Here is a 57,671-nt window from a genome sequence, read left to right on the forward strand (position 1 = left end):
TGAGTCAGGCGGCTTCCACCTGTATGGCGACAGCTCCGGGGGCAAGACCACTCACCTGCAAGTCGCTGCGTCGGTTTATGGCGGGCCACGTCTGGTGCGTTCGTGGCGTTCTACAGATAACGCCCTGGAGTCCATCGCCGCCGCTCACTCAGACGGCCTCCTGGTGCTAGATGAAATTGGCATGTGTGACCCACGCATTATTGGCGAGACGGTTTACATGCTCGGCAATGGCACCGGTAAAGCCCGGGCGAATGATCGAGGACAAGCGGGCCGACAGGTACAGGAGTGGCGCTTGCTGTTTCTCTCGACCGGAGAAAAGACATTGGCGCAGCACATGGCGGATGCCAACAAGGAGCTGAAAGCAGGCATGGAGGTGCGCATGCTTGCGGTGCCAGCGGATGCCAGCAAGGGCCTCGGCATGTTCGATGTGCTGAACGGTTTCGAAGACGCAGCCGCCCTATCCGATGCGCTCAAGGCCCGTGTAGCCAAATACTACGGCACACCCCTCACCGCCTTCCTGCACGCACTGTGTGCTCCTGGGGAAATGCTCAGATGGACGGTGATCGTTCGCCGCACGGTGGAACAGTTCATCACCCAAAACCTGCCCGCCTCGGCCAGTGGTCAGGCCCAGCGTGCCGCCCTTCGCTTTGGCCTCGCAGCAGCGGCCGGAGAGTTGGCTACCGCCTTTGGCGTCACCGGTTGGCCTGATGGTACGGCCACGACGGCTGCACGGGTTTGCCTGCATGCATGGCTAGCCGAGCGTGGCGGCGCCGGTAATTTCGAGGGCGATGCGATTGTGGCGCGACTGAGACAGGTCATCGAACGCTTTGGAGAAAGTCGCTTTACCCGCTGGGAATCTACCGCGGCCAAGATCGATGAACACGGCCCACGCACGATTGATCGGCTGGGCTTTCGCAAGACGATGGAACACGGCATGGGCGATGCCCTGCACACCACCAACACTTACTACGTACTGCCAGAAGCATGGCGCTCGGAGATCTTCCGAGGCATGAACATCAATGCAGTGAACAAGGAGCTGCTGCAGCGAGGTGTGCTGGAACCGGGAAGCGATGGTAAGGCGTCAAGTCTGGTGCGGTTGCCGGGTCTTGGTCCACAACGCTGTTACATCGTGCGGACGATTTCGGGAGCAGATGAGAACGAGGCTCGGGCTGTCTAGAGGCATCTCGGCAGATCGAGGTCGCGCTGGCTTAATCCCGGCCTTGCCAGCCATCAGCATACCCAAAACCAAAACCTAATTTTAAGGAACATGACAGATGAACGAATTTCAAGCATCCACAGAGCAACGTGAACTACTAACCAATGAGCTAGGAGGCCTTGAAGCTGCAGAGCGCGTACAACATGTCTCGGACGACAGTGAAGCCACCGAACATTGCAAAAAGAAACAGCTGCTGGTCGAGATCGAAAAACTGAAAGTCGATAGGGCAAAATATCTGAGTGAAATTGAACAGATGTATATCGAGATCGCTCCGCTGGAGGTGCTCCTGAAGGATGAGGAGACGCTGGATGCTGATCGGCTTAACGAAATTCGCAAACAGTACAACACCTTGAAAATCCCTTACGACTCTTTAAAGCATCAGGCCAGCATTGCTACTAATCGAATTACCCGACGTGAAAATCTCGTTAATCATGAGAAATTAATGACGGGCTACACCGAATCGATGGAGAACTGGAAATCCGACGAGCAGGAGCTCAACGAAAAACGGAATAGCCTCAGTACTCGCTTGGAGCAAATCCAGAAGCAAGCGACTGAGGACATGGCAAAAGCCCGACAGGCCGAAAGAGATGCAGCAACCGCCTATGCTCAAGCCGTGGCGTGGGGCGACACCGAGGGCGAAAAAAACGCCAATGCTGAAGCGCAAAAGGCTGCGAAAAACCTCGCGACGGCCATCGAACACAATCGTCGCCAGCACCTCATCACTGCCGCGCTGGAGCAGGAGCTGGTCATCGTCGACGAGCACATTGCCGAGGCGCAAAGGGAACACCTTGCCATCCAGAGAACGGCCCTATTGCTGGCCGAAAAGGTATTGGAAGAGCAGTGGAACGAAAAAGCTCAGGCACTGATGGATTTGGGCGGCAAACTGTGGGCTGTTCAGCGTTTCCTGGGTGGCGACCAGATCAGCCTGAGAAGACTGGTGCTGCCTAAAGAGGGTGAAGGCTTCGACACGTGGGGTAGTCGTGAACTCGCTGACCGCTCATACAAACTCACCATAAAAGACATCCTCTCGCTGTAACACTCTGAGCCACCTGAAACAGCCTGCGCACGCGGGCTGTTTATAACTCCATCGGGACGACGACCATGATCAATCAAATCTATAGCAGCGCGAGCTTGAGCGACACCTTGAAAGTGCGGAAGGAGCACTTGACCGCATTGCTGAAAATTGTCGACACCAAAACCGGAAAGACCACAACGGTTCAGGCACTGACCATCAATCCGATAAGTAATGAAATGAGCTACGTAGAAAGTAAGTTGAGAGGCCGGTCATAATGGTGAGCTTGTCAGCTTTGATATTATTCAGATGGATATCGTCAAAGCACATATCGCTGGAAACCAATGTCAAAACTTACCAAATACCGTCAGCTGAAAACCACTTGCCCGAGCAGCTACAGGCGTTGGAAGTACTGAAAAGTGACGGCATGCTGCAAAAAAATGGAGTTTTAGAACAAGCTGCATGCGCTGCTGGATCAATATGGTTTTAGCCTCAAACACATCATCATTGTGATTGACCCACAGAGCCGATCAAGCTGCCAAGCACCTTTACAAGCGGCCAACACTCGCAGGCCACGCCAGCTAAAAACTTACAAAAATCCACACACCGCTGAAGTTTTTGAAACCAAAGCCGTCAATCACAAAATGTTGACGAAATGGAAAACCAAGCACGACATCGACAAAGTTGAAAGCTTACTCATAAAGTAGCCAAAAAATGCATCGATGGCTATAAAAGGCCATTTTCTAAAAAAGCTCAGAGCTCGCAGGCCTTTTAATTAAAAGGCCAAACCGTATGCTAATACAATCATAAAAATCACTATAAATCACAAAAGAAGACTTGCTCTGCATGAGTTATAAGTTCACTCATAGACATAGCCGAGTTACACTCCGCAAAAGATTCCAACTCCGCAAGCTCTGGAATCGGGATCGAGTTCAAGTCGGTAGCATTAATTTGAGTATGGCCAGAAAACCTTCGAATATATGAGTCAATAGTATTGGTAGATAGATACGCAAAAAGCGCGAGACACGCATTATTACTAAGCCTCACCGTCTCACCCCAAATATAATTCAAATGATTTTCCACCCCCAGATACTCATCACTATAAGACTCTTCTAGAAGAGGAGCAGCTACAATTCTTGTAGATGACTCTTTAAAGGATATTCGTCTCACCAACACATAATTTTTCCGAGGAATCAAAACAGACATAGATTCATTACATATTTTTATGTGCCTGGGTTTTCCAGCAGTTCCGCGTTCAAAAGTAATGGTCGCATCAACCCCAACGCTATCTTGATACAAGAGAAATGACGAACTTTTACTTCTCTTCTCCAACAACCAATCGCCACATCTAAAATCTACAACCTTACCAGTAGACGCTCGCAACCCTAAAGTAAGAAGAGTATTACCAAATCTAGAAATCTTATTCAGGAGTTCATCATCACCCGCAGCTAGAGGGATATGAATAAACTTTTGCATGTCCCCTTTAAAATAAACTTTATCTCGGCATATTTCTTTACTAAACACTTCACCGTTGTTTTTTTCATGAGAAACACGAACAAACTCACTACTTGCTTTTGAAATTTTAAGAATCAAAACCTCTTGCAAAACATCTGAATCCCAGAATATCTTTCTCGACTCAAAAAGATACATCTCCCTTAAATAAAACCCATCCAAAATATTGTTTCGAAACCGTTTGAACAAGGGTCCATTACAAAAACTCCTAGGAATGATCGCGACTAATTCTCCATCATCAGAAAGCAGCCTTAAGCAACACGCTACAAAGGCAGAGTAAATATTTGCCTCTTTATATCCAAGATAACTAAAACAGAATTTAGCTGCATCAGTGCCCGCGAGAATTTTCGAATATGGGGGATTGAGGATAATTCGATCATAACTAGAAAGCCTCGGAAAACTATCAAAGAAGTCCGAATGAATTACGCTAACATCAGCGATATCAAAAAAATTATCTTTCGCTAATTCGGCTAAGAAGCCGTCCTTTTCTATCAATGTTAGTACTGCGCGTTCTTGTTCTCGCTCAGCACGCGTTAAAACAGCAGCAGACAAGTTCCCTACGCCACAACAAGGATCCAAAACAGAAACTGTCTGACCAGGAAGAGCTCGAAACATGTCTGCCATAATAGCTGATACTTTAGCTGGAGTAAAATATTGCTCCGCTAGCTTCTTCTTTTCCGCCGCGATCTCATTTGTGGTCGAGACTCGAGACCTTTCGATCTTTTCTAAAAAAGCATTATTCACGCTTTAACATTCCCGCATATTCAAAATACTTGATTGTTAGCTCACAAAGTGCCTTGACCTCCTGGCTCTCTCCTTCGGACTTATCAGCAATCTTGGCGAGTTCAACCAACTGCTGCTCCATACGCTCCATAAGCCAACAGATCTGTCGTCTCCGCAAACTAAATTTGAGCTTCTTGTGTATATAAGCTCCCAAAGGAGTCAACGGTAGGATTGCGCCATCTCCGCCTCTAGCCAAATGATTATGATAATCCGGATGGCACGGGTCAACATATCCGACTTCACCAACATATGAAGTATCTGAGCTTTCCCCCGGCCAATCGTCACTTTTCCCAATATTACATATCGGACAGCAATAAACTAAATTGCTGTATTCATTTTTAAGCGCATCAAATTTTGATTTTGGAGCAAAATGATCAATATGAAAACCTCGCCTCCCTCCCGAATAGTAATCGGGAGTGTCACAATAACCACACTTTGAGACAAAGTCTTCTCGTAGCTCAAGTTTGTATAATGAGTACCGAGTTTTCTGCTCAACATCGACGCGCCGCTCCGGGCGACAGGAATGAATTGGATACATCACGCCCCTCCCTCACGTTTCAGCAACATATCTACTTGGCAAACCAACTTGGTCAACAACTCTAAACTACGATCCTCCTTTAGTTCATTAGGAAGCATTACGCTTGAAAGGCCATGCTCTTCTAGATAGCTATCCAGCTCAATAATTCTCTGTCTCTGTTGGGCTGTGAGCTCTTCACGTGGCAGCGCAAGCAAAGCTCCAAACTCCTCTTCAGAATTATTGAGCCGAACTCTGTGATCTTCGATTACTTTAGCTATCTGGGCTCTAAACAAGGACTTTAGATCATCTTTCATCATTACAGCTTTAGCTTGAACCAAGCGAGCATCATGTGTTGCGTCTAATGCATCTGGAGCGTGGGATGTCAGCAAGAAGCAGGGAATGTGTTTATTACGCTCTTGCACCAGCTCTATCAACGCTTGCCCATTAAATCCTACAGTTGCCTTCTCGTTCAACATAAAATCTGTCACGAGGGCATCTGGAGGTGAATTCATTATATCGTCAACTACGTCATTCAAATCTGAACCATTGACTATCTGGACAACTTCCAATGAAAAATGACCGTCCATAAATTCCTGAAAATATACAATATCATCAGGATCTTCATCAATATAAACCACCCGCCCCTTATTCATCTATTCAACTCCATTTCTATACTAAAACCATTCCCTCGCCCGAGCCGGGCTGTACCACCATATTCTTCAATTGTTTTCTGAATAAGCCACATTCCAAGCCCAGTACCAATTTCTTCGCCCAGACTATTTGTCTTTGTAGTGAAAGTTGGTCGAAAAATATCTACCGGATTCTGAATATCTGGAGAAAGACCAGGACCTGTGTCTTTATACTCAAAGAGTATCTTCCCACTTAATCCTTTGGACCCGATTGTAATTCCACGTCCGCCAGAAAACCCTGGCCGTTTAAAAGCGTCCGCCGAATTGATAATTAAATTATTAAATATGCAGTCCAAGTCTATCTCATAAGCTTTCAAGCAAAGTGATGGATCATCGACCTCTACGCGCACGGAAACCTGACGCTCTGAAAGGGTACCCATCCATTCATCACGCAGATTCTCAAGGTATGTCTTTATATTAATTTTTACTCTTTTCCGCTTATCCTTTCTGATAGTTCTCAGCGAATATTTTATCCAATTTTTAACTCGCTCATCGTCGCGCCTGAGCATCTCTATTCTTTTGAATGGGTTTTTAAAATCTTGAATTACCTTTCTAGCGTCCAAACTTAAATCGACATATCCATGAATTAGATTCTCTAACTGATCAAATCGATTACCCAGCTTTGAGTTCAAACTATCCAATTCATGAGTAAATGATGCAATAGTAATTCCGCTTGAAGCGAAGACTCTCAACAGAGAGTTCTCCTTCTTCATATCCTCTAGCCGATCATCAATCTCTCGAGTACGAGCTTTTTCCTTGAGGAGAGCCAATGCCAGCTTTTCAGAATCATCCTTGACCTCAGCGTGTTCTTTTTTAATATTGTCAAAAATCTTCTGAGCTAACTTTTCCGCATCTTCTTCCTGCTTTGGATTAAGTTCCTCATCTGAAGGAGTATTCTTTCTATCATTATAAAAAGAATAGATCTCCTTATATAAAGAACTTCGATCCTGCTCAAACTCTTTAATAATGGCTTCAATTATAGACTTAAAAAGACTAAATGCCTCATTCTCTTGAATGCCTTCTCGACTCGACTTATCCTCCAGGCCAATGTTATTCAGCCTCGAGATATTGATAATACCCGACATATTATGAGGGGCTACTCGCCAGCGACCTGATCGAAGCGCCGAAGGATCCTCAGCTTGTCTCCGCCCTAATCCCAACCAATCCCAAGAGGCCTTACCGATTTCCCCGTAAGGGCGCACCCTGAAATTATCTCGATATATACGAACACCATTATTATGCTCGAGCCACCGTTTGCGAGAATCACTGTTATAAGAACGATGCAAAAATATTTCAATATCTTTCTTGTCACTTACCCGTTTCAAAAAGTACAGGGTAAAATCAAACCTACCGATTAGCTCATGAGCCTTCTCGTTGCTTTCCTTGAGTCCCGGCATAAGCTGATAAAGGGATTTATCATACTTCACCGACTCGCCAAACAATTTATTTTTCGTATAAGCAGGATTTCTAAAGAACCCTCTGGCAAGAAGATCGTCGTTAAGACGACTAACGTCCAACTCTTGCCGCGTCGCTTCGAAGTTAATTACCCCATCATCATCCATACGAGCTGAAAGCTTATAATCAAAATCATCACAAATACTTGGCAATACCTGACCGAATTCCGAATGATATTTTCTACTATATACATAAACATTAAACCCTCCAGCCTCTGCTGGAGGCACTAACGATGCCAACTCCGAAAATATTTTTTCAACATTGGATTTCTTCCAACAGTCCCTAGCACGAGAAATCTTGATCTGACTACCTTGCACTAAACTTTGGACATTATGTGACTGCGCCAGGTCTTCACCGAGTGCTTCTGAAAGGTTGAGCTGTAAAGAGCGATCTACAAAACCAAGCGTTGCGTTAACTCCGTCGATAGTCAACCCTTGCTGGTCGAAATCGCCCCAATTAACCTTCCAAAAAAGGCATTTTTTCGAATTCTTTGTTTTTGTTAATAGTTCACACTCTTCCCCTAATCTATCCAAGGCGAAACGACCAATGCCTTTAGCTCCAGACTTCACACGACCGGTATTAACAGATACAAAGTTATAATTCTTATTATCGGTACCAATTGTCATCCATGCTTTTTCAATTACATCCTCGGTCATCCCATCACCATCATCAAGGATATAAACCGTACCACTTTCGGATAGCGTTTTTTCTATTACTTTTCTCTGATCAGCAGTGAAAGCCTTCTCATAAGACGGCCTCAAAAAGACATAAGACTCACTAAACATATCAAGCGAGTAGAAACAAAGAACATCTTGTAACCCTAGCCTTCCAAGGACCTTCTTAAACTTCTCATACTCAAGAGTATTTAATGCGCCTGGAAACTCAACAAATTCATCATCAAAATAGACAATACAAAACGACGCATCAGCATCATAACTATTTTTTACCAGTTCAATCAGCGCACCTTCAGCAGATGAAACGTTTTCCCTGCCTATTAGTCTTGCGGTCCTGGCGGAAACGTTAAACGGTATAGCTTTCATAACCCCCCCTTAAATACACTAGTTTGCTGTGCCATACCGGCGACTATCCCTGACGTGCGTTCGGGTCATGGCGCTACAACGCGTCGGCCTCCTAACGCCCAGCAACTCGTATCACGCTCACACGCTCAAATGCCTCCCCACCAGTGATGGATCTTATCTTCTTTCCCAGAACCACCGATTGGGTCGGTTTTCTACTCGGGGCACGCTGATAACGAATGAGTTTTGAGCAATCATAGCGTCTGCCGAGATTCAACGATCCGTTTTTTGAGCCTCCATTCCCAAGCCTACGCTTTTAGGCCGTCGTGATGACGTTATCGCAGCATACGGGGCGCAGGGGCTTATACCTTGAAGTTGAGCAACCCAGATGGCGGCTATCCCGCGATGCGTCTGACAGAGCTCCATCCGTTGCAAGGCGAGCAGCTCAATGAGAGGCTGACCTTATCGTTGACAAGTACCGGGCTGCATCCTGCGTGCAGCACTCATTGGTCGCGGCGCTGACCACCGTGTTGCCGAGCTGCGTCCTTGACGATTCAATGCAGGATATCTTCGGCTTTGTCGACTACCAGTTAGTCGACTGGAATGTGCATTTGCTGCAGCAGTTTCCTCTGATCAGCGAGCTCAACCGACCCAGGCGAAGGATTAACGAAGGGAGGCAGCAATTCGCCAATTAGCTTTTGGACTGCCAGAGTGTCCTCCACGCAGGTGGCGGAGTCGATCTGCATCAGACGCCTCCTGAGTTCACATGAGTTCAACTGCATCCCGTCACTGACGACCATAAGCGCCTGGCCGCAGCATTGACGCACTTTGTAGCCCCGGAGGATCTGGTCTTGATCACCGGCGACAGTCGCAATGCCCGAGGACGTCGACAAATAGATGTCAAACCCCTGGGAGCCACATCGGGCGAGCCCGAGGATCTCGCGGCCCTCACCAGTTTTGGCCTCACGTTCATCTTGGAAGCACCCAATGCAGTCACGCGGCAGGTTCACTGTGCCGCCGAAAAGGATAGTATCGATCTAGTTCAGCGTTACACAGGCCGAGTGAGTAACACCCCTCTCTTCCCACTCGTCGACGTAGTGTTACTTACAAAAAAATCCAATTAAACAGTAACTTAGATGAATTAGTTACACCCGTAACCTGCGTAACACGCGTTTAAGTGGAGCTACTACCCCAGCACCCCGGAAGTGTCGATTCCCCCAGCGAAGGTCAGGGGCAGCCGACAACCAAGTACCGGAGCCCCTGAGGACTTCACTTGGACTCGGGGTAGGTAACCCGCAGGATCGTGTTAGCGGAAAGCCTCCCAGCTTAGTGAACTGGTGAACCTGGTGAACTCCAGTTACCTATGCATTTGCCTAACCGATTGATCCATCTGAGAGCACCATTACCGATACTGTAAAGATGTCCTGCTTTCTTCAAAATCCTTTCAATTTCAACGATTGAAATTTCAGTAACTTCCAAAGCCTCCCACTAACTCGATCCCGCGGGTTTCATGCCCCGTGTGAAGCTAAAGCTCTCAGGGTCCCCAGCGTGATTTCCTCTCATCGAAAGGCGTAGCCCGCGAAATTCGCTTGGTAGGCTCGAGCGCAACGCGCCTGCCCACAACATCCGGATGCTGACTTTAGCGTTACACGCAGGGGCAGCGTTACATCGGGGGTACGCTATGTAGCTCAACTGTGTAACAGGCATGAAAGCCAATGAAACCGGACGTTTGGTGAAGGGCGTTACACTCGTAACACCGGTTACACCAGTTTTGGAGGGGGGCTGGATATGTGCTCTCATGCTGCCTTTCCAAAGCGGCCCTACGCCACATTGTTGGTGGCCTCTAGGGTGGGTAATTGCACTCAACCTGACCACCCATTCGCATTGCACTTGCCCACTCATTTGCATTCGACTTGGCAAGTCGTTCGCATCGGACTTGACCAGCACACTGGCTGGCCCTGATTGGCAGAAGTCGACCCAAAGCTGACATCAGGCGATGGATGCTCTTGGCCAATAGCCGTGATTAAGCAACCAGCGTAATCTTTCGGCCATCTCGCACAATTGAGGCAAGCAACAGATGACGGAACAGCTTTGCGTTGTATTCATTCCGGCGCTTTCGGTGGCTTTGCAAAGCGCCGAAACGAACAAAGGCTCCCCACTTACAGAGTCCGAGGCACTCAAAATCCGTGATCACGCGACGTGTGTTGCAGTTCCATTCGACGTCGCCCTGGATATGGAGAACGAACGTGGTTTCCGGGACTTAGTTGCCGAGGACTGCTGGAATGAATGGCAGCGACTACGGCTCTCAATGAAGAAATGCCCCCTCTGAATTGCACAAATACTCAGTCATAAGATGCAGTCTCACCTGCCTATTGCTGCTGAAATGAGAGGCAGCTATTGGCCGTTTGTTGCCGACCAAGGCCACTCAGTGTGATGGTCCGATCCGATGCAAACGGCTGGTCAAGTCGAATGCCTGGATACCCTGGATGAAAATGCAAGATTCATCACCCTTGCGCTCGCCTCACTGGCGGCAGAAGGTCGAACGAAGAAGTAACTACTCAGCTGCATGGCAACATATCAGCCACCATTGGGTGTTGCTTTACCCTACAGGGGCACCTCGAAAAAGTGGCCAGAAGGAAGCGCCGTGTATGCCCACGTGTATGCCTAACCGAAGCACCACCAAGCAGACCCAATGAATACGGGCATCTTACTGTCCAGTTCAAACGACGCCGGGGCACCACATACTAGTTTCTGGCTGTATCAGACAGTCTATGAAGCCCCAACGAAGCCCGCCTTGTGCGGGCTTTGTTGTTTCTGGCTTTTAATCGTCGCTCTTAAGAAGATCGACCGGTGTGATCCACTGCGAAGCGCAAATGCGCCAACGGCGGCACAATTCAAGGCGCTGGTGGAGCGCAGCCAGTCGTTCACATCGGGTTTGACCAGCACACTGGGTGGCCTGATCGGCAGAAGTCGACCCAAAGCGGGCATCCACTCGTGACTTTTGAGATCATGCGCCCACGTCATTTATCAGTTCGCGCCAGGCATCCCTTGCGTTCTGCTCCGAGGTAAAGACTTGTACTTTTGGATGCCAGAACTGCCCCTCAATTACGATGCATTCCAGAGTAGAGTCCTGAAACGTGAAGACATAATGGATGGCATCTTTTAGAAACCGCTGTCTATCGTGTCGCGGATGAATGGCGTTTCTCTGCTCAAGCTCTGCTAGCCAAGGCGAATTATCTATTCGATGAATTTGGTAATGCTTGAGACCAAGCCCAATAAGCGGATGACCGCCCAAAGCCTCGTCGTTTGGTGAGCCGAACTGCATTTTCCTAACTAGGGGAAAATGGATTACAGCTATTTCTTCCCCTGCGGTGCAATACCGTAAACATAGCTGCGTGTCCGTGGCAAACACGATGGGTTCGGGCGACGTACTTGGCTGTGGCCAGGAGTCAAGCAGCACTACGGTTGCGAATGACATAGGGAAGCCTGGTGAATAATAGGGGGGAAACAGAGTGCGAGAGCGACGCGTTGTCGTCAAACGTTACTGATCGCGATGGGCTGCTTCTGGCGGTTTTTTGCCGATCAAGGCCATCCAGTGTGCTGCTCAAATCTGATGCAAACGACTGGTCAAGTCGAATGCAAATGGGTGGTCAAGTCCATGCAACTACGCATCTAGGGAATCAAGATGACCAGCGTGATTTCTGATCACCAGGTGGTGAGGACAGCTGATATGCAATGCGACTGGCTCGAGGTAGATTGACTACCTGACAACACGGCGGAGAGGATAAACGGCATTTTGAAGACCGAGCTCCTGCTTTATCGCCCTAAAGATCTGGCGGACGCAGTGAAAATGGTGGATGAGTCGGTGCTGATCTACAACGGGGAACGGCCACACCTGTCCCTGAAATCCAAAACGCCCGATGCACTGCATCGGGCGTTTTGAGACTGAAATAGGTGTAAACCTATTTCAGGACTAGACATGTTGATTCAGTGCTTCTGCAACGCCTCTAATCGCGCCGGCAGGTCTTCCTCGGGGAAACGCTCATGCAGCGCCAGCAGTTGCTCATCCGCCGCCCTGCTTTCTCCCGCCGCGCGCAACCGCAGGATTTCGCGCAAGCCCTGTTCCAACGATGGCAACGCCACCGGCGCACGCTTGCTCAGTTGTTTGGCGGCCGGGGCATCTGCCAATGAGCCGGCGATTTCAGCTTGGGGCGGTGGGGCGACGGCCAATCGGGCCATGGGCGCAGGCGCAGGCGCCGAGAACGCTTGTGGCGCCGGGCGTGCAGTGTCCTGTTGAAGACCGGAGAAGGTCGCGGTGGATATCTCGGGCTGCGGCACTGGCGAGCGCATCACCACGCCGATCATCAGCGCGAGGCCTGCGACGGTAGCGAATGCCATCTGCCAGCGCGGGCGTTGGCAGGCTTGCAGCCAGCGTTGCCACAGGTTTGGCTGCGGCGCCGGGGCTTCGCGGCGGGCGGTGGCGAGGATGAAGGCGTCGAGGGACGCAGGCGGTTCGCCCGTGCTGTGTTGACGAAAATGCTGGATCAGCTCGTCGTCAGGCATTTGTCGTGAGTCGGTCATGCGGGTATCTCCTCGGCCAGCAGGCGGCGCAGTTTCTGCTGGGCGTAACGCAGGCGGCTTTTTACGGTTTCCAGCGGGGCGCCGGTGAGGGCGGCGATTTGCGGCACCTCAAGGTCGCCGTGCAGGCGCAGCAGGAAGACTTCGCGCTGGTCTTCGGGCAACGCCTGCAACGCGGCGTCGAGGCGCGCCTGGTCGCGGCTCAGGCTCAGTTGCTGCTCGGGCCCGGCGCTGTCGTCGGGCTGGGCGTGCAGTTGCTCGTCGTAGCTGTCGTGCAGGGGGTTGTGAATACCGTGCTTGCGCCAGTAATCGATCAGGCGATTGCGGGCAATCTGGAACAGCCACGTACGAAAACTCGCCCTCCCCTGTGGCTGCGTGTTGCTGCGGATCAGGCTGAGCCAGGTCTCCTGGTAGATTTCCTCGGCCAGTTCGGCCTTGTTGCTCAGGGACACCAGGAACCGATACAGGCCCTGGCGGTGCCGCGCGTACAAGGCTTCGAACGCGGCACCATCGCCGGTTCGGTAGCGGGCCAGCAGCGATTCGTCGCTGGGCAGGTCGTTTGGAGCGGGCATATCGATGGCTAACTCCCTTTATTCACTGTTTGGCCGGGGCTTTGAGGCTCTGGGCCAATTCCACCAGTTGTACAAACTCGTTACGCAACCCGAACGGGTCATCCCCACGCGCCGAGCGGGCCAGTGCGGCGGTGTCCTGCAAACTCATGCTGCCAGTGTAGCGGCCATCGCCCTTGAGCTGTTGGGCGAAGGCCGCCACGGCCGCCGAGAAGCGCAGGTCGTCGCTGGCCGCAGTGGACGCGTTGACGATCGGGCGTTCGATCAGCCGGCTGTCACCGCCTGCCGCCGGCTTGTAGCGCACCCGCAGCAGCGCCAGCTCGCCGGTGTTGTGCGCCACCTCAGGCGCTGACGCGTAGCGCAGCGGCTCCAACCAGCCTTTCTCGCCCTTCGGCACAATTTCATACAGCGCGGTGACGGTATGCCCTGCACCGATTTCGCCGGCGTCGACCTTGTCGTTGTTGAAATCCTCACGCTTGAGCGCACGGTTTTCATAGCCCAAAAGGCGATACTCGCTGACGCGTGCCGGGTTGAATTCGACCTGCAGCTTCACATCCCGCGCCACCACCGCCAAGGTCGAGCTGAGTTGCTCGACCAGCACCTTGCGCGCTTCGCGCAGGGTGTCGATGTAGGCGTAGTTGCCGTCGCCGGCATCGGCCAACTGTTCCATCAGGTGTTCGTTATAGTTATCCACGCCAAAGCCGAGGGTGGTGAGGGATACGCCACTTTTGCGCTGGTCTGCGGCCATTTGCTTGAGGCTGTCGAAGTCGCTGACGCCGACATTGAAATCACCGTCGGTGGCCAACAGGATGCGATTGATGCCCTTGTCGATAAACCCTTCGCGGGCCATCTGGTAAGCCAGTTCGATGCCGGACGCACCCGCCGTGGCACCGCCGGCAGTGAGTTGGTCGATGGCGTTGCGGATCTTGGCCTTGTCTCGCCCGGAAGTGGGCTTGAGCACTACGCGGGACTCACCGGCATAGACCACCAGCGACACCCGGTCCTGGTCGCGCAACTGATCCACCAGCAACTTCAGGGTGCTTTTGACCAGGGGCAGACCCTCGCGGCGGTCCATGGAGCCGGACACATCCACCAGGAACACCAGGTTGGCCGGGGCCAGGTCCGCCACGGCGCGGTCGGAGGCCTTGATGCCGATGCGCAGCAATTGGGTGTGCGGGTTCCACGGCGTGGTGGCGACTTCAGTGGTGACACCAAAGGGCGAGCCATCGGTGGGCAACGCGTAGTTGTAGGGGAAGTAGTTGACCATTTCCTCCAGTCGCACAGCGCCTTCGGGCGGCAGGCTGCCTTGATTGAGGAAACGCCTTACGTTGGCGTAGCTGCCCGTGTCGACATCGACGCTGAAGGTGGACACCGGCGTTTCGGCCACGCGGTGCACGGGGTTATCCGGAAGGTTCTGGTATTGCTCGCGGGGCTCACTGCGGTAGGCCATCGCTGCCGAATCCTGCATCACCAGGCGCGTGGTCATGGGGGCGGGCGACGGCATGCGCTGGCTCACGGCGCCCTGAACGGCGGCACTTTTCAACTCGGCGACCGGCGCAGCGTTGGCCGGCTTGGCCACATCATGCGAGGCAGACAGCCCGCAGCCAGCCAGCGCCACCAACAAGGTCACGGCAAAGCCCTGGGCAGCAGGACGCAGGAAGAGCGGGGAGTAGGACATGGGTCTGAACCTCGTGAATGAATGATCCGTTCACAAGGTCAGACGCAAGCTTCAGGTGGTTCGGGTTAAGCCATCTCTACTCAATCGACCCGCACCTCAACGGCACGGGCGATCGGCTGCCACTGTCGACTCCATCGCCATCGGGATGCCCTGGTTCGGCGCCAGCAACTCGTAGACAAAGAAGGGGCAGCGCACGCCCATCTTGCCCTCGGTATCCGAGCCATACACCATGCCGACGTAAGCCTCGTACTGGCGGCCCTTTTCAAAGGTGTACACCCGCGAAAGCGCCGGGCACTTGCTGTAGGTGCTGCCGTAGCTGCCCACCGCCAACTCCTCGCGCACCATCAGAAACGGCTTACCCGCCGGCACCTGGTATTCGGCCACGATCTCGGTGTACATCCCTTCGGCCATGCTGGTCACACCGAGGTATTCGGCCATCTTCGGCAGCACGCGCGGGGGCATGCCCAACTTTGGCGGCACCAAGGGTGATTGCGGGTAATTGATGCTCGGCTTGACCACATCATAAAAACGCCCGGCCTTGGCCAAGCCTTGCTCATTGCCGACGCAGCCGGTGTACGCGCCGCCCCGCACTTCGCCATTGGTGATCACACGCAACTTGGCCGTGTCGGTACCGGCGGGCGGTGCAACGTAGGGCACCCAGGGTTGGTGGTTGCAGGCAGACAGCAGCAACAGCGTGCTGCACAGGGCGAGAGGTTTCAGGTCCATTGAGCGGGTTTCCATGCAACGAATGCGAGGGGAATGTCAGGTAACGGGCGCGACTTTACTCCTGTGCCCCGCCGCTCGCAAAGCCGCCCGAGGGCCTTTTGGCGAAATAAACAATGGAGGCTCAAGTTATCCCCGGATGGGTCGAGACACTGACTTGGTTCGTTCACTTATAGGGATATTGCGTGCTTAAACTTCTCCTCCGGGCCGCGGCCGTGATCGCGACGCTGTCGATGACCGGCTGCGTCTCCTACACCGTCACCGGCCCTATCGGCGCCCCGCTCCACCCGGCAGCGGCCAGCAGCCCGCGCAGCGCGCAAATCGCCGATGTGGCGGTAAGTGACGCCGACGTCAACGAGGCCAACAAGACGGCGATCAGCCGCTCCCTGACGGCCCAGCTCAACCAGTACGTGCGCACGGCGGGTTACTTCAAGCAAGTCACCGAGTACCCCGTGCGCCTCGAAGAAAACGACGTCGTGCTCAAGTTCAACATGACCTCCCTCAAGGGCCATCGCAGCCCGCACCCGGCCTACGTGCCCGGCGCGCTGCTGACGCTGACGATCTGGATCTGGGTCAACGGCCCGATCTATGTCGACAGCTTCGACGTCGCCGGCGACCTGGTGATCGTCGACCGCAACGGCAAGGAATTGGCTGCGGCCAAGGAGTCGATCAAGTTCGAGCACAACGTCGGCCTCTACAGCGGCGAGTATTGGGCACCGTCCATGGGCGCCCAGCAATTGAGCAAACTGGTCGCGCAACTGCTCGACACGGCCACCGCCAAACTGGCCAAGCCATAACTTCAAGGAGCACTGCATGAAAGGATTGATCAAACACTGCCTGGTACTCGCTGCCGTCCTGTTGACGGGCTGCGTGTCGTACTCGCAACACGAACTGCCAGCCGTGCAGACCTGGCCGCCGACCGCCAATGCGCCGGAGCAAAAACCTACGGTGTACGTGCGCACCACCGCGCAGAACCACGTCAACGGCGGCCCGGGCAATGCGGCGGCGGGTGCACCGGCGGCGCTGTGGGAAAAGACTGTGGCGGATACGTTTCGCCAGTCCAACCGCTTCGCGCGGGTGAGCACCGACAAGGTCGACTCGGACCTCTATGTGGATGCCACGCTGCACAACAATGAAGAATACAGCCCGGTGTCGGCGTTCATTACCGGCTTCACGTTCTGTGTCATCCCGACCACCGCGAAGAACATCTTCACCCTTGAAACGGTGTTCAAGGACAAGGATGGCAAGGAACTGGGTCGGGTCAAGAAGAGTGAATCGGTGCGCACCTGGGTGCATCTGGTGCTGATCGTGGGCCTGCCGTTCCAGAGCGATACACGCGAAGTGGTCGACGCATTGACGCGCAGCACGCTCGACGAGGCGGTGCAGCGCAAGTTGCTGTAACACGCCTGGGATCAGGATGGGAGCTGCCGCGCTCCCACCTTGAATGCCCGCGTCAGGTATTGATTACCACCGTCTTGGCCAACATGTCGCCCAGGCGCCGACGCAGTCCCATCAATACGAACATACCGTCCAGCACACTGAGCAACAGCTTCGGCAGGTTGCGCAGGAACGACTGCACCACGGTGCAGTTCGTGGGGTACGGATAACCCACGACCGCCGTGCGGCACACGCGCTTGCCCAGGCTCTGGCCCTGGGGCAATGCATCGCAAAAGAGAAGGTACCCAATCGCCAATAAGGTCAGCGCGGAGCTGGCGTATTGGAAAAGCATCAGGCTCGTCGCCGTGTGGGCATACAGGGAGGCATAGCCGAGCGGCGTCTTCAACAACAGCAAGCCAAACGCCACGCCCATATCGATGAGGTAGCCCAGCAGCCGCTTGACCGGGCTGGCCAGGTTATCGCTGCCGGCCACCGACGCTGAATCGCTCATCAGTCATTTATCCTTAAGGGGTTGAGGGCGGCACACGTTGTGCGCCTGGTTCTCGGCGATGTCTTCCATGTGCTTGCCGACGATGGGGTTGAGCACCAACAGGCGTTCCGACTTGCCGGTGGGGCGGTAGGCCGGACCCTGGGCATCGGTGTGCAGCGTGAAGCCGCTGGCGGCCAATGCCTTGACCAATTGCGTGCGCTTGAGCACGTCGCCATTGCCACGGAAGTCGCTAACGGTGAGGAACACGATACGGTCTTGCTGCAGCAGCCAGATCGGCCGATCACTGGTCTCGCTGTCGAAGATGTACGCACAGTCCACCGTGGCCACGGGAAAGCTGGCCTGACGCACATAGTGCCCGCCCGCATAGCCCACCAATGTGATCAGGCCCGGCTGCACCACGGCGATTGCATCCTCGGTCTGCTCGCCCTTCATCACGCCGTAGTTCGTGTACGCCCAACGCAACCTGGTGAACTCGGCGGGCGTCGCCGCAAGCTTCAGGTCAGCCGTGATCCGCGCCTGATCTTCAGCGCCGCGATAGGGAAGGCCCTGGCATCCGGCGAGGGTTGCCAGGCACAGGAGGATAAAAGCTCGGTAAATCATCTGACGTGTCCTTGTCCGTTAAATAACCATCAGCCACGGGAAGTGCCGTTGTCATAAATGTCCGCCAGGCTGCGCACCGTGGTCAGGTTGCCGGTCTGGACCACGATGGTCTTGGCGAACATATCCCCCAGGCGCGTGCGTGACTCCATGAAGATCCACACCCAATCGATCACCACCAGCACCCCGGCATTGCGGGTGAGCGACTGCGAAAGGGTACAGCCCTTGCGGGTCTTGCGGTCGACGGTGGCAATGCTCAACAGGCGCTTGCCGAGACTCTGGCCATTGGGCAATGCATCGGCCAACAGGACGTAGGCGAAGCCGGCAAAAAAGCCCGAGAGAATGCCACGCTGGGACGTTATCGCAGGCACATAGGCAGACACCGCGTCGGCGCCGGATTTGACGATGAAAAAGATCAGCACTGCGATGGCGCAATCAATGATACGAGCGGCCAGGCGGCGGCCGATGCTGGCCAGGATGGTCGCCCGTCCGGTGGTGTTCGGGACATTCATAGGGTGTTGCTCCAGCTTCAAGAAGGTATCAAGGGAATGTCGTGCCGATCCGCGTCCGGTCTTTGGAGGACCAGATGCCGGTCACCTTGCCCACCACGTCTTCAACCGCGACCTGGCCCATGAAGCGGCTGTCATTGCTGTTGTGGCGGTTATCGCCCAGCAGGTAGACGTGCCCCGGCGCAACCTTGACCGGCGCGAGCGTCAGCGATTCCGGGCCTTTCACACGGTCGGCCTGGGCATGGAACAGCCCGACATTTTCGCCGTTGTGGATCAGCTCGCCGTTGACGATTTCCAAGGTGTCCCCGGCGACGCCCGCCACGCGCTTGATCGCTTCGGTGCCATTCCAGCGGTACACCACGATGTCACCGACCTTGGGTGGCCCCGCACGCAGGTCGGACACGATGTAGTCGCCGATCGACACGGTGGGCGCCATCGAGGCTGTCGGTACGAAGTAGGTGTTGAAGCCCAGCAGCGGTGCACGCAGCACCGAGAGCAAGACCAGCGTGACCACCACCAGCACGCCCACATAGAGCACGTGGACACGTTTGCGCGGCACATTCAGCGGGCCGGTGTAGCGGCGCGCCAGCACCGCGGCGGTGACCGCCGAGGCAAGCTTGACGCTGATGATGAAGCCCAACAGGACATACAAACCGAGCGGCGTCGAGATCAGCCCGCACAGGCCCAGCAGCACGATGCCGATATACATCAGCGCCGCGACGCGGATGCCCCACTGGATGCGGTCGACATACACCAGGCCCCAGCCGGCCACCAGGCAGGACATCAGGAAGGCCTGCAGGGAAAGTTTTACGGGTTTCATTCATCGTCCTTGAAAAGGTAAAGGCGCCTAGCCGAACAACGGGCCGGAGTTTAACGCAGTGTCCGCCTGATACGCTCCGCTGCCCGTGGATAATCAGCGCACATTAAAGAACCAAAGCACCCACCCCGCGATGAATCCAACCCCGGCCACTTTCAGGTACAGCAGGCTGTTTTCCTTCACCAGTCCGATGACATCCTCGCCACCACTCAACCAGTACCCCGCCACCTGGAAGAACACACTCATGAACAGCAGCGCCAACGCAAAGGCACACGGCAGATAAATGGCGACCCACCAGGGTTCATTTCTTCTCATTGAGGTCTCTTTTCTTCATATAGTACTCAACGCTTTTGTTGAAAAGCCCGGAGGCCGTGGAGTCACCCAAATTACCCGCGATGGAAGGAATGGAGCTTGGCGGGGCGGGCTTTGTAATAGTCCATATTCCGGCCGGTACCCACTCGTACTGCTTGGACAAAGGGTTAAGGCCCTTCTCCAAGGGTAATTTGACCATGTTACCAATGCCGAACCCTACGGTTGCGCCCGCTTTACCTACCAAGGCCGCCATGAACGGATCATCGCCCTTCATTTCAGCCTGATAATAACTACCTGTTGCATTCCACGTGACCGTAGGGCTGTACCCTTTACCGGGGGTGATGGCCCCGACTATCCCAGAGCCAATCACGTCCGCCAGTGTCACCTTGCCATCCGTCACGTATTGGATACCGGCGCCAACACCGGCGGAAACGCCCACGGAGACTAACTGTTCTCGCCCTTTGGTCACTGCATTGGTGAGAATGGATTTACCGCCCATCAAAATGGCAGGCCACGTGAACGGATCGATGACAACCGACATCACGCGGTCTGAGTCGGTAATGTTTTCCTTCAGAAACTTGAGGTCCGCGCCATTCAGATAATTAACCAGCGCAATGGCCTCGGGGTTCTTCAACTTTTCACTCATGCGGAACTGTGAGGGATCGGCATCTCTGGCAACATTGGTACTTGCCTGGATTTCCTCTTCGCGCGGGACACACGTCCATCCCCCGCCCGTACAGCGACCCGCCATTCTTTTACTGTTTTCATTACTGATATCGATGTATTTCTTTATCACCGGCGCGCAGTCTCCACCCCTGACGTTTTTACAGGCTGTCAGTTCTTTATCAAGTGCACGGGCTTCTGTCTCGCTCAGCCAGTTATTTTCCACCGCATTACGTCCTGCTTGAGCGCCGGCGACAGCGCCGAACATGTCACCGCCCGCGAGCCCTCCGCCCACACCCGCAGCCAAGCTCGACAACGCGGAAACCGTTGCTTTTTGCGCCTGGGTCAAGTCAGCGGTCGCGGTGCCCGGATACAGCTGACGGGCAATAAATTCGCCGGTTGCAGCACCGGCTGCCCCTGACAATGCCGAGTTACCCTGGGCTTGCGCCACCACCGCACCCAGCACTGCGTGAGCCATCAGGTTGGCGTAGGGGTCGCCTTCAGTCTGCTGCTTGATTTCATGGGCCAGGTACGGTGCCGCCGCACCCGCCAACGCACCGCCAACACTGCCACCCATGACCGCCTGCACCACGGCCGTCACGGCCTGGCTGGCCTTCTGGAAGCTGCTGCCGACGCCATAATCCTTCTGGGCTTGCTGGCTGATCTGCGCCGGTGTCGGGTTAGCGATACCGTCCTCAATCAGCTTCTGCCGTGTGGCTTTATTGATGTCGCTGTTGGGGTCATTGGCGGCATTGATCCTGGCGGCGGCGATGGCGTCGCCGATCCCCTTGGTCAACTCCATCGAGCTTTTGATCAGGTCCATGCGTTCTTGCATGGCCTTCTGGTCAGGCTTGTCGAGGTGCTGGTTGGCATTCGCCGTGTCGCGGTTCAGGCCGATCAGGTCACCCGCGCCTTCCGGGTTGCGCACCACGATCGTGCCTTCACTCACGGCACTGCGGGTGTGGCTGTGGTCCGAATCATTCAGCGCCATGCCATACAGGGCCCCGGGTGTGAGCGTACCGACACCGCCACCGTAGGAACCGGACACACTCATGCCCGCCGATTTGCTTTCGATCTCGCTCTTGTTCTTGATGTCACTGACCAGCAGACGATCGGTGAGCAGTAAATTCCTGTCAGCCGTGGCTTCGCTGGCAATCACCGCGCCCTGCAGGGTGGTGTTCTTGGCCACGTCGATGGTGTAGCCGCCCTTACCGGCAAAGAACCCGCTCTGGTCGGTCACCGCCTGGTAGTCGCTGTTCATCTTCGACGCCGCCAGGTTCGCCGACGCCGCCACGGTGGAGCCGTAGCAGAACGGCGGGATACAGATGCTCGCCCCGAAGCCGGCGCTGTCCTGCTTGCTCTTGGAGGTCTCGGTGTCCTGTCGCGACAGGATGTTGAGGTTGCCGCCGATGTCGGCATCAATGCGATCAGCCCGTACCTGCGCTCCCGCCAAGGTCGTGTCCTGGCCGCTGCGCAGCACCAGTGAACCGGTGTCCAGGGTGGTATTGACTTGCGTCACCGAGCCACCCGACCCCAGGTTCTTGGCGGTTTGTGCGCCCAGGTCGAGAGTGAAGCCGTTTTGCTCGCCAATGTTGAAGCTGGCGCCGATGGCAGTCCGGTTGCGCGAGCCATCGTTTTTACGCTCAGTGGTGTTCTGCGCGCTTTGCAGCAGGATGTTGTTTTTCGCCGACAACAGAGTGTTGCCCGCTTTCAATGAACTGCCGGTGATCAGCAGGTCACCCAAGGTCTGCGGCGCGTCGCCCGCCGCGACAATCAGCAGGTTTTCACCCGCATTGAGACTGCTCTGATGAGCGGTTTGGGCGGTGTATTCACTGCTGCTTTTGGTCCGCGTGTTGGCCAGTTCAGTCCCAATCTTGATCAGCGAGCCGTTACCGGCGGAGCCACCGGTCTTGTCCTTGAAACCGGTGCTTTGCTTATTGAGCTCGCCCGCCTGGTTATTGAGGTTGTAGACCGACAGCGCCGCCTGGGCGATTTTCACTGCCTTCAGACGCGGGTCGTCGGAGCTGCGCGCTGCCTCGGCGGCATCACGGATACTTTTAGTGGTATCGACCACGGTGCCCGCGATCACACGGCCTACCGCCAGGCTCTTGGAACTGTCCTTGCTGGTCTGGCTGGCGGTTTCCATGCCGGCCGTAATGCTGACGTTCGCACCGGTGAGCGCCATGTTTTTGGTACTCACCAGATCACTGGCAATCACCGCCAGCTCACGCCCTGCAGTCAGCGACACATTGCCTGCACTTGAGCCAATCGTGCTGCCGGTCAGGGTCATTTCATTGGCGGTGCCGTTGTGCTTCGAGCTGTTGATGTAGAGTTTCTGGTTGCCGGTGATGTCATCCAGGCCCAGCGTGTTGCCGGTCAACACACCGGTGAGGTCGCGGTTTTTTTCCTTGTGCATGTCGGTGCGGGCGAAGGTGTTCTGCGCCGCATCGATGGTCAGGTCGCGGCCGGCCTGCACGGCGAGGTCGCCGGTGCTGACCAGCGCGGAGCCGGTCACCACGGCATCGCGCTTGGCCGCGACGGTGACGGTTTCGCCGGAGACCATGCTGCCCATGGCGGTGGTGCGTTTTTCGTCGACCTTGTCCTCGACCTTGCTCGCCTTGAGCCCGCCCCAGCTGCTTTTGCTCTCTTTGCGTTCGTGGCGGGCGCTGTCCGAATTGCTCACCGCGAGGATGCTCACGTCCTGCCCGGCAACCAAGTGCGCCGCGCCTTTTTCGGCGGTGACGGCACTGCCGGCCAATAGCAGGTTTTCGCCGGCGACGACCGTGCTGTGAGTGCCAGCGCTGACGAGGCTGCCAACGTTGTTCACGGCGTCGGTTTCGTCGAGGCGGAATTTCTTGCCCTGGGAGGTTTTCTTGGTCTTGCTGTAGAAGCTGTAGTCCTGGTCTTCAGCGGTTTTAAGGCTGAGGTTTTTACCCGACACCAGGTAGGCCTCGCTGCCGGCATTGACCTGGCTCGCCACCAGTTGCAGGTCCTGCCCGGCGCTCAGGCTGGCGTCGCCACCGGCCTTGATCACGCTGGAGACTTGCTGGACGTGGTCCTCGATGCGCTTGACCTTTTTCGAGTTGAACGTCGAGTGCTGCTCATTGGCCGCTGCTCCCGCGTTGAAATCGCGGGTGGCGACCAGGTTGATATCGCGCGTGGCTTGCACCTGGCTGGCCACGATGCTGATGTCGCGCCCGGCGGCCACGTGCAGGTCGCGACCGGCTTCCACCACGGAGCCTTGTTGCGCGATGGTCTTGTAGTTGGAGCGCGTGCCGATGGCGCCGCTGTCGAGGGTTTGCGAGGCGCTGATGTTGACGTCGCCCACGGCTTGCGCGGTGGTGTCCGCGCCGCTCTTGAGCACACCACCGACGTTGTTGAGGTTGGCCCCGGCCTGCAAGGTCAGTGCGTTGGCCGATTCGATGCGCGCGGCGCTGTCGACGAAATCGCTGCGCTCGGTGCGATAGGCACTGGCGCTTTCGTGGGTGGTCACCGTGCGCTCGTTGAGCAGGTCGGCGCCGGTGGCGAGGTTGACGTCGTGCCCGGCAATGACACCGCCCGCGCGGTTGGTCAGGTTGTTGCCGCTGAGCAGGTCGAGACGCCCGCCGGCTTCCATCAAGCCGCTGTTGGTGAGGTTGCTGCCGACATTGGCCAGCAGGCTGCCGTTGGCGCGCAAAGTGCCGGCGTTATTGAGGTGGCTGCCGCTGATCAAGCTGACGTCGCTACCGGTAATCAATGCACCATTGGGCGCCAGGCGGTTGCTGGCCTGGGCCAGGTACAGCACCGGGACCAGCACTTGTTGCCCGGCGACGGTAGCGTTTTCCAGCCACACGATGTCGTGCGTCAGGGCCGCAACCTGTTCGGCGGTGAGGCTGACACCCACCGACAGGCTGAGCGCGTCCTTGCTGCTGATGGCGTTGTCCATCAGGTGCTTGAACAGGTCGGCATCGCTGGTCTGGCCGTCGATGAAACGCTGGCCGGTACGCGCAAGCACGGCCTGCTGGATCAGGCGCTGTTCGTAGAAACCGTCGCCGAGGCGCCGTTGCGCGGTGTCGGGGTCGTAACCGAGCTTGCTGAGCATGTAGTCCGAGCTCATGAACTGGCGCATGTCGGTGAGCAGCGGGTTGGTTTCGATCAGGTATTTGTGCGGGTTGGCCGCGAACTGGCTGGTGGGCACGCCGTTCACGCCATTGCCGTCATTGAGGTGGAACAAGCCGTTCTGCCCGGTGGGCAGGTCGAAGCCTGGCAGGCCCAACGGGTTGACTTGTTGCTGGGCGACGTCCGGCGGCAGCTGCGGGTTGAGGCTGACCTCGGTCGAGTAGCCCGGCGCATGGCTGTTGGCGCCGCTGCCGACGTAGGTGTAGCCGCCGCGCACGACTGTGTTGTCGATACCCGCCTGGGCCTGCACAGTCACAGCGCCACCGGCCTGGATCACGGCCGCGTAGCTCTGGTCCACCGGTGCCAGTTCGGTGGTCTTGCGCAGGGGGAGCTTCTCCATCTGCATCGCGCCGATAAACGTCGCCAGCGACGCTTCCAGGCCGCCGAGGTTATTGGCGTCGTACCGAGTGCCGCCAATGGAATATTGGTCAGTGAAGTCCGCGGCGTAGCGGTACCAACCCTCTGGCTTGCGCTCTCGATCGGAGGTAAACACGCGGTCGTACTGGGTGTCGTGAGTCACCACACCGACGTTGGTCAATTGGTTGACCCGCACCGTCATGTTGCCACCCGAAGCGATGCTACTGCTGCTGTTGAGCAGGTCGCCGCCGGTCAGCAGCATGTCGGCGCCCGAGGTAATGCTGGACGCTGCCGTCGCGTCGCTGACGATGAAGCGATCGCGCTGGGTGATCTGGAACGGTCGGTTCTGCTTGCCACCGTCGCAGTCGCCACCGGTCACGCCCTCGACACAGGCGATAGGGGTGATGGAGGCGCTGTAGATGCCCGATTCGGTGGTCAGCACAGTACGGATGTTGTCGATTGTGCTGGCCGCCAGGACCAGGTTGCGCTCGCTTTCGATGGTGCCCGAGCTGTTGATGATGCTGGTGGCCAGCCCACCCTGGCCGTCGCGGTCAACGCGCAGGTTGCCCATGGCGTAAATGCTGGCGCCGAGGTTTTTCAGGCGATCCACCTTCAGGTTCATGTCGCCGCCGCTGAAGATCAACCCGTGGTCATTGAGCAGGTTGCCCACCGACAGGTCGAGGCTGCCCTGGCTGGCAACAGAGCCGCCCACCGTCCAGTCCTGGCCGCTGCCGACCAGGCTGCGGGTACCGAGCAATTGCCCGGTGGCCGTCTGATGCAGGTTGTCGACATTCACCGTCAGGCGCCCGGCCTGAATCGCGGTGCTGTTGGTCCAGTGGGTCTTGTCGAGGGTCAAGTCGCCCTGGGTCACCAGGCTGCCGCCGACGTCATCGAGGCTGATGCCACTGAGGTCGAGCACGCCGGTGCCGACGTGCAACACCTTGCCGCCGGTGTTCTGGAAAGTGCCGGCGGCGAGGCTCAATTGGTCGTTGGCGGTCTCCAGGCTACCGCTGTTGTTCAGCAGGCCACCGATGGCGTAGCGGGTCTTGCCGACGACACCGAGGGCGCGCATTCGCCCGCTGTTGGTGAGGCTTGCGCTGTCGACATCCAGGGTCGTGGCGCTTTCGATCAAGCCACGGTTGACCAGCGCGCCACGCAGGCTGACGTCGACCCGGTTGGCTGCGATCTCCCCGCCGTTATCCACATTCACGCCACTCAGGCGCACGCGGTCACGGGCGAACAGGTTGCCACTGCCGTTGTTGAAATCCGTGGCATCGATAAGCGCATCGCCGCCTTTGGCCGCGATGCGTCCGCCGTTGTTATCGAGGGTGCCGGCGGTAATGCTGAGGCCGGCCTTTTCGCTGTGGATCAGGCCGTTGGTGCCGTTCTGCACGCCTTCGGAGGCGGTCAGGCTCAGGCCATCGTTGGCGGCCAGGGTGCCGCTGTTCTGGTTGTCGATGCTGGTGGCGAACACCGTCAGCAAGCTTTGGCTTGCGAGCTTGCCGCCCTGGTTGTCGAGATGGGCGGCACGCTGGACCAGCAAGGGCCCGACACTCGCCAGCTTGCCGTTGCGGTTGATCAGGTCACCGAGCAAATCCAGGGTAAGCGTGCTGGCGCCGGTGAGGTTGCCGGCACTGTTGTCCAGGGTATTGCCGTGCAGGGTGAATGCGCCCGTGCTGTCGATGATGCCGCCCTGGCTGTTGTCCAGCAGGCCGCTGACGTTGAGGGTTTGAGTACCGTCGCTGAGCAATTGGCCCTTGTTGCGGTTATCGAGGCTGCCGGCGATGATGTTCAGCGCTTGCTTGGCGCTCATGCTGGCGCCTTGGTTATCCAGGTCTTGGGCGACGTTCGCGGTCAGGCTGCGATTGGCGATTACGGTGCCGGTGTTGGTGATCTGCTGGCTGTCGAGCGTGACGTCGCCCCCGGCGTTGCGGGTGTTGTCGGCGTTGACCCCGGCTTCGATGATGCCGTTGTTGGTCAGCTTGCCGTTGCTCGCGAGGGTGATGCTGTCACGGGCGGCGAGGCTCTTGCGGTTTTTCAGCTCGCCCTTGGTCTTTGCCTTCAGGGTGGTGCCGGCGTAGACCGGGCCCTGGGCATCCAGGCTTGCCGCCTTGATATCCACCGCACCGCTGGAGGCGGCCTGGGCCATGCTCAGGTGGCCGTTGACATCGAGTTGGATATCGCCGCCGCTGGCGGCCAATGTGCCGTCGAGCTTCACGCCGACGCCGGCCTCGGTGCCCACCAGCTTGATGGCGCCGGCGTACATGCCGCCCAGTGCCGACGAGTCGATCGCCAGCTCCGGCTTGGCGCTGCCGTCGTCGGCGCGCGCGGTGGTTTTCAGGCTTTTGGCATCGACGTCATTGCGACCGGCGATCACCGTAAGCTCGCGTGCATTGATCTGCGCGTTGATCTTGGCCGAACGGGTGATGATCTCGAAATGGTCGACGTTGCTCGCGTTCAAGCCCTTGCCGTCGATGGTTACCGCACCGCCATCCACCTGGTAATGGTCCAGGCGGCCGACTTTGTCGATGACTGGCTTGCCGGTGGTCAGGGTGACATTCGGGGTGTTGATAAAACCGCAGCCGTTGCAGCTGATGCCATACGGGTTGGCGACGATCACCTTGGCCGACTGGCCCGCCACTTCGGTGTAGCCGCGCAACTGGCTGGGGCTCCCGCCGTTGACTTCGTTGAGGATGACATTCGCAGCGCCGCCCTTGAGGTTCGGGTTACCGACGATGATCCCGCCCAGCTGCGTGTTCTGCACCATGCCCGTGGCGTTGTTGAGGATCACGCCATTGGGGCCGACGTTGTAGTCCTTGAACTGGTTATGGGACAGGCCGCTGCCATTGGGCGTGGCGATGTTCACCACCGGCACGCCGTTGCCCGCCTGGCCGACGGTCGTGCCCGGACCGCTGACCACGATACCGTCGGCCTGGGCCAGCAGCGGCTGCCAGAACAGCGCATTGGCCAGGATCAGGGCCAGGCCACGCTGGGACAGGGTTTTCAGGGCAACAACAGGGCGAACGTCCATATTCAGAATCTCACGGCAGCGGCGTTGAATTACAGGAAGAAATCCAGGCGGAAGTAGATCGGCGCTTCGCGCTCGGTCACCACGCCAGGTCGCTCCAGGGAATGGGCAAACGTCACACTGGTGCTGACGTATTTGCCCCGCGCGAACAACTCAACGGAGTTGCTCGACACCCGGCCATGCTGGGTGTCGTTGTAACGGTCATTGCGAATCACGCCCTGGTCGTAACCGACGCCAGCGCCGTATTCGAGCAAGGCCGGGCGCAGCCAGCCGACCGTGACCGGACGGGTCCAGCGCAGGTCGTTGCGCCAGTAGCCGCCGCTGTCACCGTTCAGTTGCTGGTCCTTGAATCCACGCACCGAGTAGGAACCGCCCAGGCTCATGCGTTGCGACGGATACAACACATCTTCACTGCGCTGCCCGGTGGCCAGGCTGGTGAAACTGAACGACTCGCCCCACAGCGTGAACGGCTGCAGGTAGCTGGCGGTGGCCGTGTATTTACGATAGCGGGGGGTGGGCGTGAGGTTGCCGAAGCCGTCGCGACGCTGTTCGTCGCGCTGGGCATCGAAGGCGCCGATGCCGTTTTGCATGCCAACGTCCAGGTTGACGAAGGCACTGGCGATCCGCCGCCCGTGGCTGAGGCCGACCTGGAACTCACTGAGGCGGTTGCTGCTGACGCCCAGGCGCTCGTCGTTGATGTAGTTGTTGGTGCGCAAATGAGTGAGGCCGACGTTGACCGAAGTCTTGCTCACGTCATCGCGATGCACTACGCGCTCGGCGCGCAGCTGGTGGTTCTGGCTGTCGCCCGTCTGCTTGTATTTGTAGCCCTGGAGGTCACCTGGCGTGCGGTAGTCGCTTTCACTGTAGCTGTAGCTGAAGTTCCACCAGCCCCACGGCAGGTTGTAGTAGAGCATGCTGCTTTTCGAGGTTTTCTGGTGGTCGCTGATCGCGTCGTGGCCGCCGCGCACTATCAACTGGTCAGCCAGGCCCAGCGGGCTGTCCCACTCCAGGCCCGCGCCCCATTGCTGTTCGCCGGTGCTTTTCTGCCCGTCATTGTTGCGCGACAGGCTGGCGCGCCAGGGCTTTTGCGGCTGGTTTTTCACCACCACTTCGCTGCCGCCGACCTGGCTGCCGGGGATCAATTCCATCTGCGCCTGCTTGGACGGCAAGCGGCTGAGCTGGTCCACCAGTTGCTCGACTTCGCGCAGGTTGAGCGCCTCGCCGACCTTGCCGGGAAACGCCATGGCCAATTCACGGTCGGTCACGCTGCTGCCCTCGGCGCCCTTCAGGCCTTCGAGCTTGCCTTCCACCACCAGCACCTGGAGGTGACCGCTGGAGAGGTCTTGTTGCGGCAGGTAGGCGCGGCTGGTGACCCGGCCCTTGGCGATGTAATAGTCGGTGATGACCTTGAGCAGTTCATTGAGCTGTGCCACGCCCAGGCACTGGCCGATATAGGGCTTGAGCAGACGCGTGCGGTCGGCGGCGGACAGGCTGTCGGCGCCCTTGAGTTCGATGTCCTGGATCGGGAAGCAGCGGGTATCGACGGGCGTGGCCGGTGCCTGGGCCTTGGTGTCTTTGCCGGGCAGGTCCTGGAGTTCTTCCAGGCGCCGGCGCTGCTCTTCGAGAAGGCGGTTCTGGCGGTCGCGAATCAGGTCCTGATCCCCTGGCGTAGGGGCGGCCATGGCACTGTTCATACTCAAATAAGCGAGCAGGAAAGTGCACAGCAAATACCGAGTCCGTGGCGATAACAAAAACATGTTCGATCCGTCGAAAATCAAGGGGCGGCAAACTAACATCGAACTTGCGCCAACCCAAGAAACTGGATTAGTTGCACAGCCGTACTAGTTACTCACTTAACCTATTGATTAATAACAACTAAAAATCATCAAAAAGAAATACAGCCTGTGACTGGCAGTATTATTCCGACAAGCGGCAATAGTTTTGATGGCGATTCGTCGGAGAACTTGAAAGTTGCCATTAGTTAGCCATCAAGTTCTTGCCGAGATAAGTTAGTACCGGAAAAGGCAGAAAAGTTCGCGGCGTTTTTGTGAATTGGATCCCACTTATCGGTATTACCCAAGAGTGTTCCCACATTGCGCGGGAACACTCTCCAGCGTAAATCCTAGCTGGCGTCCTTGTTGCGATCCTGGCCAGGCACCAGGGTCAGCCCCGGCTTTTCCACATCCCGCGAGACATGGGATTTGACCTCCGCCACACCGCCGTCGTCGTCATTGTGGATCACCAGCACGCCAGGCCGGCGCAGTTGCTCCAGGTCACCCTCGCCGAGGCTGAAGCTGTCGCTCAGGTTCTGGTCGGTGAGGGCCTTGGCCTCGGCGCGACGCTGGGCGAACTTGCGGCCCCGGCGTTGCTGGTAGCGCGCCCAGCTGATCAGGATCACGGCGTTGAACAAGGCAATCCACAGGTAAACCTGCAGGGTGTTGAGCGCCGCAAAAATCGGCGCCTCGATACGTGGACCGCCGTGGGTGTCGAGCATCGAGGTAATCCCGCGAGCCAGTAGCCAGATCAAACCGGCCCAGGCCATCAGGGTCAACAGCACATCGATGATCCACATCACGGAGCGTTGGCGGGTTCTGACCAGTTTCATGCTCACGCCTCCTCTTCAAGGGGTTTGATACCGCGATCCGGGCTGACCCAGCGGGCGCGCTTCTGGTGCTGGTTGAACAGCACCTTGGGGAAACTGACCAAGGTGGTGAACAGGCTGACCAGCCAGAACACCATCGGGTACCACACGGTCCAGAACAGGGTTTTCCACAGGTCTTTCTCGTAGCGCCGGTCAATCAGGATGCTCACCGCAAACTGCACCAGGCACACCATCGCCAGCACCAGCCCGGTAAACGCCGGCGGCACCAGGGAGTCCACGGTAATTGCCTGTGGCAGCGGGATGAATTTACCCACGCCCCAGAAGATCACCGACAGCAGGAAGGTGAAGGCCCATCCGGTGGACAGGCAGTACTCGAACAGCAACGGCCACAGGTAGCGATGGCGCCACTGCCAGATGCCACGGATATTCTTGAACAGCACCTCGGCGCCGCCCTGGGCCCAGCGCAGGCGCTGCTTCCACAGGCCGCCGACGGTTTCCGGCATGAGGATCCAGCACAGTGCACGCGGCTCGTAGAAGATGCTCCAGTGATCGAGCTGCAGCTTCCAACTGACGTCGATGTCCTCGGTGATCATGTCGGTGCTCCAGTAGTCGATGCGGTCCAGCGCTTTCTTGCGAAACGCCACCACCACACCCGACACCGTGAAGATCCGCCCGAACACCCGCTGGGTGCGCTTGATCAAGCCGATGATCGACGAGAACTCGCCCACCTGCACCCGCCCGATCAGCGTCGAGCGCGTGCGAATCCGTGGGTTGCCGGTGACGGCGCCCAGGCGCGGGTTGTCGAGCATCGGCGCAACCATGTAGGCCGCCGCATTCTTATCCAGCAACGCGTCGCCATCGATGCACACCAGGTATTCGCTGCGCGCGGCCACCGCGCCCATGCGCAACGCCACCGCCTTGCCCTGGTTCTGCGCCAGGTGCAATACGCGCAGGCGTGGCTGCTGCAAGGCCAGGGCATCCAGTACTGCGGCGGTGTTGTCGGAGGAACCGTCGTTGACCGCAATCACCTCGATATTCGGGTACACCTGGGCCAGCGCGGCCTCCATGGTGTCGGCGACGTTATCGCCCTCGTTGTAGCAAGGGATGATGATCGAGATCAGCGGGTTGCCGGCCAGCACCGGCGCCGGGGTGTCTTCTTCCCACGGCCAGTGGCGCTCCCAGTGCAACCAGAAATACAGCCCGCCGGCGATCCACAGCGCCGACATGAACAGCGGGTAGAAAAACACGAAGTCCATCAGGAACTGCCCGGTGACCAGGAAGATCAGGCCCAGGGGCACACCCAACACCAGTGCCAGCACGAATAACGCCAGGATTCTGTCGAACATGGTCAAGGGTTCCATTGGTTGGAAAGGGCCGGACGCACTGTCTTCAGATCCGGCGAGTTTTCCAGGAAGTTGTCCGGGTAATAACCAAAACTCGTGACCCCCTGGCGTTTGAGTACACCCATCCACTGTGCCATCTGCGCCCCGTCGATATCGGGCGCGGCCTGGGTGCGCCAATCCTTGGCTTGCAGTTCGAATACGGTCCGTTGCAGCGCACCGGGGCGCGCCTTGACCGTGGCGACCAATTTTTCCAACCAGGCATTGGAGTTCTTCAGCGTTTCGCCTTCCATCAGCGGCATGGCCATGGGCGCGGTCCAGTCGTAGGTCTGGAGGAAGTCATCGAGGTTCTGCGCGAACCAGGCTTCGCTGCCGGGGTTGAGCATCGGCTCGGCGAAGATATTGCGCGCGGTCTGCACCTGCGGCCCACGGATGGCGCGGACCTTGGCAGTCAGCTCCTGGGTGAAGTCGATCAGGTAGCGACTCTTGAAGCGTGTCCAGCGCTGCATCACGGCCGGGTCGGCGCGCAGGGCGGCGATGCTGTCGGGCAGGCCGTTGGCGGCGTAGGCCTTGAGCGCCGCCGGGCTCGCGTCTTCGAAGTCCGAGAGGATCGCATCGTCGTGGAACAGCACGCCGTCGACAGCGGTGTTGCGCGCCAGGTCTTCGTAGATCTCGCCGATCTGCTGACGCACTTTCGGGTCGAACGGCGACAGGCGCTTGTACTGGTCCGGATCAAGGCCGAGCTGGCCGGTCTTCGGGTCCCACCGTGTGACGCGCGGCAACGCCGGGTCGAGGGCAAAACTGAGCACCGGCATCCACGCGAAAATCGCCACATGACCACGGGTACGCAGTTGCCAGGTCACGCGGTTGAACAGGTCGCGGCGCACCGGCAGGTGGCGGTTGGGAAAGTACAGCGAATGCACCAGGCCGTCGCCCTTGGGGTCGGCGAATGCTTGCAGGAACACGGTGCTCACGCCCATGTCCACCACGCGCTGCACCAACTGGTCGAGGTTGCGCGCCTCCTGGGCCGGGTCAGGGTCGTAGACGTTGTCGAGGTCGACATGCAGCACGCGCATCGAGGCCTTGGTCTCAGTGCCGACAATCGCGTTGGCGTAGTGCTCGCCGTCCGGGTCGGACGCCACCAGAAAGCGCGGGCTGCTCTTGAGGTTGGCGAGGTCGTCGAGGCCGTCGTCCAGGGTCAGGGCCATCTGGTAGCCCTGCTCGCCCACAACGGCCAGGGACGTGCCATCGGCGGCGCCATAAGGCCACACCCACACGCGCGGCGCCTTGCCGGTGACGGCGCGCAGCTTGTTGGAGATGGCCGTCACGTCGGCACGCATCCGCGCCTGGAACTGCGCGTCGGTTTCGTACTTGCCGGTAGCGGCATCGTAGCGCCGTGTGGCGGCGGCGGGCTCCAGGTTGCCCTGGGGGTTGGCCAGGATGCCGGTGTGGCTGGCGTCGGTATGCGCGGCGATTTCGACCAGGCCCGACTGGGAAATCTCCTTCACCTGCTGCCAGGTGAGGAAATCCGAGCGCGCGCGGGGCGTGCCGGCGAAGTCCACCGGTTTGTTCAGCGGCGTGTCGATCCAATAGCCCACCGGGGCCAGGATCGCCGGCCAATGATAGGCCCGCAGGATCGGCATCACGCGGGTGTAGAAACTCGAATAACCGTCGTCGAAGCTGAGCAGGATGGCCTTGGGCGGTAGCTCGCGCCCACCGCTGCGTGCAGCCAGGATCTGGTCGACGCTGACCGGCTGGTAGCCGTTCTCGCGCAGCCAGGCCAATTGGTCGATCAACCGCTCGGTGCGCACCGCCACCACCGCCTGGTCCGGGTCGCGATCCTCGACATCGTGGTAGGCGATGCCGAGGAAATGGTTCTTCGGCCACGGCGCCTCATTGGGCGGCGTCGGCCGCTCGGCGGGTGGGGTGTAAGGCGCGGGTTGCTGGGCGCAGGCACTGGCCAGCAATACACCCAGGACCAACAAGCAACGGCTGAGGACGGTCATGGTCAGGCTCTTCTAGAAACGGTAAGTGAGGTCGACGAGCAGGCGCAGATCGCGTTCGCGATCGCCGTCATAAGGTCGGCTGATCAAGCTCAGGTTGGCGCCGGCTTCCAGCACGTCATTCCAGCGGATGCGTTGGCCGTAGCCGATCAGGCCGACCCCGCCGGTGGAGTAGTCGCGCTGGCTATAGGTACCCGCACCGACCTGGAACTGCTGACTCCACTGGGTCTCGTAGCGGTGATAGAGCACATGATTGACGGTGACGCTGGGCAACACGCTGAGGTCCGACTTGGGGTTGAAGTACACCGTGTCGTCCTTGGTGTTGCGGCTGGCGCCGACCTCCAGGCCCAGGTCGACTTGCACATGGGGCGAGCTGTAGATGCCCTCGCGGCCGGTGAGCAAGGCTTCGAGCCGATTGTTGCCGTCGCTGAAGTGGGACGGGCTCAGGGACAGTTTCCACTCGCGGCTTTCATTCGCGCGCCAGCGGATAAAGCCGCTGCCGCCGTTGGCGGTGACGTCGGCGTTCAACGCCCGCAACGGCGTGGTGGCCAGCAGGTAGCCGAGGCTGCCGCCGTATTGCCAGTTGTCGTTGATGTCGCGGGTGATCGACACCGCGGCGCCTTGCTTGGAGCCGTAGCCGTAGGAATGGTTGGAGACTTCAGCCTCCAGGGTCATGTCGCGGGTGCGCCGCTCCACGCCAACCCGCTGGAAACGGTGCTGGCCGGTGCCTTCGGTGAAGTCGGCGGTGGCATAACCGGCGCCGGCGAACACACGCCAATCTTCATTGATGGGCGGGCTGTAGAGCACGCTTTCGATGCCCCAGTCGCGGCTGCCCGCGACCGCGCCCACGTCGTCATTGCCGCCACCGCCGTAGCTTTTACCGGTGTAGGCCTCGACACGCAGCTCGGCCATGTCGTGTACATCGCGCAGGCGGCTGAGGCGCTGCACCTGGCGGTTGTCCGGGTTGCGCCCGAGCACGTCGTCGGTCAGCGCGTCCATTTGCCGCCATTCCTGCAGATCCATCGCGGTGTAGGCCTGGCTCACTTCCAGGCCGATGTCGCGCGGCGCCTGGGCTTCGGTTTCCTTGAGGCTGCCCTCGGCCCGGCGCGGCCATTCACGGGCGCGGTACATATCGGCCTGGGCCAGGCGCAAGCCGACGTTGCCCGGGGCCTTGGCCACCAGCGCTTCGAGGCCGGCTTCACTGCCTGGCAGGTCGCCGCCGTAAGTGCCGGCCTGGGCCGACAGTTGTTGCGCATCCATCCAGCTGTCGTTGGGGTTGCCGATCGGCAGGCCTTTGAGTTCCACCCGTGGGTTCTGGCTGTCGGCCAGGTTGCTGGCGACCTCGCGCGCTTCCATCACCTTGTCGCTCTCGAGCAAGGCATAGAACAGCGCGGTGCTGTCTTCGACATGGTCCGCCGGGTCGGCGTCCGGCGCCGTGATGGCCTGGCGATAGAGTGGCTCGGCCTTTTCCGGCTCGCGTTGGTCGAGGTAGGCGGCGGCGACCCAGCGCACGGCATACGTCGGCAACTGCACGCCTTCGCTCTTGAGGGTTTCGTATTCGCGGATGACCTGCGCCATGCGCGCACGGGCCTTAAGTGCACCGAGGCGGTCGATGCGCCAGCGCACGACGTCGTCATGCGCAGTGGGGTCCGGGGTCCAGCGAGCGAGCAGCTTGTCGTAGTCCTGCAGCGCCCGGTCGGCGATGACATAGCGTTCCTGTTCAGTGCGCGTAGCGAACTCGGCCATGCGCACACGCTCGGCCGCCACGTCGCCTTCCAGGCGGCGCTGAGTGACATCATCCAGCAGGCCCGGACGCTTGGCCGACAGGCGCAGCGCGGCTTCCGGCAAGCGCGCCTTTTGCAGCGCGACGATGTACTCGCGAGCGACTTCAGGCTTGTCGCCAGTGCGGATAAACGCCTGGTCGAATTCAAACAGCGCGTCGTAATTGAGACCGGCACGGGTCAGTGCGTAGCCCAGCGCCATGCGGCGGTTGGGATCGTCCGGCTTGGCCGCCACCAGCGCGCGGGTGCGCTGCACGGCTTCGTTGGCCTGGCCGCCGTCGGCCTGGGTGAGCGCAAGGCCCAGTTGCAGGTCGACATTGTTCGGTTCACGCAGCAGCGCGCGGCGATAGACTGCCTCGGCCTGCGCCCACTGCTTCTGGTTGCGATAGGTGCGCGCAACGGTGGCCAGCGCCTGGGAAGTCAAGTTGCGGTTCGCGCCCTGGGCCTCGTACACCTTCAGCACTTCAGCGTCCTGCCCGGCCCAGCCGGCGATCACCAGATGGTCACTGATCTGGCCTGGCGTCTGGCGCTCGGCGGGCCATTGGCGCAGTTGCGTGAGGGCGGGTGTGAAGTTGCCGTTGCGCGCCTGAATGATCAGGGCGTCATAGGCCGCATCGGCCATGGCGAAGGTGGGGACCAGCAATTGGCTGCACAAGGCGACCCCGATGAGCAGTCGCAACCGTCCTGTGGCACTGAGTGGTAGGTTTCGCAACATATCGTGAGCTTCCTTACACACGGAAAGCTGTAACGATAGGTGGTCCTGAGCAATTTGCCTCAGGGTGTCGGCGTCTCGTGACCCGACCTAGCTTTCCTGTAGGAACTATCCCCGACGCTTGTATCGAAATGGACATTTCAGAACAATTGTTCAGAATTGCCGCAGATTCTGAAAAGCGAATGGGGGAGCGGGGTTGCGTGCGATGAGGGGGTGACGGTGAGGCTACGCGCCGACCGTTTGACCCTTATCGCAGGCAACCCCGCTCCCCCATTATTTATTTCGGGGTGATGGCGAAATTCTTACTGCGCGCCGCTCACCGCACCGACTTTGGACATCACGAAGCCAATGAACTGCTCAACGGTCATCTTCTGGCCGTTGAAGGTCACTTCATTGTTGGCGTAGTGCAGCTTGGACACCACGTCGCTGCCGACCAGGGTCGCCAGTTGCGTGCCGACCGCCATGCCGCTGACCATCTCGCTGGCCATCTGGGATTGCTGCTCGATGGCTTTAGGATCGGTTACACCACCTACCTGCGCTTGCAGGGCGGCCACGTCGGCGATCATTGGCTTGGACAGGGTCAGGTTGGCGTCCAGCAGGGACACCATCTGCTTGCCCAGCTCGATCGGCGGCAGTTCCATGGAGGCCGGCTTGGCCAGGTCCACGACCAGGCTGAGCTTGCTTTCGCCGTGGGTGGTTTTCAACGACAGGTTTTCCAGCGCCAGGTGCGGCTTGGCGGCCAGCAACTGGTTGACGTTGGCTTCGGCCAGGGTTTGCTCGGCTTCGGTCAGTTGCAGCTCCGGCACCGGTTGACCGGCAGCGGCGGCGGCTTGCACCGGCTGCATCTTGTCCTGGTACAGCTTGGTCAGCACCAGGCCCGACGGCACGTCGATGTTCTTCAGGCTCACGGCCATGGCAGCGGAGCCAACCGGTTTGCCCTGGTAGCCGATCTCGTCGATCTTGTAGTCAACGCGGCCATCCATGCTGTTGTCTTTGATTTCGCTGGTATCTTTCTGCTCGAAGCCCTTGAGGGTCAGCACGGCCTTCTGCGGACCGAAGGTCAGCTTGCTGTCGGTCAGCTCAACGGTGTTCTGCCCGGTGTAGAAGCCGAAGGTGGATTTTTCCAGGTTGCTGGCGACGGTCAGGCCGGCAAACTCGGCGTCGAACGGCGTGCCATTGGCATCGATCACGGCGATCTTGAGGCTGTTCATGTAGCCATCGGCCTTGACCTTCTTGCCTTCGGCGGTGCTGTCGAAGTCCAGGTTGGCGCCGGAGAAGCTTGCCGAGGACGTTTCGTCCTTGTACTCCAGGGGCAGCAGTTCGAGGTTACCGCTGACCGAACGGTTGTAGCCGATATTGGCTACGCCCTTGAGCGGCGACACGTCCTTGGCGGCAGCGAACCATTTTTCGGTGGTGGCGTTCTTTTCCAGTTCGTAGTGACTGGTGGCCATGACCGGCAGCCATTTCAGCGACACCAGGCGCGAGAACGGCAGCGGGCCGTGTTCGATATGGTCGACAAACAGCAGTTCGGGATTGGGGTTCTGCTCGCCGAAGAACGAGCCTTGCGCCTTGAGGCGGTAGTGCGCGGTGCTGCTGAACAAGCCACGGTCCAGGGAGACCAGTTCCAGGGCGACGCTGCCGTCGACGCCGGCCATGGACCGTTGCAGTTCCTTGTTGGCGTCCTGCACCGCCGTTTGCAGCACGGGCTCCAGCTGCTTACCGGTGTACCAGGCGCCGCCTGCACTGACGACGCCAACGGCGACAACGAAACCCAAAAGAACAACTGCTGGCTTATTCATGAAGTGACCTGATCAAATCCTGTGAGAAGTGGGCTGTCTTCCTTGAACCCCAAAGGGGTTGGCTCAAGCCCGCCGAAAGCGGGGGAAGATTAGCACTGGCGGCCGCGGACGGCCCAGCTTTTCAGAGGGGTCAGGCGTGCAGTTGGTTCACGAGTACTCCAATTCGATCTCGTCGAGCTGGTGGTCAAAACTCTTCAGGCGCGCGGTCCAGGTGTACACCAACACCTCAAACTCGCGGTGTATGACGGCATTGCCCGGGGTGTCGGTCTTGGGGTCGCAGAAGTCCAGTTGGTAGCGCTCGCGGGCCATCTGCGTGGCGACATCGGACAATTCCCGCGCGTTATTCAGCCAATGCCTACCTTCGGCGACCTGCTGATCGAGGGCCACACATTGTTTTTTCAGGACTTCGAGGCTTTTTTCCAGGGGCGTGCCAGTGAGGTCGCCCATGACTTCCTGGAAGGTGCGCCCAGGCTGCCAGTAGCTGCCCCAGAAATAGCGGTCGAACACGGTTTCGACCCGGCGCAGGGCGACCTTGGTGTCCCAGATGGCCACGCGGGTCTTGCCTTGTTCGAGGAGCTTTTTCTTCACGCGTTGATTTTGGTAGGAGGCCCACGCCACGACACCGATGGACAGCGTGCCAATCACCAGGCACGCGCTGTCGAGAAACACCATGGCCTTGTCGATCTGATGGGCAAGCATGACGCCGTAGAAATAGGCAGCCGATAACAACACCAGTGCGAAGCACACGCACCAGAAAGCGGGAGCATAAGGGTTTTTCATTATTGGAATCCCCATGAGCAAACGCGAGCAGTGTCAGGCGGATCGTCACGGCGATCCACCTGACAAAGCATAGCTACCTGCTCAGGGTTTGCTGCCCTGTGACGCTTGCGTTCGTCCGCTTTCCCAACCACCGCCCAGGGCCAGGAACAGATCGATCTGGCTCATGGCAACCTGGGTGTTGGCCGCGGCCAGTTGCGCGCGGACGTCGGTGTAGGTGCGGGTGGCCTGCAGGTCGGCCAGGAACGACGCGCGGCCGGCCTGGAAGAAGCGGTGGGTCTGGTCGGCGGCTTCCCGCGCGGACTCGCCGGCCTCGGCCAGCGCGTCGCGCCGTTGCAGCTGCGCGGTGTATTGCGCGAGGCCGGTCTGGGTCTCGCGGATGGCATTCAGCACCACGCCATCGAAGTGGGCCAGGGCACCCTGGGTCGCGGCTTCGGCTTCGTGGATGCGCGCACGCGCGCCATTGGTGGGTAACGACCAGCTGATCAGCGGCCCAAACCCCCAGCGGTTGGTGGGAGCAGTACCGAGGTCGTCGAGGATACCGACGGTGCCCACTGTCGCGCCGATGCTGATGTCCGGGTACAGCGCACCGGTCGCGACGCCGATACGCGCGGTGGCGGCGGCGAGTTGACGCTCGGCCTGGCGCACGTCGGGACGGCGCTTGAGCAGGGCCGCGCCGTCGCCCACCGGCAACAACTGGGCGATGTGCGGCAGCTCGGCGCAGGTGGCGGTGCCTGCCGGCAGTTGGTCCAGCGGCTTGGCCAGCAGCATCGACAGGCGGAACAGCCCGGCCTGGCGCGCGGCTTCGTAGCGCGGCATGTCGGCACGCAGGGATTTGTATTGGGTCTGCGAGCGGGTTACCTGGGTTTCATCCCCACGCCCGGCGTCGCGCAGGCGCTGGGTCAGCTTAGTGCTCTGGCCTTGCAGGTCGAGGGATTCGTTGGCAATCGCCAGCTCTTCATTGGCCGCGCAGACCTGGGTATAGGAGCGCACCACATCGGCCACCAAGGTGATGCGGGCGATATCGGCGGCGGCTTGCGCGGCGTCGGCGCTGGCCTGGGCGCTTTCGATACCGCGTTGCAGGGTGCCGAACAGATCGAACTGGTACGAGGTGCTGATGCTGGCGCTGCCGATGTTGGCCACCGGGACTTTTTCCGTCAGCAAATAGGCCTCACCCGACTCCTGCAGGCGCTGGGCCTCGGCCTTGGCACCGGCACTCCAACCGCCGGCGGATTCGGCTTCCTGGGTCTGGAAACGCGCGCGTTGCAGGTTGGCGGCGGCCACGCGCAGGTCAGTGTTGGAGGCCATGGCCTGGCGCACCAATTCATCCAGGCGTGGGTCCTTGTAGAGCTTCCACCAGTCGGCCGGCACTGGCGCCGACACCACATTGTTGCCCTCGCCCGCCAGCTGCCCTTGCAGGTCGCCACGGTTGACGGCGGACTTTTCCGGCAGCTTGTAATCCGGCCCTACCACCTGGCAGGCCGACAGCAACAACCCCAACGCAGCGGTTGCCAGGAGCTGCTTCATGGTTTGTCTCCATCTTTGACCTTGTCACCGATGATCGACACCGTCGCCGTACGCCCGGCGATCATGCGAAAGTCCGCCGGCACATCGTCAAAGGCAATGCGCACCGGGATCCGCTGGGCCAGGCGCACCCAGCTGAACGCCGGGTTGACGTTGGGCAGCAGGTTGGAGCCGCTGGTGCGGTCACGGTCTTCGATACCGGCGACGATGCTTTGCACATGGCCGCGCAGACGCGCGTTGTCGCCGATCACGCGGATGTCCACGCTCATGCCGACGTGGATGCCGTCGAGCTTGGTCTCCTCGAAGTAGCCGTCGATATGGAACGAGTTGCTGTCCACCACCGAGAGCACCGGGCGCCCGGCCGTCACGAACTCCTGGGCACGCGGCGCGCGGTCGTTGACGTAGCCGTCCACCGGGCTGCGGATCACCGAGCGGTCGAGGTTGAGCTGGGCGGAATCCACCGTCACCTGGGCTTCGGCCAGGGCCGATTGCGCACGGGCCACGCGCGATTGGCTTTCTTCCAGTTGCTCGCTGGGCACCAGGTTGCCGAGGCCACGGTTACGCTTGTACTCGCGCTGGGCCTGGGCCAGGGTTTCCTGGCGGTCGGCCACGGCGGCCTGGGCTTGGCGCAGGGCCAGCTTGAAGCGGTCCTGGTCGACGGCGAACAGCACCTGGCCCTTGGTCACCAGTTGGTTGTCGCGCACCTCTACCTGCTGGATCAGCCCGGAGACGTCCGGGGCGATCTGCACGATGTCGGCACGGATGTGCCCGTCACGGGTCCAGGGTGCAAACATGTAGTACATGACCATGCGCCACACAACGACAACCGCAAACGTCACGATCAACAACGTGAGGACTACACGGCCGATGGTCAAAAAAGGTTTTTTCATGTCATCAGGTATCGACTGAGTGAGTCCACCGCGCCCAGCAACAGCGCGTAGAGCCCCACATTGAACAATGCCCGGTGCCAGACCAGGCGATAGAAGTGGACGCGGGTCAACAGCCCGTGCACCACCAGGAACAACACGTACGTAATGCCCATCAGCACCAGCAGCGTGGGCAGGAACACCCCGCTGATATCCAGATCACCGATCATAAAGGCGCTCCATCAGGCAGCGGCGCTTCCATCTCCGTGCCACCAATAAATTCCACCCCCGGCAGCAGCGACAGGCGCAGGCCGGCCAGCGCATGCAGCAGGTGCAGGCGGGTGTCGTCTTCGTCTTGCAGGCCCTGGCCGTTGAGCGCGCGCCGGGTGCGGTCGAGGGTCATCAGCAGACCGCTGGGCGCGGGCAAGCGTTCACCCGCCTTGAGGCAGGCCTTGAAGTAACCGCCCACGCCTTCCACCACCTGGTTGAGCAGCACGCGCGGCACGCCGTAGATGCGCGGCGAGTACGCCAGCAGATCGAGCAGGTTGAGCGCCACGCGCAAATCGCGCAGGGCGGTGCCGGTGTCCTGATTGATCAGGGCCAGGCGCGGCAGGTGCTGCATCAGGCGGTCGAGCATCTGCACGGCCATATGCCGGTGTTCGGCCAGGGTCGCAGGCTCGGTGAGGCTGACGATGTCGCGCCAGCTGAAACGGGTCAGGCGCTTGGCCGCCAGCTCGGCACCGAAGGGCCGCGCGATCAGCGTCCACACAAACGCGAACAGCAGGCCCACGGGCCCGGCCAGGTTGACGTTGGCGAAGTTGAGGAAGTCCGCGTCGTAGGCGCCCTGGATGCTGATGAACGACGAGGTATTGACCAGCGTCAGCAGCATGCCGAGGTAGAAACGCGGCTGCACGGTGAGCGTGCCGATGCAGATAAACGGCACCGCGAACGCCAGTACCAGCATCGGGAAGTCATGCAGGTTGGGCAGCACCAGGAACAAGTACAGGCTGGCGAACAGCACCGACATGGCAGTCCAGAAAAAGAACCGGTAGATCTGCGGCGCCGGGTCGTCCATCGAGGCGAAAAAGCTGCAGGCCACCGCGGCCAGGATCACTGCACTGCCGCCGTCGGTCCAGCCGAGCAGGATCCACAGCACCGAGGCGACGATGATCGCGGTGACCGTGGAAAACGCCGAGTAGAACATCAGGCCACGGTCGAGAAACGGCGTGAGGCGGCCCAGGCGCCAGTGGCGGTAGACCGCGCGCCAGGTGTCCTGGCTTTCGCACTGGATGGCGGCTTGCAGGCTGCGGCAGTCTTGCCACAGGTCGATCCATTCGCCGAGGCGATACAGCGCATTGGAAAACAGCAGCGTGTGGCGGTCGTCCAGGGCTTCGCTTTCGGGTTGCAGGGCGTCGAGTTGGTCACGCAGGGCACGCCAGGCTTCGAGCGGCGCAGCGTGCGTGGTGCTTTCCAGCCATTGCCGGCAGGCTTCCAGTATCGGCGTGATGCGCTCGAGAAACTCCGGCGCGCGATGCTCCAGGGCATACAGGGCATCGTCGAGGGCATCCACCACCGGCAACAGGTGGATCATGCGCCCGCGCAATTCCTTGGTGTTGCGCACCGTCTGCGGCCGCGCGCCTTCGTGAGGCAACTGGCCGATCATCAATTCCAGGGTGTTGAAGGTGGCGACCATGCCGCCACGCAAGGTGCTGACCTCTTGCGGCTGCACATTGCGGCTGAGGAAACGCAGGCTGTAGACCTGCGCATCGGCAAACCACTTGGCCACCGAGCCGTCGAACACCGGCATCAGGCGACGCGGCCAGAACATCGCACCGACCACCGCCGCGACCGCGATGCCCAGGAAGATTTCTTCCGTGCGCGCCTCGGCCACATCCCACACGGCCAGCGGGTTATCCACCACCGGCAGGGCGATCAGCGGCAAGGTGTAGCCAGCCAGCATCAAGGCGTAGTTGTTGGCGGTGCGCAGGTGCATGGAGAGGAACAGCAGAATCCCCGTCCACAGCGCGATCACCACCACCAGCACGTAGGGCGACTGCACGAACATCGGCACAAAAACCACCGCCGCCGCCGCGCCCATGAACGTGCCGATGGCGCGGTACAGGGCCTTGGAGCTGGTGGGCCCGACAAACGGGCTGGAGACGATATACACCGTGGCCATCGCCCAATACGGGCGCGGCATCTGCATGAGCATGGCGATATACAGGGCGATCATCGACGCCGCAAAGGTGCGCACGCCGTAGAACCAGTCGCGGGCCGGTGGAAAACCGGTAAAAAATCCGTTCAAAGTGTCGCCACCTCAAAGGCACGCAATACCCGCAGGGCCGCTTCCAGGTCGTTCGCAGCGATGTCCGCCAGCACGTCCTTGCGCAGGCGCACCAGTTGTTCTTCAACCGCTTGCACCAGCTCGCGCCCACGCTCGGTGAGGCTCAAGGCCTTGGCCCGGCGGTCGTGGACATCTTCGGTGCGGCATACATAGCCGCCGCTGCACAACTGGTCGAGCAGGCGCACCAGCGACGGGCTTTCCATACCGGAGGCCTGGGCCACCTTGACCTGATGCACACCGTCGCCCAAGCGGCCGATCATCAACAACGGCACGGCGCAAGCTTCGGAAATGCCATAGCTCACCAGCGTGGTCTGGCAGATTTTGCGCCAGTTGCGGGCGCCCACCACCATGCTGCTGCTGAGGTTCATCTGGAGTTGTTCGAGGGTCTGGGACACTGAATAATTCGCATACAGTTAGTTTGCTAACTATCAATATGGTGGATGGATCCAGAGCCGTCAAGTTTTGAAACAATTTGGCGGATGGGTGGTGGACACGCAGGGGTAAGTAAAGCGGGATTCGACGCGGGCGCTGGATTTTCAGCGGGGAATGCTACTTGGCAGCACTTCTGTGGGAGAGGGCTTGCTCCCACGTGCAGATCAGTGATGGATTCAAAGCGACTGAGGCACAGGGCGCCTAGCTCCCTCGCCCACCGCGCAACATCAGGTTCAACTCATCCACCACTTCAGCCCAATCCGCATCCTCCAGAATCTCCTCGCGCAGAAACGCGCGCTGACTCTCTGACCAGAAAAACGCATCCGCCAGGTTCAAATCCGGCTTGAGCGGCGAATGCACCGCCACAAACTGCTCGATACTCACCGGGTCATCCGGCAACCCCAGTTGTTTGAACAGTGACGGCAAGCTGTGCACGGGCGATTCCATGATGGGCTCCAGCTGGAAGGGGTTTAACCGAGTCTAGCGGCAGCCTTCGGGTTGCGCCGACGGCACGTTGCACAACACAAACAGACGCGCCCTCGCGCCGCCGCCGTCCTGACGACTCAGCTCGCGCCAACCCTCGGGCAGCGGGGCGAAGTCATCCGGCGCCTCGTTGCTGCTGATCAGCCACACGCGACGGCTTTCGACAGGCAGCGCCGACAGACGGTCGAGGTAGATGCGCCCGCCGTCCTGGTCCACCAGCGTGCCGAAGCCGTAGGCGTTCGGCCGGGTGGGCGTACCGTCGGGCTTGGGCGGGGTGTAGAGCTGCAATTGCGCGTCGGTCTGGTCGTAATACACGTAGCTGAGGTACCACATCATGTCGCTGAGGACGATGCGGTCACCTTCCTGGTAGTTGCGGTTGACGAACTCCACCGGCACGTTGAATTGGTCGTGCTCATCCACCGTGAAGTTGTTTTTCAGGCCCACCAATTCCACGCCGACAAACAGCACGAACAGCGCCGCCCCCAGCAGTGAAAAACGTGCCGGCAGGCGGTCGATGGCCAGCGCCACGAGCATCGGCAAGGCCAGGGCATAGGCGGTAAGATAGCGCTCGATAAACACCGGGGAGATGAACGACACCCCATACACCAGCAACAGCGGCAGCAGCAGAAACAGCGCCAGCAGGCAGGCCGGGCGGTAGCGTTCACGGTCACGCACGGCGGTGATCACCACCACGGCAACCAGCAGCAGCGGGTACAGCCAGAACAGCAGGGGCCAGAAACCGACGCCTTCATCCTGAAGCACGAACTGCCAGATCATCGACGGCAGGGAGAACAGGTTGACCGGATCTTCCCAGCCAATATCACCGCCGACTTTGAGCTGGTCGACGTGCTGGACCAAATCCCACAGGTTCGGCAACCACGGCAGGTACAGCAACACAATCACGGCGTTGGTCACCCACCAGGCCGGGCGCGCGAGCAGGCGCTGGCCGCGCGGTTGCGTGCGCCACAGCACACCGAGGTAGGCCCAATGCACCAGCACGCACAGTGCGGTGAAGTAATGGGTGTAGAAACCGGCAGTCATCAACAGCACATACACCGCCAGGTAACGCGTGCGCTCGGGTTGGCGCACCCAGTACACCAGCGCCAGCGTGGCAGCCAGCAGCCACACACCCAGCAACGAATACATGCGCACTTCCTGGCTGTAGCGCACTGCCGTGGGCAGCAGCGCCAGCAGGATCCCCGCCAGCACCGCGGCACGCCGGGTGGACAGTTGCCGCGTCAGCCAGATCCCCAGGCCCACGGCGATCACGCCGGGGATCGCACTCATGCCGCGAATCGACAGGATGCTGTCACCGAACAGTTCGATCCAGCCGCGCAGCAGGAAAAAGTACAGCGGCGGGTGCACATCGTGGGCCGCGTGAAACCACAGGTCGGCCGCCGCGTACTCGCTGAGCAGCAGGCTGGAACCTTCATCGCCCCAGATCGCCGCCGAGGTCAGGCCATAAAAACGCAGGCCCACGGCCAGGGCCAGGATCGGCACCCACCACAATCGGCTGAGCCAACCGGCACCTTCCCACGTGAGTCGATTGAATGCGGGCAACGTCCCGACCTTTTCGTTTTGCTCTACCACAGACCGACGCACCTCGATTTCCCTACTACTGCCCTGATTGCCTCAGTGCGAACACCGCCACTCTAGGACAAAAGCCCCCGGTTCGCTTCTGGAATCGGACAAATCAGCAATTTGTGTAGGGCTTCACCGAAGCACCCGCAGGAACAGGCTATTATTGGCGCCCTCCAAGGACTCAGGATCAAGGACACGTCATGCGCATCGGTTTTCTGTCACCCCTGGCACTGGCACTGCTCGCCGGTATTTCCCAGCCGGCACTCGCCAGCTCCGACGACTCGTGCTACCCGGACTGGCGGGTCTCGCATGACAGCCTCGATGCGTGCAGCAACCAGCCCTTTCTCAGCCCCGGCAACGACAGTCGCGTGAACCTGCGCTTGCTGCTGGCCGACAAAAAGGCCGCGCCCCTGGCGCCGAATGCCTTGAGCGAGGACGACCTCTCCCAGGGATTCGGCCCGGTGCCGTTCCCGGCATACCGCCTCGTACCGGTTCCCGCTGCGAACGAAGCGTCCGACAACTCGCCGGGCAACTCGCGAACAGCCGAACTCGAGACGTTGCTGCAACCCCTGGGCATCCCGCGCGGCGACGTCACGCCCGCCGGTGACGCCTTCCTCAACGGCGAAGGCAGCCGTTGCCGCAGCAACAACGAGGACAGCGCCACCGCGTTTATCAGCCAGGTGATCAATGCCGACATGCCGCCGGCCGAGCGCGACCTGCTGATCAAGGCGCGCCTGCAGTTGCTCGGCACCTGCACCTGGGAGGGCCAGGTGCTCGACGCGCAGCAAACCTCGTCACCCAATGCACAGCTGCTGCGCACTTACCTGCAGGCCGCCGCCGACTTCTACAGCGGACGCTTCAGCGATGCCGAACGGGGCTTTGCCGCCGCCAGCAGCAGCGAGCTGCCATGGCTCAAGGAAACCGCGCTGTACATGACCGCGCGCGCGTCGCTCAATCAGGCGCAGGCCGAGGCGTTCGACCAATACGACATGCCGCAGCTCGACCATGTGGATAAGTCCGCGCTGGGCGATGCCGAAGCGGGCTTCCTCGGCTACCTGAAAACTTATCCACAGGGCGCTTATGTGGCCTCTGCCCATGGCCTGCTGCGCCGGGTGCATTGGCTGGCGAACGATGACGACAAGCTCGCCGCCGACTTTGCCTGGCAACTCACCGACGCCAGCGACGCCCAGCGCAATGTGTCGGTGGACGAGCTGGTGGAGGAAGCCGACCTCAAGTTGCTGATAGGCAGCAGTCGCCTCGGCGACCCGATGCTGCAGGCGGTCAGGGACCTGATGCTGATGCGCACCCAAAACCCGCCGCGCTTGAGCCGCGAAGACCTCGACAAGCAGAAAGCCACATTTGCCAACGAGCCGGCCCTGTTCGACTACCTGCAGGCGGTGTACGCCTTGTACGTGGAACATCAACCCGAAAATGCCTTGAAGCACCTGCCCCGGGACGTGCCGTCAAACCTGGATTACTTCGCCTTCAGCCAGCAGACCCTGCGCGCCCTGGCGCTGGAAGCCCAGCAAGACTGGAAAGGCGCCGAGGCGCTCTGGCTGCAACTGCTGCCGCTGGCCAAGCAACCACTGCAACGCGATCAGTTGGAACTGGCCCTGGCCATGAACTACGAGCGCAGCGGCCAGTTGGCCAAGGTGTTTGCGGCCGACTCGCCGATCAGTGCCAAGCAGGTGCGCTACATCCTGCTGCGCAACGTCGCCGGGCCTGAGTTGCTGCGCCAGCAAATTGCCCAGGCCAGCGACCCGCTGGAGCGCCAGACCGCGCAATTCGTGCTGCTCTACAAAGACCTGCTGCACGGCCAGTTCGCGACCTTCGCCGAGGACTTCAAGCAACTGCCCGCCCAGGCGCCGGAAGACAAACTGGGCACCAGCCTGGGCTACGTCTACAGCGCCAGCCAGAGCTTGAAACTGTTCCAATGGAACGGCGACAAAGCCGAATCCGGCTATGCCTGCCCGAGCATTTTGCACACCGCCGGGATGCTTCAAGCCGACGCGAAAAACCCTCAGGGCCTGAACTGCTTCGGTGAGTTCATCCTGCGTAACGGCCTCGACGGCATGCCGCTTGAGCAAGCGCGCGCCGCCGGTAGCCTGGGCAGCACTGCATCGGACTTCAAGGGTGAAACCTTCTCGCGACTGGACGGTTACAAGCTCGTCATCGGCAATCCCAAGGCGCCGAAGAATGACAAGGCCTACGCCCTGTTCCGCGCCATCAACTGCTACGCGCCCGCCGGCTACAACAGCTGCGGCGGCCAGGACGTCGAGCCGGCCGTGCGCAAGGCCTGGTTCCGCCAGCTCAAGAGCGGATTTGCCGACACCCAGTGGGGCAAGTCGCTGCAGTACTACTGGTGAAGCACCTGTGGCTCGGCTTGCTGTTGCTGGCAAGCCCGGCCTTCGGCGCCGTCGACGCGGGTGACTATGACGCCTTCTGGCTGTGGAGCGGCGTCGCACCGCAGCCGGTGCTCAAGCAGGCCAAGACCCTGTACATCCTCCAGGGCCAGATCAACGCTACACGCCGCGCCCCGCAGCGCGGTGTGCAACTGATCGCCCAGGGCATCAGCGTGCCGCGCCTGAGCCGCGGTGAAGTCTGGGTGGTGTATCGCGCCCATACCCTGCACTGGCCGGAGCGCGTCTACACCCAACTGCTGGGCCAGGTGCAACGTTGGCGCGACGCGGGCAACCCGGTGGTCGGCATCCAGATCGACTTCGACGCCCGCACCCAATACCTGCACGAATACGCCGACTTCCTGCGCGACCTGCGCCAACGCCTGCCGGCCGACCTGCGCCTGAGCATCACCGGCCTGATGGACTGGAGCAGCAACGCCGACCCCGCCGCCATCGCCCAGCTCAAGGGCGTGGTGGACGAGGTCGTAGTGCAGACCTATCAAGGGCGCCAGAGCATCCCGGACTACGCGGCATACCTGCCCCGCATGAATCGGCTGGGGCTGCCGTTCAAGATCGGGCTGATTCAGGGTGGAGACTGGGATGAGCCTGGGTATTTGCAAGGGAGTGAGTGGTTTCGGGGGTACGTGGTGTTTTTGCAAAACCGTTGACATGAGTGTCAACACTGTGCAAGAAAGTGTCCTCTGTCCGCGGACAGAGGACACTCGCTTTTGGAGCCCCATGAAAAGTCAAGACATCGTCATCCTGTTCAAACTGATCAGCCTGGAACTACAGGCCAAAGGGGAGCGCGTAAAAAAACGGGTGTTCTCTGTCGAAAAAGAGAGCGCGAGCCTTGGGTTTCAGAACCTTCCGGATTACGTGCAAAACTTCGAAACTGTCGAGCTTTCGCCAATTGATGACTGGCGGGGCTGGGATGCAGTCGACGACGACTCTGAAGCAAGCAACTCACAAACCTACTCTGTGAGAGCGCTGGCTTGCGCATTGGGCCTAAGCAAAACAGAGGTTTCCTCATCCCTGAATCGTTGCAAGGAAATTGGCTTGATCTATACGAGCCACACCGATGGAATTCCTCTGGTAAGAAGCAAGGCACTGCTTGATTTAGTCACGTACAGCATCCGCTATATTTTCCCGGTTAAACCAGGCCCTATCGTTCGCGGTATTCCCACAGCCTTCGCCGCTCCGGTCTTGGCGGGAAAAGTGATGAGCGGCGGTGACCTTATCCCCGTCTGGCCGGATGCATACGGAAAAAACAAAGGTCAGGAAATCAAACCTTTGTATAAAACCGTTCCGGGCGCCGTGAAGAAAGATGAGCTTCTTTATCACTTCCTGGCCCTCGTTGACGCCATCCGCATCGGCGGCCCTCGCGAAGCCAAAGTGGCCGATGCCATGCTGCGGGAGTGGATCCTGTGACGTCCAATAGAACGATGATGCTGCAAATGCTTGAAGAGGTTGGGAAGAACTTATTGAAGAGGTGAAGCGTGCCCCCATCGACCTGCGGCAGTTCGTCAGCGGACAATTCACCGCATTACTGTCGTTATCCGCGTTTCACGACGTAATCCAAAGCACCGCTCAAAATCAAGACCGTGAGGCGTTGATTCACGAACGCCTGAAGGCACTGATCAAACTGGGAGTGCCCGCTTGATCCTGCAGGCGAGCCTCAGTCGCAAAGGAACGCATAGAACAGAAAATCGCGATGCCAGCGGTTCCACACAGAACTCAGGCGCATCCCTCTACGTGATTGCCGACGGCACCTCGAAACCAGGCAGCGGGCAATTGGCGAGAGCCTTGAGCAACCATCTGCTTGAGGGCTTTGGCGGCGCGCAGCCTTCTGTGGTGTCTTGTCCCGATCAAGCCCTGAAACGGGTACTTACTTCACTGGACGAAGTGCACTCAAATGTATGCCCAGATTTTCCATTTGCCTCCACCAGCTGCCTCGTATTGCTGGTGGTTGGCCAAACGGCCATCTCCATTCACGCTGGTGACTGCTGCCTGGGTTACCGGGAGACAGATCAACGCATGAACTGGCTGAGCCCTCCTCATTGCGGCCCCAATTGGAAAGGTGATCTTAGCCATTCATTCATCGCCAACAGCCCGGCGCGCAAAACGCTGCTCAACTGCATGAGCCACCGACGGGCCCATGAGCCTCACATTCAATCCCTGCGTATCGCCCCAGATACAACATGGATCTTGGCAACCGATGGATTCTGGGCCGAGCTCTCGGTCCAGAACCAACTCAAGGCCATCGCAAAGCAGACCCTTGGCGGAGTCGCAACCGAAGATGACGTCACGTTCATGTTATTGCGGACGTAGAAACACCGTCACCAGTCATACGTCAGGCTTGAGACCACGGTGCGCCCTGCTCCGTAGTAGCAATCCAGGTCGCTGGTGCACTGCGACACATACGTCTTGTTGGTGAGGTTCTGCACGTTCATCGCCAGTTTCACGCCCTTGAGCTTGAGCGGTGAGGCGCCCAGGTCGTAACTCAGGCTCGCGTCGTAGACGCTGTACGACGGCACGCTGAACGCGCCCTCGAAGTAGTCGCCCAGGCTTTGGCGCGCATAGCGAACGCCCAGTCCGGCGCCGAAGCCGGCCAGCGGCGTATCGCCCAGCACGGTGTAGTTGACCCACATCGAGGCAGTGAGCGGCGAGATCCCGGCAGGATGGCGGCCTTCACGGCCTTCTTCATCCTTGGTGTACTTGATGTCGTTGCGCGAGGCCGAGGCGATGACTTCCCAGGCATCGCTGAGGGCCGCCTTGGCTTCCAGCTCCACACCGCGCGAGCGCATGGGGCCGCTCTGGGTGCTGAAGGTCTCGGTGGGGTTGGTGGTGATCACGTTTTCCTGGTCCAGCTGATACACCGACACCTGCACAAAACTCTTCTGGCCCGGCGGCTGGTACTTCATGCCGACTTCATATTGCTTGCCGGTGGAGGGGTCGAACGGTTTGCGCTGGGCGTCGGTACCGGTCAGCGGCAGGAACGACTCCGAGTAGCTGACAAAAGGCGCCAAGCCGTTATCGAACAGATACACCAGGCCCGCGCGGCCGGTGAAGGCTTCGTCCTTGCTGGCAAAACGTGTGCCTTGCAGCGGTTCCTTGTTCACCACGCTGGCCCAGTCATAGCGACCGCCGAGCACCACGGCCCACTTATCCAGTTTGATCTGGTCCTGCACGTACAGCCCGGTCTGGCTCAGGGTGCGGTCCCAACGATACGGCTGGCCGAAATCCAGGCGTTGGCCGTAGACCGGCCTGAACAGGTCGATCACCGGCGGATTGCGGTCATAGCGGCCATGGAACAGGGAACCGGAGTGGTAGTAATCCAGGCCGATGATCAGGGTGTGGGCCAACGCGCCCGTGTCGAATTCGGCCTGGGCGATGCTGTCCACGCCAAACACTTTGTTGTTCTGCGCCCAGTCCACGCCGAAGCGTTGCAGGTAGCGTTGGTCCTGCACGCCGGTGGCCGGGTTGGCGACGAAACGGTAGCCGTGCAACGGCGCGGTGTAGCGGTCATCCACCTCGGCGTAGCGCGCGTTTTGCTTGAGGGTCCAGGTCTCGTTGAGGCGATGGGAAATCTCGTAGCCCAGCGCGTACTGCTCGCGGTTGTACTGGTTGACGCCCGGCTCGCCGAGGAACAAGTCGCGCTTGATCTTGCCGTTGGGGTTCGCCCACAAGGTGCCGGACGCCGGCAGGCCTTGGGCTTCGGGCACGCCTTTGTCTTTCTGATACTGGGCGAACAGCGTCACGCGGGTGTCGTCGCTGGGCTGCCAAGTGAGGCTGGGCGCGATGAACTGGCGCTTGTTTTCGACGTAATTGATCTCGTCCTGCCCGTCGTTGGCCAGGCCGGTAAGGCGGTAGAGGAATTGCCCCTGCTCATCCAGCGGGCCGCTGAGGTCGATGGCCGCGCTCTTGTGCTCATAGGTGCCGGCTTGCAGCACCACCTGGTGCACCGGGGTTTCGCTGGGGCGCTTGCTGACCATGTTAACGATACCGCCAGGCTGGTTCTGCCCATACAGCACCGAGGCCGGGCCCTTGAGCACTTCGATGCGCTCCAGGGAGTAGGGCTCGATCTGCAACGCGCCACCCGTGCTGCCGCCGCCGTAGGGCAGGTGCAAACCGTCGAGGTACAAGGGCGTTGGCGTGAAGCCGCGCGAGGTCGGCTCGTCGAACAACTTGACCCGGTCAGCAAAGCCGCCGGCGGTCATGCCTGGGGTGTAGAGCAACGCCTGGGTGACACTCTGGGCACCGCGCGCCTTGATCTCGGCGGCGGTGATCACGTTGATGGTCTGGGGAATTTCCACCAGTGCCGAATCAGTCTTGCTGCCGGACGCGCTGCGCGTGGCGACGATGCCGTCCACCGGTCCCCAGGCGCTTTCCTGGGCCTGCTGGCCGCTGATCTGGGCGGCACCGAGCTGCAACGGCCCGCCACCGGAAATCGCCTGCAACGACCACCCGCCCTGGGCCTGCACCGCCACCAGGCCGCTGCCCGCGAGCAACCGCTCCAGGCCCGACCCGACGCCGTAACGCCCCTGCAGGCCGCCACTGCGTTTGCCCTCGGTCAATGTGGCGTCGACCGATAACAAAATGCCCGAGGCACTCGCGAAATGGTTCAAGGCCTGATCGAGACTGCCCGCCGGGATGTTGTAGGCGCGCGTTGCCTCAGTGGTGTCTTCGGCGTGAACCTGGATCGGCAGCATCGGCACCGTCGCCAGCAGGCTGACAAACAAGCCACGGCGCAGGGCGCGGGCCAAGGGTTGGATTGGGTGGTGCGGCATTGCAGGACTCCCCGTGAGAACGCTTCTTGATTGGCTTTCAAGAGGTATCCCGAACGGATCGCGCAAACCGACAAGAGCTGAAGAAAAAATATTCAGGCCCGCGCCTTGATGGTCACCCAGTAGCGCGTCACCGACTGTACCTGCACCGGCAGCGAACGCTCCAGGGCCGCGAGGATTGCGTCGGTATCGTTCAGGGGGAAGACACCGGTGAGCAGCAGGCTCGACACCGCCTGGTCACAACGCAACAGGCCGGGGCGGTAACGGCTCAGTTGCGCGACGAACTCGTCCAACGGCTGGCGCTCGGCGATCAGCCGATGCTCGGTCCAACTGCTGGCTGCGGCGCCCACTGGCGGCAGCGCCGAACTGTGCCGCGCATCGAACCACAGGCTGTCGCCGGCATTCATCTGCACCGCCGGGCCATGTCGCGGGGTCACTCGCACGCGGCCTTCGTACAGGTCGACGCGGCTACCCTCGGGCAGTTCACGCACGGCGAAACGAGTGCCCAGCGCCTGCACATCACCGGCAGGCGTTTCGACGATCAGCGGGCGCACCGGGTCGTGGCCGCTGGTCAGCAGGACCTCGCCACGGATCAAGCGAATGCGCCGCTCGCTGGCGCTGAAACGCAGGTCCACCGCGCTGTCGCTGTTCAGGTCCAGGCGCGTGCCGTCGCTGAGGGTAACGTGGCGAATCTCGCCGGTGGGGGTGCGGTAGTCGGCGAAGGTGGCCTGCCAGGGTTCGCTGCGTTGCACCAGGTAGCCGCTGCCGCCGGCCACCAGCAGCAGGCCGAGCAGCTTGAGCGCGGCGCGGCGCTGAGTGTCCGGGGTGTCGCGCAACACCGCGCGGGCGCTGTCGACCGGCACGCCGCCGAGGGTTTGCTGCAGGTGCTGCAAGCGTTGCCAGGCGCGGCGATGCTCCGGATCGGCGGCCTGCCACTGGGCAAACGCTTCGTGCTGCCGGCCCTGCAGCTCACCGCCCCACTGCAGCATCAGCCATTCGCTGGCCTGCTCGACAATGGCCGGGGCGATGGGCGCGTCATGCCTCATTCTGCGTACGCCACCTGGTAGCAGGCGACGATGGCGCGGGTCATGTACTTCTGCACCGAGCTGACGGTCACGCCCAGGCGCTCGGCGATCTGCGCATAGCTCAAGCCTTCGAACTGCGACAGCAGGAATGCACGGCGCACATTATCGGGCATGCGGTCGAGCATGGCGTCGATCTGCATCAGCGTTTCGAGGATCAGCGCGCGGGTCTCCAGCGACGGCGACTCAGGCTCAGGCAAGTGCGCAATGCTTTCCAGGTAGGCGCGCTCGATGCGCAGGCGACGCCATTGGTCGATCACCAGGTTGCGCGCGATCTGTGCCAGGTAGCTGCGGCTTTCCTTGTCACCGGGGAAGCGCCCGGAGACCAGCAGGCGCAGGAAGGTGTCCTGCGCCACGTCAGCGGCATGTTCACGATCGCCCAGGCGCTTGCGCAGCCAGCCTTGCAGCCAGCCGTGATGATCGCGGTACAGGAGGTGAAGCTGTTGCTGGCCGTTGGTCGCGGTGTCCATGAAAAGCTCAGATACACGATTGAGAGCAATTATCATTACACCTTGTTTCGCGGCTGGCAAAAACTCTTTGCGGTTCAGCGCCCGGCAGTTTGCAGCGGATACACCGATTCCCAGCCGCCGCCCAACGCTTTGTACAAGCCGACCATGGCCAGCGACACCCCGGTAGAACTCTCCACCCACTGCTCCTGAGTCGCCAGCAGCGCGCTCTGGACGGTGAGTACGTTGACGAAATCCACCACGCCTTCGACGTACTGCTGTTGTGCCGTGCTCAGGGCGATCTGGTTCTGGCGCACCGCTTCGGCAAGGCTGTCGCGGCGCAGTTGGCTGGCGTTGTAGCGGGTCAGTTGGTCGTCGATTTCATGCCACGCGCGCAGCACCGTCTGCTGGTACGCGAGGGCCGCTTCCTGTTGCTGGGCTTCGCGCAGGTCCAGCATGCCTTGCAGGCGCCCGCCGTTGAACAACGGCAGGCTCAATTGCGGGCCGAAGGCAAACGCGCGCGAGCCCCACGAGCCAAAATCCGACAGTTGCATGGCCTGCGAGCCGAGGCTGCCGGACAAGGTGATGCGCGGGTAAAAATCGCCCTTGGCCACGCCAATACTGGCGGTGGCGGCGTGCAGGCGCGCCTCGGCCTGGCGGATATCCGGACGACGCTCGGCCAGCTCCGACGGCAGGCCGATGGCGACCTGGCGCTGGGTCTGCGGCACGCCAGCGTCCTTGGACAGTTGCGCGTGCAAGGCCTGGGGCGGCTCGCCCATCAACAGGCTCAGGGCGTTGATCAATTGGTCCTGGCGTTGCTGCAGATCCGGCAGGCGCGCTTCGATGGCAGCGACCTGGGCGGCGGCTTCGGCCACGTCCAGGTCGGTGGCCACGCCGTCGGCCAGGCGCAGTTGCGACAGCTTGAGGCTGTGACGCGCGACGTCGAGGTTTTGCTCGGTGACGGCGCGGGTGTTCTGCACGCCGCGCAGTTGGATATAGTCCTGGGCAGTCTCGGCGAGCACCGACAACAGCACGGCGCGGCGGTCGTTTTCGGCCACTTGCAGGGTGGCGTCGGCGGCTTCGGTTTCGCGTTTGACGCGACCCCAGAAATCCAGCTCCCACGACGCGGTGAACCCCATGTCCCACTGGTTGAAGGCCGACCGGCCATTTTCGCCGGACGGGTCGCTCAAGCCTTTGCCGCTGTTGCGCTGGCGCAGGTAATCGCCGGTGGCGTTGACGTTGGGATAGCGCTCGGCGGTGGTCACCTGGCGCACCGCACGGCTTTGTTGCAGGCGGCTGCTGGCGAGCTTCAAGTCGAGGTTATCGGTCAGCGCACGGCGTGTAAGTGCCGACAGTTGCTCGTCGTGGAACACATCCCACCAGCGCTCCTGCAGCGGGTCACTGACCGCGCGACTGGCGGCCTGACGGCCCTGCGGCTCGGCCCATTGCGTCACTTGCGGGCTCTGGGGCCGCTGGAAATCCGGGCCGACGGTGCACGCGCTCAGGCTGATCAGGCTCACGGTGAGCCAGGCAAGGTGTCTCATTGCTGGGCCACCTCACGTTGCTGTGCGACAGGCCGGGTGTCGACACTGGCTTCCACCGACATCCCCACGCGCAGGCGCTCGGTGTGGGCCTGGTTGGGCTCGAGCACGATCTTCACCGGAATGCGCTGCACCACCTTGGTGAAGTTGCCGGTGGCGTTGTCCGGCTTGACCGAAGCGAAGGTCACCCCGGTCGCCGGCGCAAGGCTTTCCAGGTGGCCGTTGAGCAACTCGCCGTCGAGGCTGTCGACGCGCACCTGCACGGCCTGGCCGGCGTGCATGTGCGAGAGCTGGGTTTCCTGGAAGTTGGCTACCACGTAGGCCTCGGCCAGCGGCACCACCGCGAGGATCTTGCTGCCCGGCGTCACATAGGCGCCGACCCGTACCGCACGCTCGCCGACCATGCCATCCACCGGCGCGACGATGCGCGTGTAGGACAGCTGATAACTGGCCATTTCCAGCGCCGCCTGGGCGCGCTTGAGCCCACCTTCGGCGGCATCGCGCTGGGCCGTGAGGATCTCCACCTGCTTGCGCTCGGCCGCCAGCACCGCCGTGGCATTGGCCAGGCGTGCGGTGGCCTGGTCGATACGGGTCTTGGCTTGCTGGGCGTTTTGCACGGTGCCTGCGCCGACGCCGGCCAGATGGTTGTAGCGATTCAGTTCGTGCTCGGCGAAGGCCACTTCAGCGCGGTCTGCCGCCACGGTGGCCTGGGCCTGGGCGATCACCGAGCTTTGGCGCTCCAGGGTCGCGCTGGCGTTTTTCAGCTGGGCCTGGGCGACCAGGGTGTCGGCATCGGCCGCTTGGGCGGCGGCGCGAAAATCACGGTCGTCGATCAGCGCCAGCAGTTGGCCGGCCTTGACGCGCTGGTTGTCTTCCACCAGCACTTCCTTGATAAAACCGGCCACGCGCGGCGCTACCAGAGTGAAGTCGGCGGCGACGAAGGCATCGTTGGTGGTCTGGCGCTTGCTGCCCAACACACCGGGCGCCACCAGGTACACCAGCACGCCGACGGCGAACACGGCGATAACGGAGACGGCAATTTTGTCTTTGCGTTTCATGAAAATTCCTTGTGGCTAGGTCGGTGCGCGAGGCGGGAAA

Annotated in this window: 44 protein-coding genes and 1 pseudogene (2 of these 45 only partly in view); 10 read left to right on the forward strand and 35 right to left on the reverse strand. The window is 59.9% G+C overall.

Annotation, left to right across the window (positions count from 1 at the left end; translation table 11 throughout):
• The 3 genes from C9990_RS30505 to C9990_RS32880 form a co-directional block, all read left to right on the forward strand.
• Positions 1 to 1,177 carry the 3' portion of a DUF927 domain-containing protein gene (locus tag C9990_RS30505; RefSeq protein WP_106805478.1) on the forward strand. Its footprint begins 1,712 nt before the window's first position, so 1,177 of the gene's 2,889 nt are visible here — the last part of the coding sequence; its start codon lies beyond the left edge, outside the window; the stop codon is at positions 1,175 to 1,177.
• Positions 1,178 to 1,274: 97 nt separating this feature from the next.
• Positions 1,275 to 2,252, forward strand: coding sequence for a chromosome segregation protein SMC (locus C9990_RS30510; RefSeq protein WP_256595147.1), 978 nt, complete (start codon positions 1,275 to 1,277; stop codon positions 2,250 to 2,252).
• A gap of 434 nt (positions 2,253 to 2,686) precedes the next feature.
• A complete protein-coding gene (locus C9990_RS32880; protein ID WP_371920717.1) occupies positions 2,687 to 2,935 on the forward strand; it encodes a histone-like nucleoid-structuring protein, MvaT/MvaU family in 249 nt (82 codons plus the stop codon).
• 109 nt (positions 2,936 to 3,044) lie between these two features.
• On the opposite strand, the gene C9990_RS30525 is transcribed toward C9990_RS32880, so the two are convergent.
• The 5 genes from C9990_RS30525 to C9990_RS30555 form a co-directional block, all read right to left on the reverse strand.
• The gene (locus C9990_RS30525) at positions 3,045 to 4,484 is read right to left on the reverse strand and encodes an N-6 DNA methylase (protein ID WP_106805480.1); all 1,440 of its coding nucleotides are present in this window, start codon (positions 4,482 to 4,484) and stop codon (positions 3,045 to 3,047) included.
• Positions 4,477 to 5,061, reverse strand: a complete 585-nt coding sequence (locus tag C9990_RS30530; RefSeq protein WP_106805481.1) for an HNH endonuclease — start codon at positions 5,059 to 5,061, stop codon at positions 4,477 to 4,479. The genes C9990_RS30525 and C9990_RS30530 overlap by 8 nt, the downstream gene beginning before the upstream one ends.
• The gene (locus C9990_RS30535) at positions 5,061 to 5,693 is read right to left on the reverse strand and encodes a response regulator (protein ID WP_106805482.1); all 633 of its coding nucleotides are present in this window, start codon (positions 5,691 to 5,693) and stop codon (positions 5,061 to 5,063) included. The genes C9990_RS30530 and C9990_RS30535 overlap by 1 nt, the downstream gene beginning before the upstream one ends.
• Complete coding sequence (locus C9990_RS30540) at positions 5,690 to 8,224, reverse strand: ATP-binding protein (RefSeq protein ID WP_106805483.1); 2,535 nt, start codon at positions 8,222 to 8,224, stop codon at positions 5,690 to 5,692. Before C9990_RS30540 ends, C9990_RS30535 begins: the two co-directional genes overlap by 4 nt.
• Before the next feature lie 2,983 nt (positions 8,225 to 11,207).
• Positions 11,208 to 11,678, reverse strand: coding sequence for a hypothetical protein (locus tag C9990_RS30555; RefSeq protein WP_106805485.1), 471 nt, complete (start codon positions 11,676 to 11,678; stop codon positions 11,208 to 11,210).
• 297 nt (positions 11,679 to 11,975) lie between these two features.
• Here C9990_RS30555 and C9990_RS30560 point away from each other — a divergent pair.
• Positions 11,976 to 12,143: pseudogene (locus C9990_RS30560) on the forward strand (integrase core domain-containing protein); the annotation flags it as partial.
• Between the two features lie 44 nt (positions 12,144 to 12,187).
• Here C9990_RS30560 and C9990_RS30565 read toward each other — a convergent pair.
• From C9990_RS30565 to C9990_RS30580, 4 genes are all read right to left on the reverse strand, one after another.
• On the reverse strand, positions 12,188 to 12,781 hold the full coding sequence (locus C9990_RS30565; RefSeq protein WP_065899536.1) for a hypothetical protein: 594 nt from the start codon (positions 12,779 to 12,781) through the stop codon (positions 12,188 to 12,190).
• Positions 12,778 to 13,350, reverse strand: coding sequence for an RNA polymerase sigma factor (locus C9990_RS30570; RefSeq protein ID WP_065899535.1), 573 nt, complete (start codon positions 13,348 to 13,350; stop codon positions 12,778 to 12,780). Before C9990_RS30570 ends, C9990_RS30565 begins: the two co-directional genes overlap by 4 nt.
• Positions 13,351 to 13,372: 22 nt before the next feature.
• On the reverse strand, positions 13,373 to 15,025 hold the full coding sequence (locus C9990_RS30575; protein WP_106805486.1) for a VWA domain-containing protein: 1,653 nt from the start codon (positions 15,023 to 15,025) through the stop codon (positions 13,373 to 13,375).
• A 96-nt stretch (positions 15,026 to 15,121) separates the two neighbouring features.
• Positions 15,122 to 15,751, reverse strand: a complete 630-nt coding sequence (locus tag C9990_RS30580; RefSeq protein ID WP_106805487.1) for an amidase — start codon at positions 15,749 to 15,751, stop codon at positions 15,122 to 15,124.
• 182 nt (positions 15,752 to 15,933) lie between these two features.
• On the opposite strand from C9990_RS30580, the gene C9990_RS30585 reads away from it, so the two are divergent.
• Positions 15,934 to 16,545 (forward strand): hypothetical protein, encoded by a 612-nt coding sequence (locus C9990_RS30585; protein ID WP_106805488.1) that lies wholly within the window; start codon positions 15,934 to 15,936, stop codon positions 16,543 to 16,545.
• 16 nt (positions 16,546 to 16,561) lie between these two features.
• Entirely contained in the window at positions 16,562 to 17,149 is a 588-nt protein-coding gene (locus C9990_RS30590) for a hypothetical protein (RefSeq protein WP_106805489.1), read from the forward strand.
• A 52-nt stretch (positions 17,150 to 17,201) separates the two neighbouring features.
• Here the strand turns inward: C9990_RS30590 and C9990_RS30595 are convergent, their stop codons facing one another.
• The 20 genes from C9990_RS30595 to C9990_RS30690 all read right to left on the reverse strand — a co-directional run bounded on the left by C9990_RS30595 (position 17,202) and on the right by C9990_RS30690 (position 46,342).
• The gene (locus C9990_RS30595; protein WP_106805490.1) at positions 17,202 to 17,636 is read right to left on the reverse strand and encodes an RDD family protein; all 435 of its coding nucleotides are present in this window, start codon (positions 17,634 to 17,636) and stop codon (positions 17,202 to 17,204) included.
• A gap of 3 nt (positions 17,637 to 17,639) precedes the next feature.
• Complete coding sequence (locus C9990_RS30600; protein ID WP_106805491.1) at positions 17,640 to 18,236, reverse strand: hypothetical protein; 597 nt, start codon at positions 18,234 to 18,236, stop codon at positions 17,640 to 17,642.
• A 29-nt stretch (positions 18,237 to 18,265) separates the two neighbouring features.
• Positions 18,266 to 18,745: an RDD family protein gene (locus tag C9990_RS30605; protein ID WP_106805492.1), complete on the reverse strand. Its 480-nt coding sequence runs from the start codon at positions 18,743 to 18,745 to the stop codon at positions 18,266 to 18,268.
• A gap of 28 nt (positions 18,746 to 18,773) precedes the next feature.
• Positions 18,774 to 19,562, reverse strand: coding sequence for a signal peptidase I (gene lepB, locus C9990_RS30610; protein ID WP_106805493.1), 789 nt, complete (start codon positions 19,560 to 19,562; stop codon positions 18,774 to 18,776).
• A 93-nt stretch (positions 19,563 to 19,655) separates the two neighbouring features.
• Positions 19,656 to 19,874, reverse strand: coding sequence for a hypothetical protein (locus C9990_RS30615; RefSeq protein WP_065899526.1), 219 nt, complete (start codon positions 19,872 to 19,874; stop codon positions 19,656 to 19,658).
• Positions 19,861 to 28,080, reverse strand: coding sequence for a hemagglutinin repeat-containing protein (locus C9990_RS30620; protein WP_106805494.1), 8,220 nt, complete (start codon positions 28,078 to 28,080; stop codon positions 19,861 to 19,863). Before C9990_RS30620 ends, C9990_RS30615 begins: the two co-directional genes overlap by 14 nt.
• 29 nt (positions 28,081 to 28,109) lie before the next feature.
• Positions 28,110 to 29,834 carry a ShlB/FhaC/HecB family hemolysin secretion/activation protein gene (locus C9990_RS30625; protein ID WP_106805495.1) on the reverse strand — a complete coding sequence of 575 codons (1,725 nt, stop codon included), beginning with the start codon at positions 29,832 to 29,834 and terminating at the stop codon, positions 28,110 to 28,112.
• Between the two features lie 365 nt (positions 29,835 to 30,199).
• Positions 30,200 to 30,682, reverse strand: a complete 483-nt coding sequence (pgaD, locus tag C9990_RS30630; protein ID WP_065899523.1) for a poly-beta-1,6-N-acetyl-D-glucosamine biosynthesis protein PgaD — start codon at positions 30,680 to 30,682, stop codon at positions 30,200 to 30,202.
• Positions 30,683 to 30,684: 2 nt separating this feature from the next.
• Positions 30,685 to 32,025, reverse strand: a complete 1,341-nt coding sequence (gene pgaC, locus C9990_RS30635; protein ID WP_106805496.1) for a poly-beta-1,6-N-acetyl-D-glucosamine synthase — start codon at positions 32,023 to 32,025, stop codon at positions 30,685 to 30,687.
• A 2-nt stretch (positions 32,026 to 32,027) separates the two neighbouring features.
• Positions 32,028 to 34,025: a poly-beta-1,6-N-acetyl-D-glucosamine N-deacetylase PgaB gene (pgaB, locus tag C9990_RS30640; protein ID WP_106805497.1), complete on the reverse strand. Its 1,998-nt coding sequence runs from the start codon at positions 34,023 to 34,025 to the stop codon at positions 32,028 to 32,030.
• 12 nt (positions 34,026 to 34,037) lie between these two features.
• Positions 34,038 to 36,518 (reverse strand): poly-beta-1,6 N-acetyl-D-glucosamine export porin PgaA, encoded by a 2,481-nt coding sequence (gene pgaA / locus C9990_RS30645; protein WP_106805498.1) that lies wholly within the window; start codon positions 36,516 to 36,518, stop codon positions 34,038 to 34,040.
• Positions 36,519 to 36,817: 299 nt separating this feature from the next.
• Positions 36,818 to 38,314 (reverse strand): YdgA family protein, encoded by a 1,497-nt coding sequence (locus C9990_RS30650; protein ID WP_065899519.1) that lies wholly within the window; start codon positions 38,312 to 38,314, stop codon positions 36,818 to 36,820.
• A gap of 147 nt (positions 38,315 to 38,461) precedes the next feature.
• On the reverse strand, positions 38,462 to 39,094 hold the full coding sequence (locus C9990_RS30655) for an NADH:ubiquinone oxidoreductase subunit N (protein WP_065899518.1): 633 nt from the start codon (positions 39,092 to 39,094) through the stop codon (positions 38,462 to 38,464).
• 81 nt (positions 39,095 to 39,175) lie between these two features.
• Positions 39,176 to 40,618 (reverse strand): efflux transporter outer membrane subunit, encoded by a 1,443-nt coding sequence (locus tag C9990_RS30660; RefSeq protein ID WP_065899517.1) that lies wholly within the window; start codon positions 40,616 to 40,618, stop codon positions 39,176 to 39,178.
• On the reverse strand, positions 40,615 to 41,505 hold the full coding sequence (locus tag C9990_RS30665; protein ID WP_065899516.1) for an efflux RND transporter periplasmic adaptor subunit: 891 nt from the start codon (positions 41,503 to 41,505) through the stop codon (positions 40,615 to 40,617). The genes C9990_RS30660 and C9990_RS30665 overlap by 4 nt, the downstream gene beginning before the upstream one ends.
• Positions 41,502 to 41,711 carry a DUF1656 domain-containing protein gene (locus C9990_RS30670; protein ID WP_012721577.1) on the reverse strand — a complete coding sequence of 70 codons (210 nt, stop codon included), beginning with the start codon at positions 41,709 to 41,711 and terminating at the stop codon, positions 41,502 to 41,504. The genes C9990_RS30665 and C9990_RS30670 overlap by 4 nt, the downstream gene beginning before the upstream one ends.
• Positions 41,708 to 43,786 carry an FUSC family protein gene (locus C9990_RS30675; RefSeq protein WP_106805499.1) on the reverse strand — a complete coding sequence of 693 codons (2,079 nt, stop codon included), beginning with the start codon at positions 43,784 to 43,786 and terminating at the stop codon, positions 41,708 to 41,710. Before C9990_RS30675 ends, C9990_RS30670 begins: the two co-directional genes overlap by 4 nt.
• A complete protein-coding gene (locus C9990_RS30680; protein ID WP_106805736.1) occupies positions 43,783 to 44,193 on the reverse strand; it encodes a MarR family winged helix-turn-helix transcriptional regulator in 411 nt (136 codons plus the stop codon). Before C9990_RS30680 ends, C9990_RS30675 begins: the two co-directional genes overlap by 4 nt.
• A 265-nt stretch (positions 44,194 to 44,458) precedes the next feature.
• Positions 44,459 to 44,704 carry a DUF2789 domain-containing protein gene (locus tag C9990_RS30685; protein ID WP_106805500.1) on the reverse strand — a complete coding sequence of 82 codons (246 nt, stop codon included), beginning with the start codon at positions 44,702 to 44,704 and terminating at the stop codon, positions 44,459 to 44,461.
• Between the two features lie 33 nt (positions 44,705 to 44,737).
• Positions 44,738 to 46,342: a glycosyltransferase family 39 protein gene (locus tag C9990_RS30690; protein WP_106805501.1), complete on the reverse strand. Its 1,605-nt coding sequence runs from the start codon at positions 46,340 to 46,342 to the stop codon at positions 44,738 to 44,740.
• 179 nt (positions 46,343 to 46,521) lie between these two features.
• Here C9990_RS30690 and C9990_RS30695 point away from each other — a divergent pair, with 179 nt between their 5' ends.
• From C9990_RS30695 to C9990_RS30715, 4 genes are all read left to right on the forward strand, one after another.
• A complete protein-coding gene (locus tag C9990_RS30695) occupies positions 46,522 to 48,687 on the forward strand; it encodes an outer membrane assembly lipoprotein YfiO (protein WP_106805502.1) in 2,166 nt (721 codons plus the stop codon).
• The gene (locus tag C9990_RS30700) at positions 48,684 to 49,388 is read left to right on the forward strand and encodes a DUF3142 domain-containing protein (RefSeq protein ID WP_106805503.1); all 705 of its coding nucleotides are present in this window, start codon (positions 48,684 to 48,686) and stop codon (positions 49,386 to 49,388) included. Before C9990_RS30695 ends, C9990_RS30700 begins: the two co-directional genes overlap by 4 nt.
• A 70-nt stretch (positions 49,389 to 49,458) precedes the next feature.
• A complete protein-coding gene (locus C9990_RS30705) occupies positions 49,459 to 50,148 on the forward strand; it encodes a hypothetical protein (protein ID WP_106805504.1) in 690 nt (229 codons plus the stop codon).
• A gap of 228 nt (positions 50,149 to 50,376) precedes the next feature.
• Complete coding sequence (locus C9990_RS30715; RefSeq protein ID WP_106805505.1) at positions 50,377 to 51,048, forward strand: PP2C family serine/threonine-protein phosphatase; 672 nt, start codon at positions 50,377 to 50,379, stop codon at positions 51,046 to 51,048.
• 8 nt (positions 51,049 to 51,056) lie between these two features.
• On the opposite strand, the gene C9990_RS30720 is transcribed toward C9990_RS30715, so the two are convergent.
• The 6 genes from C9990_RS30720 to C9990_RS30745 form a co-directional block, all read right to left on the reverse strand.
• Positions 51,057 to 53,507, reverse strand: a complete 2,451-nt coding sequence (locus tag C9990_RS30720) for a TonB-dependent siderophore receptor (RefSeq protein WP_106805506.1) — start codon at positions 53,505 to 53,507, stop codon at positions 51,057 to 51,059.
• A gap of 92 nt (positions 53,508 to 53,599) precedes the next feature.
• Entirely contained in the window at positions 53,600 to 54,550 is a 951-nt protein-coding gene (locus tag C9990_RS30725; RefSeq protein ID WP_106805507.1) for a FecR domain-containing protein, read from the reverse strand.
• Positions 54,547 to 55,056: a sigma-70 family RNA polymerase sigma factor gene (locus tag C9990_RS30730; protein ID WP_065899507.1), complete on the reverse strand. Its 510-nt coding sequence runs from the start codon at positions 55,054 to 55,056 to the stop codon at positions 54,547 to 54,549. Before C9990_RS30730 ends, C9990_RS30725 begins: the two co-directional genes overlap by 4 nt.
• Positions 55,057 to 55,130: 74 nt before the next feature.
• Positions 55,131 to 56,576: an efflux transporter outer membrane subunit gene (locus C9990_RS30735; protein WP_106805508.1), complete on the reverse strand. Its 1,446-nt coding sequence runs from the start codon at positions 56,574 to 56,576 to the stop codon at positions 55,131 to 55,133.
• Complete coding sequence (locus C9990_RS30740; RefSeq protein ID WP_065899505.1) at positions 56,573 to 57,631, reverse strand: HlyD family secretion protein; 1,059 nt, start codon at positions 57,629 to 57,631, stop codon at positions 56,573 to 56,575. Before C9990_RS30740 ends, C9990_RS30735 begins: the two co-directional genes overlap by 4 nt.
• Before the next feature lie 15 nt (positions 57,632 to 57,646).
• On the reverse strand, positions 57,647 to 57,671 hold the 3' end of the coding sequence (locus tag C9990_RS30745) for an MFS transporter (RefSeq protein WP_106805509.1). It continues 1,511 nt past the right edge of the window; 25 of the gene's 1,536 nt are visible here — the last part of the coding sequence; its start codon lies off the right edge, out of view — the gene reads right to left on this strand; its stop codon occupies positions 57,647 to 57,649.

The sequence above is a fragment of the Pseudomonas sp. S5D5 genome, from assembly GCF_003013355.1.
Taxonomy (GTDB): Bacteria; Pseudomonadota; Gammaproteobacteria; order Pseudomonadales; family Pseudomonadaceae; genus Aquipseudomonas; species Aquipseudomonas aylmerensis.

Excerpts from the sequence above, each read along its gene's own strand:
- C9990_RS30650 (WP_065899519.1), bottom strand. The coding sequence starts at position 38,314 with ATGAATAAGCCAGCAGTTGTTCTTTTGGGTTTCGTTGTCGCCGTTGGC.
- C9990_RS30620 (WP_106805494.1), bottom strand. The coding sequence starts at position 28,080 with ATGGACGTTCGCCCTGTTGTTGCCCTGAAAACCCTGTCCCAGCGTGGC.
- C9990_RS30720 (WP_106805506.1), bottom strand. The coding sequence starts at position 53,507 with ATGCCGCACCACCCAATCCAACCCTTGGCCCGCGCCCTGCGCCGTGGC.
- C9990_RS30735 (WP_106805508.1), bottom strand. The coding sequence starts at position 56,576 with ATGAGACACCTTGCCTGGCTCACCGTGAGCCTGATCAGCCTGAGCGCG.
- pgaB (WP_106805497.1), bottom strand. The coding sequence starts at position 34,025 with ATGACCGTCCTCAGCCGTTGCTTGTTGGTCCTGGGTGTATTGCTGGCC.
- C9990_RS30590 (WP_106805489.1), top strand. The coding sequence starts at position 16,562 with ATGAAAGGATTGATCAAACACTGCCTGGTACTCGCTGCCGTCCTGTTG.
- C9990_RS30615 (WP_065899526.1), bottom strand. The coding sequence starts at position 19,874 with ATGAGAAGAAATGAACCCTGGTGGGTCGCCATTTATCTGCCGTGTGCC.
- C9990_RS30730 (WP_065899507.1), bottom strand. The coding sequence starts at position 55,056 with ATGGACACCGCGACCAACGGCCAGCAACAGCTTCACCTCCTGTACCGC.
- C9990_RS30530 (WP_106805481.1), bottom strand. The coding sequence starts at position 5,061 with ATGTATCCAATTCATTCCTGTCGCCCGGAGCGGCGCGTCGATGTTGAG.
- C9990_RS30740 (WP_065899505.1), bottom strand. The coding sequence starts at position 57,631 with ATGAAACGCAAAGACAAAATTGCCGTCTCCGTTATCGCCGTGTTCGCC.
- C9990_RS30625 (WP_106805495.1), bottom strand. The coding sequence starts at position 29,834 with ATGTTTTTGTTATCGCCACGGACTCGGTATTTGCTGTGCACTTTCCTG.
- pgaC (WP_106805496.1), bottom strand. The coding sequence starts at position 32,025 with ATGTTCGACAGAATCCTGGCGTTATTCGTGCTGGCACTGGTGTTGGGT.
- lepB (WP_106805493.1), bottom strand. The coding sequence starts at position 19,562 with ATGAAACCCGTAAAACTTTCCCTGCAGGCCTTCCTGATGTCCTGCCTG.
- C9990_RS30605 (WP_106805492.1), bottom strand. The coding sequence starts at position 18,745 with ATGAATGTCCCGAACACCACCGGACGGGCGACCATCCTGGCCAGCATC.
- C9990_RS30540 (WP_106805483.1), bottom strand. The coding sequence starts at position 8,224 with ATGAAAGCTATACCGTTTAACGTTTCCGCCAGGACCGCAAGACTAATA.
- C9990_RS30695 (WP_106805502.1), top strand. The coding sequence starts at position 46,522 with ATGCGCATCGGTTTTCTGTCACCCCTGGCACTGGCACTGCTCGCCGGT.
- C9990_RS30655 (WP_065899518.1), bottom strand. The coding sequence starts at position 39,094 with ATGAAAAACCCTTATGCTCCCGCTTTCTGGTGCGTGTGCTTCGCACTG.
- C9990_RS30565 (WP_065899536.1), bottom strand. The coding sequence starts at position 12,781 with ATGACCGACTCACGACAAATGCCTGACGACGAGCTGATCCAGCATTTT.
- pgaA (WP_106805498.1), bottom strand. The coding sequence starts at position 36,518 with ATGTTGCGAAACCTACCACTCAGTGCCACAGGACGGTTGCGACTGCTC.
- C9990_RS30725 (WP_106805507.1), bottom strand. The coding sequence starts at position 54,550 with ATGAGGCATGACGCGCCCATCGCCCCGGCCATTGTCGAGCAGGCCAGC.
- C9990_RS30660 (WP_065899517.1), bottom strand. The coding sequence starts at position 40,618 with ATGAAGCAGCTCCTGGCAACCGCTGCGTTGGGGTTGTTGCTGTCGGCC.
- C9990_RS30535 (WP_106805482.1), bottom strand. The coding sequence starts at position 5,693 with ATGAATAAGGGGCGGGTGGTTTATATTGATGAAGATCCTGATGATATT.
- C9990_RS30705 (WP_106805504.1), top strand. The coding sequence starts at position 49,459 with ATGAAAAGTCAAGACATCGTCATCCTGTTCAAACTGATCAGCCTGGAA.
- C9990_RS30570 (WP_065899535.1), bottom strand. The coding sequence starts at position 13,350 with ATGCCCGCTCCAAACGACCTGCCCAGCGACGAATCGCTGCTGGCCCGC.
- C9990_RS30670 (WP_012721577.1), bottom strand. The coding sequence starts at position 41,711 with ATGATCGGTGATCTGGATATCAGCGGGGTGTTCCTGCCCACGCTGCTG.
- C9990_RS30580 (WP_106805487.1), bottom strand. The coding sequence starts at position 15,751 with ATGGACCTGAAACCTCTCGCCCTGTGCAGCACGCTGTTGCTGCTGTCT.
- C9990_RS30680 (WP_106805736.1), bottom strand. The coding sequence starts at position 44,193 with ATGAACCTCAGCAGCAGCATGGTGGTGGGCGCCCGCAACTGGCGCAAA.
- C9990_RS30555 (WP_106805485.1), bottom strand. The coding sequence starts at position 11,678 with ATGTCATTCGCAACCGTAGTGCTGCTTGACTCCTGGCCACAGCCAAGT.
- C9990_RS30665 (WP_065899516.1), bottom strand. The coding sequence starts at position 41,505 with ATGAAAAAACCTTTTTTGACCATCGGCCGTGTAGTCCTCACGTTGTTG.
- C9990_RS30595 (WP_106805490.1), bottom strand. The coding sequence starts at position 17,636 with ATGAGCGATTCAGCGTCGGTGGCCGGCAGCGATAACCTGGCCAGCCCG.
- C9990_RS30600 (WP_106805491.1), bottom strand. The coding sequence starts at position 18,236 with ATGATTTACCGAGCTTTTATCCTCCTGTGCCTGGCAACCCTCGCCGGA.
- C9990_RS30575 (WP_106805486.1), bottom strand. The coding sequence starts at position 15,025 with ATGTCCTACTCCCCGCTCTTCCTGCGTCCTGCTGCCCAGGGCTTTGCC.
- pgaD (WP_065899523.1), bottom strand. The coding sequence starts at position 30,682 with ATGAAACTGGTCAGAACCCGCCAACGCTCCGTGATGTGGATCATCGAT.
- C9990_RS30510 (WP_256595147.1), top strand. The coding sequence starts at position 1,275 with ATGAACGAATTTCAAGCATCCACAGAGCAACGTGAACTACTAACCAAT.
- C9990_RS30685 (WP_106805500.1), bottom strand. The coding sequence starts at position 44,704 with ATGGAATCGCCCGTGCACAGCTTGCCGTCACTGTTCAAACAACTGGGG.